Source organism: Schleiferilactobacillus harbinensis (assembly GCF_008694105.1).
In the GTDB taxonomy this organism is placed as follows: Bacteria; Bacillota; Bacilli; order Lactobacillales; family Lactobacillaceae; genus Schleiferilactobacillus; species Schleiferilactobacillus harbinensis.
In genome coordinates this window covers 2583788-2640099 of sequence record NZ_CP041364.1, presented here as the reverse complement: position 1 = coordinate 2640099, position 56312 = coordinate 2583788, and the positions used below count along the sequence as shown (strand labels likewise).

57 protein-coding genes (2 of these 57 running past the window's edge) are annotated in these 56312 nt (G+C 53.4%); 17 read left to right on the top strand and 40 right to left on the bottom strand.

What is annotated here, in order from left to right:
* A protein-coding gene (locus FMM01_RS12955) for a MerR family transcriptional regulator (RefSeq protein WP_146995170.1) crosses the window boundary here: on the bottom strand, nucleotides 1–340 show its 5' portion. Its footprint begins 116 nt before the window's first position; the window shows 340 of its 456 coding nt (coding positions 1–340); the start codon lies at nucleotides 338–340; the stop codon falls past the left edge of the window.
* 91 nt (nucleotides 341–431) lie between these two features.
* On the opposite strand from FMM01_RS12955, the gene FMM01_RS12950 reads away from it, so the two are divergent.
* Nucleotides 432–1457 carry an NAD-dependent epimerase/dehydratase family protein gene (locus FMM01_RS12950; RefSeq protein ID WP_150392796.1) on the top strand — a complete coding sequence of 342 codons (1026 nt, stop codon included), beginning with the start codon at nucleotides 432–434 and terminating at the stop codon, nucleotides 1455–1457.
* On the opposite strand, the gene FMM01_RS12945 is transcribed toward FMM01_RS12950, so the two are convergent.
* Entirely contained in the window at nucleotides 1442–2221 is a 780-nt protein-coding gene (locus tag FMM01_RS12945) for a hypothetical protein (protein ID WP_223849947.1), read from the bottom strand. The genes FMM01_RS12950 and FMM01_RS12945 overlap by 16 nt on opposite strands.
* Nucleotides 2211–2807, bottom strand: a complete 597-nt coding sequence (locus tag FMM01_RS12940; RefSeq protein ID WP_150392795.1) for a TMEM175 family protein — start codon at nucleotides 2805–2807, stop codon at nucleotides 2211–2213. Before FMM01_RS12940 ends, FMM01_RS12945 begins: the two co-directional genes overlap by 11 nt.
* A gap of 110 nt (nucleotides 2808–2917) precedes the next feature.
* Here FMM01_RS12940 and FMM01_RS12935 point away from each other — a divergent pair, with 110 nt between their 5' ends.
* The 5 genes from FMM01_RS12935 (at nucleotide 2918) to FMM01_RS12915 (ending at nucleotide 6642) form a co-directional block, all read left to right on the top strand.
* Entirely contained in the window at nucleotides 2918–3694 is a 777-nt protein-coding gene (locus FMM01_RS12935) for a sulfite exporter TauE/SafE family protein (RefSeq protein ID WP_150392794.1), read from the top strand.
* 112 nt (nucleotides 3695–3806) lie between these two features.
* A complete protein-coding gene (locus FMM01_RS12930) occupies nucleotides 3807–4325 on the top strand; it encodes an RNA polymerase sigma factor (RefSeq protein ID WP_150392793.1) in 519 nt (172 codons plus the stop codon).
* On the top strand, nucleotides 4312–5325 hold the full coding sequence (locus tag FMM01_RS12925; protein ID WP_150392792.1) for a hypothetical protein: 1014 nt from the start codon (nucleotides 4312–4314) through the stop codon (nucleotides 5323–5325). Before FMM01_RS12930 ends, FMM01_RS12925 begins: the two co-directional genes overlap by 14 nt.
* 330 nt (nucleotides 5326–5655) lie before the next feature.
* Nucleotides 5656–5856 (top strand): cold-shock protein, encoded by a 201-nt coding sequence (locus tag FMM01_RS12920; protein ID WP_027828808.1) that lies wholly within the window; start codon nucleotides 5656–5658, stop codon nucleotides 5854–5856.
* 165 nt (nucleotides 5857–6021) lie between these two features.
* Nucleotides 6022–6642, top strand: a complete 621-nt coding sequence (locus FMM01_RS12915) for a hypothetical protein (protein WP_150392791.1) — start codon at nucleotides 6022–6024, stop codon at nucleotides 6640–6642.
* 67 nt (nucleotides 6643–6709) lie between these two features.
* On the opposite strand, the gene ssb (FMM01_RS12910) is transcribed toward FMM01_RS12915, so the two are convergent.
* From ssb (FMM01_RS12910) to FMM01_RS12890, 5 genes are all read right to left on the bottom strand, one after another.
* Nucleotides 6710–7147, bottom strand: coding sequence for a single-stranded DNA-binding protein (gene ssb, locus FMM01_RS12910; protein ID WP_027828809.1), 438 nt, complete (start codon nucleotides 7145–7147; stop codon nucleotides 6710–6712).
* 119 nt (nucleotides 7148–7266) lie between these two features.
* Nucleotides 7267–7506, bottom strand: a complete 240-nt coding sequence (gene rpsR, locus FMM01_RS12905; protein ID WP_027828810.1) for a 30S ribosomal protein S18 — start codon at nucleotides 7504–7506, stop codon at nucleotides 7267–7269.
* 43 nt (nucleotides 7507–7549) lie between these two features.
* Nucleotides 7550–8137 (bottom strand): single-stranded DNA-binding protein, encoded by a 588-nt coding sequence (gene ssb / locus FMM01_RS12900; RefSeq protein ID WP_063516798.1) that lies wholly within the window; start codon nucleotides 8135–8137, stop codon nucleotides 7550–7552.
* 32 nt (nucleotides 8138–8169) lie between these two features.
* Nucleotides 8170–8463 carry a 30S ribosomal protein S6 gene (gene rpsF / locus FMM01_RS12895; protein WP_027828812.1) on the bottom strand — a complete coding sequence of 98 codons (294 nt, stop codon included), beginning with the start codon at nucleotides 8461–8463 and terminating at the stop codon, nucleotides 8170–8172.
* Nucleotides 8464–8615: 152 nt separating this feature from the next.
* Nucleotides 8616–9593, bottom strand: a complete 978-nt coding sequence (locus FMM01_RS12890) for a helix-turn-helix domain-containing protein (protein WP_150392790.1) — start codon at nucleotides 9591–9593, stop codon at nucleotides 8616–8618.
* Between the two features lie 112 nt (nucleotides 9594–9705).
* Between FMM01_RS12890 and FMM01_RS12885 the strand changes: the two genes are divergently transcribed.
* Nucleotides 9706–11319: an ATP-binding cassette domain-containing protein gene (locus FMM01_RS12885; RefSeq protein ID WP_150392789.1), complete on the top strand. Its 1614-nt coding sequence runs from the start codon at nucleotides 9706–9708 to the stop codon at nucleotides 11317–11319.
* Nucleotides 11320–11332: 13 nt separating this feature from the next.
* Here FMM01_RS12885 and FMM01_RS12880 read toward each other — a convergent pair whose 3' ends face one another.
* Nucleotides 11333–12313: a helix-turn-helix domain-containing protein gene (locus tag FMM01_RS12880; RefSeq protein WP_150392788.1), complete on the bottom strand. Its 981-nt coding sequence runs from the start codon at nucleotides 12311–12313 to the stop codon at nucleotides 11333–11335.
* A gap of 97 nt (nucleotides 12314–12410) precedes the next feature.
* Between FMM01_RS12880 and FMM01_RS12875 the strand changes: the two genes are divergently transcribed.
* Entirely contained in the window at nucleotides 12411–14030 is a 1620-nt protein-coding gene (locus FMM01_RS12875) for an ABC transporter ATP-binding protein (protein WP_190973370.1), read from the top strand.
* Here the strand turns inward: FMM01_RS12875 and recQ are convergent.
* On the bottom strand, nucleotides 13993–15816 hold the full coding sequence (gene recQ, locus FMM01_RS12870) for a DNA helicase RecQ (protein ID WP_150392786.1): 1824 nt from the start codon (nucleotides 15814–15816) through the stop codon (nucleotides 13993–13995). The genes FMM01_RS12875 and recQ overlap by 38 nt on opposite strands.
* Before the next feature lie 339 nt (nucleotides 15817–16155).
* Between recQ and abc-f the strand changes: the two genes are divergently transcribed.
* A complete protein-coding gene (gene abc-f, locus FMM01_RS12865) occupies nucleotides 16156–17739 on the top strand; it encodes a ribosomal protection-like ABC-F family protein (protein WP_150392785.1) in 1584 nt (527 codons plus the stop codon).
* Nucleotides 17740–17909: 170 nt separating this feature from the next.
* Here abc-f and FMM01_RS16825 read toward each other — a convergent pair whose 3' ends face one another.
* The 4 genes from FMM01_RS16825 to FMM01_RS12850 all read right to left on the bottom strand — a co-directional run bounded on the left by FMM01_RS16825 (nucleotide 17910) and on the right by FMM01_RS12850 (nucleotide 22459).
* Entirely contained in the window at nucleotides 17910–17987 is a 78-nt protein-coding gene (locus FMM01_RS16825) for a putative holin-like toxin (RefSeq protein WP_371859401.1), read from the bottom strand.
* A gap of 204 nt (nucleotides 17988–18191) precedes the next feature.
* Nucleotides 18192–19397 carry an RNA-guided endonuclease InsQ/TnpB family protein gene (locus tag FMM01_RS12860; protein WP_150392784.1) on the bottom strand — a complete coding sequence of 402 codons (1206 nt, stop codon included), beginning with the start codon at nucleotides 19395–19397 and terminating at the stop codon, nucleotides 18192–18194.
* A gap of 362 nt (nucleotides 19398–19759) precedes the next feature.
* Nucleotides 19760–21394, bottom strand: coding sequence for an ABC-F family ATP-binding cassette domain-containing protein (locus FMM01_RS12855; protein WP_223849946.1), 1635 nt, complete (start codon nucleotides 21392–21394; stop codon nucleotides 19760–19762).
* 165 nt (nucleotides 21395–21559) lie between these two features.
* A complete protein-coding gene (locus tag FMM01_RS12850) occupies nucleotides 21560–22459 on the bottom strand; it encodes a helix-turn-helix domain-containing protein (RefSeq protein ID WP_190973369.1) in 900 nt (299 codons plus the stop codon).
* Between the two features lie 103 nt (nucleotides 22460–22562).
* Here FMM01_RS12850 and FMM01_RS12845 point away from each other — a divergent pair, with 103 nt between their 5' ends.
* Complete coding sequence (locus FMM01_RS12845; RefSeq protein ID WP_150392782.1) at nucleotides 22563–23825, top strand: S41 family peptidase; 1263 nt, start codon at nucleotides 22563–22565, stop codon at nucleotides 23823–23825.
* Between the two features lie 203 nt (nucleotides 23826–24028).
* Nucleotides 24029–24109 (top strand): putative holin-like toxin, encoded by an 81-nt coding sequence (locus FMM01_RS16820; RefSeq protein WP_223850077.1) that lies wholly within the window; start codon nucleotides 24029–24031, stop codon nucleotides 24107–24109.
* Nucleotides 24110–24290: 181 nt separating this feature from the next.
* Here FMM01_RS16820 and arsC read toward each other — a convergent pair whose 3' ends face one another.
* Together arsC and FMM01_RS12835 are read right to left on the bottom strand one after the other, a co-directional pair.
* Nucleotides 24291–24698 carry an arsenate reductase (thioredoxin) gene (gene arsC, locus FMM01_RS12840; RefSeq protein WP_150393294.1) on the bottom strand — a complete coding sequence of 136 codons (408 nt, stop codon included), beginning with the start codon at nucleotides 24696–24698 and terminating at the stop codon, nucleotides 24291–24293.
* A gap of 41 nt (nucleotides 24699–24739) precedes the next feature.
* Nucleotides 24740–25135: a hypothetical protein gene (locus FMM01_RS12835; RefSeq protein WP_150392781.1), complete on the bottom strand. Its 396-nt coding sequence runs from the start codon at nucleotides 25133–25135 to the stop codon at nucleotides 24740–24742.
* Between the two features lie 267 nt (nucleotides 25136–25402).
* Between FMM01_RS12835 and FMM01_RS12830 the strand changes: the two genes are divergently transcribed.
* A complete protein-coding gene (locus FMM01_RS12830) occupies nucleotides 25403–25822 on the top strand; it encodes a YjdF family protein (protein WP_223849945.1) in 420 nt (139 codons plus the stop codon).
* A 68-nt stretch (nucleotides 25823–25890) separates the two neighbouring features.
* Here FMM01_RS12830 and FMM01_RS12825 read toward each other — a convergent pair whose 3' ends face one another.
* Genes FMM01_RS12825 through FMM01_RS12815 form a run of 3 tightly spaced genes read right to left on the bottom strand, consistent with a single transcriptional unit; the run spans nucleotide 25891 to nucleotide 28767 of the window.
* Nucleotides 25891–26700, bottom strand: a complete 810-nt coding sequence (locus FMM01_RS12825; RefSeq protein WP_150392779.1) for a GNAT family N-acetyltransferase — start codon at nucleotides 26698–26700, stop codon at nucleotides 25891–25893.
* A 4-nt stretch (nucleotides 26701–26704) separates the two neighbouring features.
* On the bottom strand, nucleotides 26705–28018 hold the full coding sequence (locus FMM01_RS12820) for an APC family permease (RefSeq protein WP_146993939.1): 1314 nt from the start codon (nucleotides 28016–28018) through the stop codon (nucleotides 26705–26707).
* A gap of 5 nt (nucleotides 28019–28023) precedes the next feature.
* A complete protein-coding gene (locus FMM01_RS12815) occupies nucleotides 28024–28767 on the bottom strand; it encodes a gamma-glutamyl-gamma-aminobutyrate hydrolase family protein (protein ID WP_150392778.1) in 744 nt (247 codons plus the stop codon).
* A gap of 175 nt (nucleotides 28768–28942) precedes the next feature.
* Here FMM01_RS12815 and FMM01_RS12810 point away from each other — a divergent pair, with 175 nt between their 5' ends.
* Together FMM01_RS12810 and FMM01_RS12805 are read left to right on the top strand one after the other, a co-directional pair.
* Nucleotides 28943–30772: a hypothetical protein gene (locus FMM01_RS12810; RefSeq protein ID WP_150392777.1), complete on the top strand. Its 1830-nt coding sequence runs from the start codon at nucleotides 28943–28945 to the stop codon at nucleotides 30770–30772.
* Between the two features lie 16 nt (nucleotides 30773–30788).
* Entirely contained in the window at nucleotides 30789–31796 is a 1008-nt protein-coding gene (locus FMM01_RS12805) for a serine hydrolase domain-containing protein (protein WP_150392776.1), read from the top strand.
* Between the two features lie 111 nt (nucleotides 31797–31907).
* Here the strand turns inward: FMM01_RS12805 and FMM01_RS12800 are convergent, their stop codons facing one another.
* The 8 genes from FMM01_RS12800 to FMM01_RS12765 all read right to left on the bottom strand — a co-directional run bounded on the left by FMM01_RS12800 (nucleotide 31908) and on the right by FMM01_RS12765 (nucleotide 41524).
* Nucleotides 31908–32723, bottom strand: coding sequence for a hypothetical protein (locus FMM01_RS12800; RefSeq protein ID WP_146993935.1), 816 nt, complete (start codon nucleotides 32721–32723; stop codon nucleotides 31908–31910).
* Nucleotides 32724–32949: 226 nt separating this feature from the next.
* A complete protein-coding gene (locus FMM01_RS12795; RefSeq protein WP_190973368.1) occupies nucleotides 32950–34896 on the bottom strand; it encodes a heparinase II/III domain-containing protein in 1947 nt (648 codons plus the stop codon).
* 164 nt (nucleotides 34897–35060) lie between these two features.
* On the bottom strand, nucleotides 35061–36266 hold the full coding sequence (locus FMM01_RS12790) for an RNA-guided endonuclease InsQ/TnpB family protein (RefSeq protein ID WP_150392774.1): 1206 nt from the start codon (nucleotides 36264–36266) through the stop codon (nucleotides 35061–35063).
* A 241-nt stretch (nucleotides 36267–36507) separates the two neighbouring features.
* Nucleotides 36508–37647 carry a glycoside hydrolase family 88 protein gene (locus tag FMM01_RS12785; RefSeq protein WP_223849944.1) on the bottom strand — a complete coding sequence of 380 codons (1140 nt, stop codon included), beginning with the start codon at nucleotides 37645–37647 and terminating at the stop codon, nucleotides 36508–36510.
* 10 nt (nucleotides 37648–37657) lie between these two features.
* On the bottom strand, nucleotides 37658–38320 hold the full coding sequence (locus FMM01_RS12780) for a hypothetical protein (RefSeq protein ID WP_150392773.1): 663 nt from the start codon (nucleotides 38318–38320) through the stop codon (nucleotides 37658–37660).
* Between the two features lie 9 nt (nucleotides 38321–38329).
* The gene (locus FMM01_RS12775) at nucleotides 38330–39217 is read right to left on the bottom strand and encodes a carbohydrate ABC transporter permease (protein WP_146993931.1); all 888 of its coding nucleotides are present in this window, start codon (nucleotides 39215–39217) and stop codon (nucleotides 38330–38332) included.
* 16 nt (nucleotides 39218–39233) lie between these two features.
* Nucleotides 39234–40136: a carbohydrate ABC transporter permease gene (locus FMM01_RS12770; RefSeq protein ID WP_146993930.1), complete on the bottom strand. Its 903-nt coding sequence runs from the start codon at nucleotides 40134–40136 to the stop codon at nucleotides 39234–39236.
* Between the two features lie 92 nt (nucleotides 40137–40228).
* Entirely contained in the window at nucleotides 40229–41524 is a 1296-nt protein-coding gene (locus FMM01_RS12765) for an ABC transporter substrate-binding protein (RefSeq protein ID WP_150392772.1), read from the bottom strand.
* A gap of 171 nt (nucleotides 41525–41695) precedes the next feature.
* On the opposite strand from FMM01_RS12765, the gene FMM01_RS12760 reads away from it, so the two are divergent.
* On the top strand, nucleotides 41696–43141 hold the full coding sequence (locus FMM01_RS12760; RefSeq protein ID WP_150392454.1) for a DDE-type integrase/transposase/recombinase: 1446 nt from the start codon (nucleotides 41696–41698) through the stop codon (nucleotides 43139–43141).
* Between the two features lie 202 nt (nucleotides 43142–43343).
* On the opposite strand, the gene FMM01_RS12755 is transcribed toward FMM01_RS12760, so the two are convergent.
* The 12 genes from FMM01_RS12755 to FMM01_RS12700 form a co-directional block, all read right to left on the bottom strand.
* Entirely contained in the window at nucleotides 43344–45035 is a 1692-nt protein-coding gene (locus FMM01_RS12755) for a heparinase II/III family protein (RefSeq protein ID WP_146993928.1), read from the bottom strand.
* 7 nt (nucleotides 45036–45042) lie between these two features.
* Nucleotides 45043–45432 (bottom strand): hypothetical protein, encoded by a 390-nt coding sequence (locus FMM01_RS12750; protein ID WP_150392771.1) that lies wholly within the window; start codon nucleotides 45430–45432, stop codon nucleotides 45043–45045.
* A complete protein-coding gene (locus FMM01_RS12745; protein WP_186810128.1) occupies nucleotides 45429–46421 on the bottom strand; it encodes a LacI family DNA-binding transcriptional regulator in 993 nt (330 codons plus the stop codon). Before FMM01_RS12745 ends, FMM01_RS12750 begins: the two co-directional genes overlap by 4 nt.
* A gap of 280 nt (nucleotides 46422–46701) precedes the next feature.
* The gene (locus FMM01_RS12740; RefSeq protein WP_146993925.1) at nucleotides 46702–48360 is read right to left on the bottom strand and encodes an FAD-dependent oxidoreductase; all 1659 of its coding nucleotides are present in this window, start codon (nucleotides 48358–48360) and stop codon (nucleotides 46702–46704) included.
* 131 nt (nucleotides 48361–48491) lie between these two features.
* Entirely contained in the window at nucleotides 48492–48923 is a 432-nt protein-coding gene (locus tag FMM01_RS12735; protein ID WP_146993924.1) for a hypothetical protein, read from the bottom strand.
* Nucleotides 48910–49140 carry a helix-turn-helix transcriptional regulator gene (locus tag FMM01_RS12730; RefSeq protein WP_063516757.1) on the bottom strand — a complete coding sequence of 77 codons (231 nt, stop codon included), beginning with the start codon at nucleotides 49138–49140 and terminating at the stop codon, nucleotides 48910–48912. Before FMM01_RS12730 ends, FMM01_RS12735 begins: the two co-directional genes overlap by 14 nt.
* A gap of 370 nt (nucleotides 49141–49510) precedes the next feature.
* Nucleotides 49511–50473 (bottom strand): D-2-hydroxyacid dehydrogenase, encoded by a 963-nt coding sequence (locus FMM01_RS12725; RefSeq protein WP_150393292.1) that lies wholly within the window; start codon nucleotides 50471–50473, stop codon nucleotides 49511–49513.
* 178 nt (nucleotides 50474–50651) lie between these two features.
* Entirely contained in the window at nucleotides 50652–50855 is a 204-nt protein-coding gene (locus tag FMM01_RS12720) for a hypothetical protein (RefSeq protein WP_150392770.1), read from the bottom strand.
* 494 nt (nucleotides 50856–51349) lie between these two features.
* A complete protein-coding gene (locus tag FMM01_RS12715; RefSeq protein WP_146993922.1) occupies nucleotides 51350–51838 on the bottom strand; it encodes an NUDIX domain-containing protein in 489 nt (162 codons plus the stop codon).
* Nucleotides 51839–52136: 298 nt separating this feature from the next.
* Nucleotides 52137–52925 (bottom strand): ABC transporter permease, encoded by a 789-nt coding sequence (locus FMM01_RS12710; protein ID WP_223849943.1) that lies wholly within the window; start codon nucleotides 52923–52925, stop codon nucleotides 52137–52139.
* Nucleotides 52922–53701 (bottom strand): ABC transporter permease, encoded by a 780-nt coding sequence (locus FMM01_RS12705; RefSeq protein WP_150392769.1) that lies wholly within the window; start codon nucleotides 53699–53701, stop codon nucleotides 52922–52924. Before FMM01_RS12705 ends, FMM01_RS12710 begins: the two co-directional genes overlap by 4 nt.
* Nucleotides 53694–54488 carry an ABC transporter ATP-binding protein gene (locus FMM01_RS12700; RefSeq protein ID WP_150392768.1) on the bottom strand — a complete coding sequence of 265 codons (795 nt, stop codon included), beginning with the start codon at nucleotides 54486–54488 and terminating at the stop codon, nucleotides 53694–53696. The genes FMM01_RS12705 and FMM01_RS12700 overlap by 8 nt, the downstream gene beginning before the upstream one ends.
* Before the next feature lie 138 nt (nucleotides 54489–54626).
* On the opposite strand from FMM01_RS12700, the gene FMM01_RS12695 reads away from it, so the two are divergent.
* Together FMM01_RS12695 and FMM01_RS12690 are read left to right on the top strand one after the other, a co-directional pair.
* Entirely contained in the window at nucleotides 54627–55586 is a 960-nt protein-coding gene (locus tag FMM01_RS12695; RefSeq protein WP_150392767.1) for an ArsR/SmtB family transcription factor, read from the top strand.
* 121 nt (nucleotides 55587–55707) lie between these two features.
* The gene (locus FMM01_RS12690) at nucleotides 55708–56136 is read left to right on the top strand and encodes a helix-turn-helix transcriptional regulator (RefSeq protein WP_150392766.1); all 429 of its coding nucleotides are present in this window, start codon (nucleotides 55708–55710) and stop codon (nucleotides 56134–56136) included.
* A gap of 97 nt (nucleotides 56137–56233) precedes the next feature.
* On the opposite strand, the gene FMM01_RS12685 is transcribed toward FMM01_RS12690, so the two are convergent.
* Nucleotides 56234–56312: the end of a hypothetical protein gene (locus tag FMM01_RS12685; RefSeq protein WP_150392765.1), read on the bottom strand. Its footprint extends 119 nt past the window's final position; the window shows 79 of its 198 coding nt (coding positions 120–198); the start codon falls outside the window, past its right edge — the gene reads right to left on this strand; the stop codon is at nucleotides 56234–56236.

Here is a 56312-nt window from a genome sequence, read left to right as displayed (position 1 = left end):
AGATGTCCAGCTTGTAGTCAATCTCCTTGAGATTGGCCGTCAGTCGACGCTGTTCAGCCAACACGGCTGCCCGCTGCTTGGCTAATAATTCCTGCCGCGCGGGAATCGTCGTCGGACCAGCCATGCAGTAAGCAACGTATTGCCGAATTTCTTTAATGGCCATGTTGGTATTTTTCAAGCAGCAAATCGTATGCAGCATATTCAGGTCAGAATCAGTAAACACGCGGTAGCCTGCTTGATTGCGGCCCACAAAGGGCAATAATCCCTGCTGGTCATAAAACCGCAGCGTATAAACTGATAGGCCGGTCAAGGCCGCTGCTTCTTTAATCGAATAAGTCATTCAATACACCTCCGGGGGATAAATCCTTGCCCTAGAGTATACTCGATGGTTTAAGGTAAACACAATTGTCAATTAAAGGAGACGATAGTTTATGACTCACTATCTCGTAACCGGCGGCACCGGATTTCTCAGTGCGCACCTCATTGCCCAATTGCTCACCCAAGGCGCGTTTGTCCGGACCACGGTGCGTTCCCTGGAGAAGTCCGATCAAGTCCGACAAACTATGGTCGACAACCATATTCCGCACTTGGATCGGCTCAGCTTCGCCGTCGCTGATCTGAACACAGACGCCGGCTGGGCCGCTGCCATGGCCGATATTGAAGGGGTGTTCAGCGTCGCTTCCCCCGTGTTTATGGATCATCCCCAAGACGCAGCTGCGGCCATGCGCCCCGCGATTGACGGCGTCCAACGGGTGATCAAAGCGGCCCAAGCGGCGGGCGTCCGCCGCTTAGTCATGACCGCTAATTTCGGCGCAGTGGGGTTCAGCAACCTTGATCCGCAGCATGTGACCACCGAAGCCGACTGGACCGATCCAGACCAGCCTGGTTTGTCGCTTTACGAAAAGTCCAAATTATTGGCCGAAAAGGCGGCCTGGCAACTGATTGATGCGCCGGACAACCATCTCGAATTCGCCACGATTAATCCAGTCGCCATTCTTGGCCCCGCATTAAGCGCCCACCTGTCTGGCAGCTTTTCCATTCTCACCAACCTAATGAATGGCTCGCTCAAGGTCGTACCGCCCATCGCGCTGAACATCGTTGACGTCCGGGATGTCGCAAAATTGCACATTTTGGCCATGCAAACTCCAGCCGCCAATCACCAGCGCTTTATTGCGGCCGCAGACGGCATGATCAGCATGCCGCAAATGGCCGCGGTCATTCGGCAGTATGTCCCAACAGTTGCAGATAAGCTGCCGCGACACACGCTGCCGGTTTGGGCGCTGCATTTGGCCGCTCATTTCAACCGCACGGCGAAAGAAGGGGATCTCTTACTGCGGGTCAATCATCATGTCAGCAATCAAAAGGCCCGGACTGTCTTGGGCTGGGAACCGCTCGGCAGCATTCAAGATACCCTGCAAACCACCTTAGTCAGCATGGCCCACTATGGGGTGTTGTGATCGGCGCGATGAATTGTCTGCGCCACCGTCGTCATAAAATCCTTCCCATACGCCGCCGCCAACTGCGGCGGCCAGTGGACAATGCGCGCATCCGCGGCCAGCATTGGCTTGAGCCACTGGATCGTGGGCAGGAGTTTCAACATATAATGACTGGAAAACTGGGAAAACAGCAGGTTGGCCCCGAAAAAGTCGATCAATTTGTCCTGAAAAGTCGGCGCAGACACGGGTACCATCAAGTTGTTGACGTTGTTGCGGTCGCCCAGAAACAGCGGCAGGCGGCGAAAGTCGTTCTGCAAATCAAAGGAGCGGCCCTTGTGGCTGGCAGCGATGGCCGGCGTCATCTGGACCAGCCAGACCAGCTTGTGATCGGCCAGGACCAGCAGCTGGCGCAAAACAGCTAATTCCAGCGGCGTGAACTGATACCGGGCAGCGGCCGCCGCCGGGCTGGCCAATGCTTGGCGGACGGCCGCCGAGAGGCCGGTTAAGTCCGGCAGCGCCGGCCGCACCACTTCAACCTGCTGGACATGGGTCAGCCAGTGGGGGTGGGTCGCGATGCGCAGGGTGAGCCAGATAGGAGGCATTGCGGCGCTGGACCAGCGCAGCAGCCAATACGAACTGGCACTGGAGCGGGCATAGTTGGCCGCCGCCAGCTGCACCCCCTGGGGCAGGCCGGCTTGGACCGCCGCTTTTAAGGCTCGGTGAAATGCGGGCGTGCTGGTTTGGGCGGCCAATGCCGCCGTGTCCTGGTCTGGTTCACTGCCCATGACGCGCTGCCCACCGCCGCCATAGATGTGTTTGCACCGTCCGGCCGAATAGCCCCAAAACAATCACCAGCAGTAGCCATTGCGACAAGATCAGTCCGACCACGATATAAACCCCGCTGATGATCAGCATCGTGGCCGCCCCGCGATACTCCTCCTGATCATGCGGCGTTAACTGCGCCCGGCCGCCGCCAGCGCGGATCACCAGCCGGAAGAGAATAAACTGCACGGCGTCAACGAGGAAGATCACCCCGGCAAACATCAGCGCCCCAGCCTGCTCCCGGGGATGATCGCTGAGAAAGCTGGTGGCAAACGGCGTCAAACAGATAAAGCCTAGGTAAATAAAGTTGTAGACCAGCAATTGAATGGTCGGTTCTTTGATGGCGTGGAACAGCTCTTGATGATAGATCCAGTATTGGGCGACCACCCCAAAGCTGATCATGTAAAGCAGTACTTTCCACCCCGTCGCGCTCATCGTGGCCCAAGTGATCCGCTCGGGCACATCGATATCCAGCACCATCAGCGTTAACACCACGGCAAAGACGCCATCGGAAATAGCGACTAGCCGACTATGCGAATTCTGAAACATCCCGCTGCCCCCTCTTTCTTCCCTATTATACCCGCCCAGCAGTTGCGGCCGCCCGCAGATGGTGCCAGAATAAACCCAACGATTATTTTTCAGAAAAGGCGGTCCCACTCATGACCCTCACCCACTTCGTCTTCCTTCTCGCTGCTGGCATTATCGCTGGTTTGCTCAGCACGATTGCCGGCTTAGCGTCCCTGGCTTCTTATCCTGCACTGCTGATGATCGGCATCCCGCCAGTCATCGCCAACGTGACCAACACCGCCGCCCTGGTCTTCACCGGCATCGGCGCCACCTTCTCATCCCTGCGGGAATTGAAGGGCCACTGGGTCGAACTCAGCCGTATCCTGATCCTGGTGACCATTGGCGGGGTCATCGGGAGTGCTGTCCTGCTGCTGGCCCCGGCTTCCAGTTTTGAGAAAGTCGTCCCATTCTTCATCGGGGCTTCCGGCGTATTGTTACTGGCGAGCGGCCGGGCTCCGAAGAACCCTGATTTAGCTGCCGCTACAGGCCCCCGGGCGGCCACCAAGGGCCAGCAGGCGTTGGTCATCTTGGCTATGGTGTTTGTCGGCGCCTATTCCGGCTACTTCGGTGCCGCGGCCGGAGTTATCATGCTGGCCATCCTGGCGATGATCTCCACCGAACGCTTCACAGTGATCAACGCCGAACGCAATGTCGCCGGTTTTGCCTCTAATGCGATTGCGACAGTGATTTACGCCTTCACCACCCATATTGCCTGGCTGCTGGTCATTCCGCTGGGGCTGGGCCTGTTGATTGGCGGCTACATGGGCCCGGCCATCGTCCGGCGGGTGCCGGTGAAACTGCTGCGGGTGGTCATTGCCCTGGCGGCGTTTGGCCTGGCGATCGACTTGTTTATCAAGGCTTATTTCTAAACAATTCCCGAGATTGCGGTGCTGGCCGCAATCTTTTTTTATATTTGAAACATTTTCCTTGGTCCGCCGGTCTAATGGGTGTTCTAATCAAGACGAGAAATGAGGTGGGCCCATGGTGCCAAGAAACCAAGTCAAAGCTGCTCAACAAGGGGACGAAGCAGCTTTCACCACCCTGATTACCGAATACCAGCCAATTCTGTACAATACCGCCTGGCGCTTGCTGCGCAACGAAGCCGATGTGGCTGATGTCCTCCAAGAAACGATCCTGCGTGCCTGGCAAAAGCTGCCCCAGCTCCGAGAACCGCGTTATTTCAACACTTGGCTCTACCGGATTCTGATTAACGAAGTGCAACGCTTCAGGCGGAACACAACAGCCGCACCGCTGTCCGAAACATTGCCGGCAACGGCCCCACCGGATCAGCAAGCCTTGATTGCCGCCATCGATCAATTACCCCATGAATTACAAGAAGCCCTGGTTTTCTACTATTACGTCGGTCTGAAGACCAAAGGAATCGCGTTGGTATTAGACCAACCGGCCGCCACAGTGCGGACCCATCTGCGCCGCGCCCGGGCCCAGCTCAAAACGTTGCTTACCACTGAGGAAGGAGCGGTTCACCATGACCAAGCTTGACCAAACACTGCAAAACTTATCTGAGCGGCCAGTTTCTGACGCTAGCCGCAAAGCGATCCAGCAAGCCCTGGAACAAATTCACGAAACACCGCAATTGCCGCCGCTGCCAATTAAACATCGCTGGCGCTGGGTGCCGCGAGCGGTCATTCTCGCCTTGGGTCTGGCCCTCATTGTTGGGCTTGGCTGGCACTATTTGAGCCCCGTTCAGTCTAATATCGACCAAGTACCGAACAGTTTCAAAAATACGACTTTCACCCCGCCCAGTGTCCCCGGCACAGCGGCACAAACCCAGACTAACAACGGCTTAACACTGACGCTGAAGCAAGCTTATGCCGATCCGAATGGGTATGGCTTTACCCTTATATTGCCGAAAAGCTTATCGGCACCAGACACTCCCAAGACGGCGGTGGATCTGATTTGGCAAGCTGGCGGCACCTTAACAACACCTGGTTTCCATGATGATACCTTGGCCAAGGACGATCTGGCGTGGGCTAAACAAAAAAATATCGCCGCCGTATTTGACCCAGAGGCTCCAGAAACTGCCATTGGTCCAGCGCTCACTACTGTTCACCAGCAAGGTCAGACCTTGTCTATCAATGAGGTCCAATCTGGCAACCCGGCTAACACACCAGCAACAGTGTATATCCGCCGGCTCTATCTTGACGGCAAGGTTTATACTGGCGATTGGGAATTTCACATTGATCCGGTCAGTGACACGACGCATACACTCACTGGCAGCCACGACACCATCACGGCCACGCTCCAGACAAGCCGTGCGGGCAGTGTGCTCAACTTCGTCTATCCTGCATCACTGGGCAAAGAAAAAGAACCGCCGACCGAACTCATCATCAATAACCACAGTATCTCACCCACGCAAATCTCAATGACTAATCTGCATAATGGTACAATTCGCGTGACGACGCCCTTTGCTCTCACCAGTTCATCGATCAAAGGCCCCGTCCAAGTACAAATTGGGAAAACAACCATCCCGTTACAATAACGCAGCAGCCCAAACGAAAAGACCGCCCTGCTTTCCGACAAGGCGGTCTAACGGTATCAAGATTCCTATGGGATCAAGATAAATTTATTTGGTATCAAGATTCCTTATGGCATCAAGATGATACTAATTTTACCCCAATGTACCGATTCGTGCCACACTTTGCCGAATTGAAAATCCCATCGCAAAAAGAAATTAGGTGTTTCCAGAAAAACGTGGTACACTATTCAAGTAATCAAGAAGCGGAACTTGTTTTGTCTTGTACGATGGATTTCCTTTTTCGATTACCTGGTGCAACGTTACTTTAGTTTTTTGAATAGGAGATTTATCTACATGCAAAACGGTACAGTTAAATGGTTCAACGCTGACAAGGGTTATGGCTTCATCACTGGTGACGACGGCAAGGATGTATTCGTACATTTCTCCGCTATCCAAGGCGACGGCTACAAGTCTTTGGACGAAGGCCAAGCAGTATCCTACGACGTTGAACAATCCGATCGTGGCCCGCAAGCTACGAACGTTGTTAAGCACTAATCTCTGATTAGTGCGAATCCCCTGGGCGCAAGCTCAGGGGATTTTTTTGTCTCCCGACTGTTAAATTCCGCCTAAGCCGGTACGCTCGCCGCCACTTTCCTTCCCCGCTCCCGTATAATTGAAGTAGTGGAAGCGCAGTCACAACGGGGAAGGCGGAGAAGAATCATGAAAAAACGTCTTAGTGTATTGGCGCTGGCGCTGCTGGCAGCAGGGGTGCTGGGCGCGTGCGGCAACACCAATCAGGATGCCGCAGCCAGTGGTACCAGCAGTCAGGTCAGCCAGAACAAGCGCAGCAGTGAGAAGAGTTCGTCTGCGTCGACCAGCAGTAAGCAGGTCAGCAGCGACACCAGTACGAGCAGCAGTTCAACCAGTCAAAGCAGTTCTTCAGCGGCGGAATCCTCCGCCGTCAACAGTCAGCCAACCGACCGCATTCTTCGGATCAATACCACGGCATGGGATATTTACCAAATCACCAGTGCCGAGGCCAAAAGCGGCGCGCGGCTGCCTACTGTCTACATCCTATCTGACGGCCCGCGCTTCGAGAGCAAAGGCCCGACCGAATGGCTGTACGTAAACGTCACGGACGCCAGCGGGGCGCAACTGGCCAAGCAATTGGTCAACAAACCCCAACTGGTCATTGAGGGCAAGACCCTTAAACCGCTCAAGCAGTACGCCCTCCGGCCGGAACAGGTGCGGGAAGACCACGACATTATGGATGAATATTTGCAGTGGAATTCCCACTGGTTCGTCGAAACACCGACCAACTTGTATGTTTATCAGCAGTAACATACAAAAACGTCCTCAAGCACCGCCGAATCGGCTGGTGCTTGAGGACGTTTGGCGTTAACGGGAATTAAAATGGCAGGTCGTCATCGGCGATGTCGATGTTTTCGCCATTGCCCGCGGCGACGAAGACGTTGTCGTCTTTTCCAGCAGTTGTTACTGGCTGGCCAGCACGCCGGGCGTCAGTTATGGCCTTTGATTCCAGGAGAGCAAAACTATCCACCGAGACTGCCGAGGCGTAAACTTTCTGACCATCTTTCTCATAGCTGCGTGTCCGGATTTGGCCCTCAATTCCCACCAGAGAACCCTTGCAGGTGAAGTTGACAAATGATTCCGCCGACTTGCCCCATACCGTACATTCGATAAAATCAGAATCCCGTTCACCGTTGGCATTCTTAAAATTACGCGTCACTGCCAGATTGAACCATGCCCGCGCAGTTCCGCCCGGCGTATACTTTAACTCCACATCCCGCACCAAGCGGCCCACCAGCGTTACCCGATTAATCATGATACCCTCTCCTTCACGTGTCTGAATGTGTCGCCGTTTTCCGGCCACACCATTACATTACGCAAAAGAGGCAAAGAAAAGCGCCCATCAACAAATTGATGGACGCTTCACTATCAGCTTTAGCCTTCCTCAGAAACGAACGGCAATAAGCCCATGATCCGTGACCGCTTGATAGCGATGGTGATCTTCCGTTGGTTCTTGGCACTGGTGCCAGAAACCCGACGCGGCAAAATCTTGCCCCGCTCGGAGATGAACCGCTTCAACAGTTCGGTATCTTTATAGTCGATATATTCAATATGGTTAGCGGCGATGAAGTCGACCTTACGGCGACGACGGCCACCACGACGTTGTCCTGCCATGGAAATCCTTCCTTTCTCGTGAATTATCTGTACGTTCAGCTAGTTAGAACGGTAAATCGTCATCAGAGATGTCGATGGGCTGGCCGTTATCCGCAAATGGATCGGATAAGGAGTCATCCTTCTTCGGCGCCCCGCTATTCGCATTGGGGGCCGCAGAATTACCATTATTCTGATTGAAAGGAGGCTGGCTCTGATTATTCCCTTGACCGCCATTGTAGGAGGACTGGTTGTTTCCACCGTAAGGCTGACCCTGGTTCGGGTTGCCGCCTTGGTTGTCGCTGCCAGTATCCCGCGGCCGGGCATCGGTGACCGACTTGGGTTCCAGCAAGGCGAAGTCATCGGCCACCACTTCGGTGACGAAGACCCGTTGGCCCTGCTGATTCTCATAGCTGTGAGTTTGAATCCGGCCATCAATGCCGACGAGCGATCCCTTGCGGGTGAATTGAGCGAAATTCTCCGCCGCCTTCCGCCACATCGTACAATTGATGAAATCGGAGTCCCGCTCGCCCTGGGAATTCTTGAAGTTCCGCGTTACTGCCACGGTGAACCGGCCAACAGCCGTGCCGCCTTGGGTGTAGCGCAGATCAACGTCCCGGGTCAAGCGACCCACTAATACCACACGATTGATCATATGCAAGCTCCTTCCTTTTGAGTTCTAACTAATTAATCCTCTCGGGTAACGATCATATGCCGTAAAATTGACGGCTCGATCTTGCTTAACCGATCGAATTCGTTGATGGCCTTATCGTCGTCCGCGTGGACGTTGACGATATGGTACGTACCTTCGCGATAGTGGTTGATTTCGTAAGCAAAACGACGCTTTGCCCAGTCTTTGGAATCATCTACTGTTGCCCCGTTGTCGGACAGAACCTTGTCGAACCGTTCGATCAAAGCGGCCTTGGCATCATCGTCGATATCCGGCTTGATGATGTACGTAATTTCGTAGTGTGTTGCCATGACTGTTGCACCTCCTTATGGACTTAATGGCACGCGTTTCCCACGTGCAAGGAGAGTATTAAAAACATTTCTGAAAATTCGTTAGAACACAAAAAAGTTCGATACTCACAAGTTGATAGCTTACCATAAATACGGAACCGCCACAACCCGCCCTACTCAATGATTTGCCGGAAAAACTTGTAGTCCTCCGCTGGCGCATGGGTGGCCACTTGGGTCAATTCATCCTGAACGTCTTGAGCCAGCTTCGTCATGCGCAGGGCCGTCGCCAGTTGAATCGCGCTCTGCCCGACTGTAGCCGCCGCATCCCGTTGACCGGTCCGATACAGCCACCAAGCGCGAATAAAACGGTATGAAATTTCGTGTTCAGCATTGGGCTCCGCGGTTAGCGCGGCCTTGTATTGATCCAAGTAGTCGCCCACCACCGGGTACGCTTGCCGATTCATCTCCAAAAATAATTGATTGAAAATCATGTCAAACCGCAGGCGCGGTGCCCCGGGAAACGTACTGTACTTCTTGCTCCGCTTCACCGCCACCTTGAAGAGCCGCCGCTCGTCGGCTACCGGCATATCCAGCGAAAACAAGGTAAACACATACAGTTCAAATTCGCCCCAATCGCTGACATTGTATAGATAATTCTGGGCTTCCGCAGAATACTGGCCGGTATTATTCAGGCTGGTCAGCGGCCGCTGCTGTTCCAGGCGCGTGATCATCTGCCGCATGACTTGCTGGATCCGCCAATGGAGCACATTCAGCAGGGTGGGGGCCGCCTTATATTGCGCCGCGGCCGCCTTTTCCCGGCGGGTCAAATCCGTCAGCGTTTGTTGAATATCCGCTGGCGAATCCAGAGACAGGTAATTACCAAATAAGCGATCCAGCATGGCTGTACGACTGTAATAGCCGTCTTTGCTGCCCTTTTTCTCAGTCGGCGTCCCATTGTGAATGTAGAAGAATTCCTCAGGCGTCGTGAAAATACGGTCCAGCAGGTGCAAAAAACGATTGGTGCTCATATCAGCGAGACCCCGCTCAAATTTTGAGAGGAAGGACGCCGTCAGCTGATCATCTGCGACGTCCATGAGCGTGAGTCCTTTATTTTTCCGAATTTGGCGAACTGTTTTACCCAACGCAGCCATGGGTTTGCGCCTCCTTTCCGAAGAAAATTGTTCTTATATGACAATTCTCATTCGCTCTCATTTTATCCCAATTAAGATGGAGGTACAACATCGATAAAAGGAGTGGCTAATCATGATTGTATGGCGTTATGGGAAGAAATGGCAGTTACTGCTTTACCTGGTGATCAGTCTAGCAGCCAGCGCAGTTAATGTGGGGATGGCCTGGATCTTGTCCCGGTTCATTGCCGCAGCGACCGCCCGAAATTTGAACATGTTTCTGGCCAGTGCGGCCTTGGCCTTGGTCATCTTCATTGGTCTTGGCGTGGCGCAGTGGTTGTTAATGGTGATGAACGCGACGATCATCCGCACGGTGAATCTGCGGATCAAAGCCGTCATGATCCGCTACATGGTGGATGATGAACCGCTGACCACCGATAGCGGCAAGGATATTTCGTTCATGACGAATGACCTGAAGCTGCTGGAAACGAACGGCACTACCAACGAGCTGCTGATTTTAACCGATGCGTTGATCTTCATCGGGGCCCTCGCTGGGGCCTTTGCATTCGATTGGCTGACGGCGCTGGCCTTCTTCGTCGGTAATCTGCTACCGGCCGGGATTTCTGCCCTGACCCAGGGCATGATCGGCCACGCTTCCGAGCAATGGTCCGCGGCCAATGCCTCGTGGACCGGGCAGTTGAAGGACTTTCTCGCTGGTCTGGACACGGCCCGGGCCTATCAGGCCAACGGCGCGGTGAAGAAACGCACCGGTATTCTAGCGGCGGCGCTGGAAGGCCGATTGTTCCACATGAACTTTCTGATCGGCACGGTGCAAGCGGTGGCGATGGTCTTTGCCCTGGTACTGGGTGTGCTATTCCCCTTCGGCGTTGGGGTCTGGCACATCATCATCGGTGGGTCGACGCTGGCCAGCTTCATTGGGGTCGTGCAATTGTCCAATGATATGCGCAATCCGCTGCTGGAGGCGCTAGACGCCTATAATAAGCGGGGCGCGACAAAGCCTGTGCTGAAGCGGATCAACGAGGCAAATACTGCCCTGACAGCGACCACCGACGACGGCGAGAACTTAGTGCCAACTGCCACTGGTGATTTGGTCATGCAGAATGCCACTGTGAAAATTGGCGACAAGCCGATTCTGCAGAATGTGAATCTGACGATTACGCCGGGGGAGAAAGTCTTGCTCATGGCGCCGTCTGGTTTCGGTAAATCGACGCTGTTGCGGGTCCTGCAGGGCGAGATCCCGTTGGCCAGCGGGCACTACACCGTGGCGGGTATCCCGGCGGCGAAAATCAATCGAGTCGCCCTGCGCAAACACTTTGGTCTGGTCAAACAGACACCGTTTCTCTTCAATGACACGTTACGCTACAACATCACGTTAGGCGCGGAGTTCTCCGATGCGGCCGTGATGACCGCCGTCGCTGACGCCGGTCTGGGTGATCTGGTCGCGGATAAGGGACTGGACTACCAAGTCGTCGAAAGCGGCCAAAACCTCTCCGGCGGCCAGATCCAGCGGATTGAAATCGCCCGGGCGCTGCTGCGTCAACGGCCGGTCCTGCTGGCTGATGAAGCCACGTCGGCCCTAGACGATCAATTAGCTGATAAAGTGCGTCGGGAATTTCTCAGCGGACCGGAAACATTAATTGAGGTCGGGCATCAGGTGCCGGCGGCGGTCCAGGCCCAGTACGACCGGGTTATTCACCTGGACCAGATCAGTACCGCGCAATCTGCCTAAATAATCGTGGCACTCATTCCACCACTTGCTGGAAGAACGAAAAGTCATGTTCCGGTCCGTGGGTAGCGACGACTGCTAATTCAGATTGCACAAATTGGGCCATTTTCGTCATTCGGAGCGTCGTGGCCAGCTTAACTGTGCTATCACCCAGCGCCGCCGCTTCCACCTGATGGTCGGTTCGATAAAGCCACCACGCCCGAATAAACCGATACCAGATCTCCTGTTCCGCATCAGGATCCGCGGTGAGCAGTGCTGCGTATTGAGGCAGCTCCTCAGCAACGACGGCATACGCCTGCCGGTTCATTTCTAGAAACAGCTGGTTGAAGATCAGATGGAACCGCAGCTTAGGCGCTGCGGGGAAGCTGCTGTATTTCTGACTGCGCTTGAGCGCCACTTGAAACAGCCGCCGCTCATCATCCGGTCGCATCGCTGCCGCGAAAATGACAAAAACGTAGAGTTCAAATTCGCCCCAATCATTCACATTGTACAAATAATGCATAGCCTCGCGAGAATACTCGCCTGTGCTATGTTTTTTGATAAAAAGCGGTTCATCATGCAAAACACTCACGACTTCCTGCTTCATTACTTGCTGCACCCGCCAGTACAACGTATTGATCAATGTTGGCGCGTTCTGATACCGGGCAAAGCCGGCTTGTTCCCGAGCCGTAACATCGGCCAGAGTCTGCTGTTCCTCTGCTTTCGACGTGAGGTGCAAGCCTTGACCAAACAACCGGCGAAACATCGTGTTGCGGTTATAGTAACCGTCTTGGCCCCACGTCTTGGTTGCTGTCGGGCCCAAATGAACGTAGAAGAATTCTTCCGGTGTCGTGAAGATCCGATCCAGTACATGGAGAAAGCGATCCGTACTGATATCCGTCACGCCGCGCTCAAATTTTGAAAGAAACGAGGCCGTCACCTGCTCATCGGCCACCTCAGCCAGAGTCAATCCCTTGTTCTGGCGTATCTGCCGGACGGTAGCACCCAATTCAGCCATTTTATCCCCACCTTCTTAGCCTGGACGGTCATATATGACATTTGCCGCTCGCGCCCATTCTATTCTTCCTACACTGGAGCCACAAGTTAAGAAAGGCATGATGACAATGATTGTTTGGCGTTATGGCAAAAAATGGCAGATTGGCCTCTATCTGCTGATCAGCATATTCTCGAGTATCAGCAATGTGGGAAACGCCTGGATTACGACCCGCTTTTTTACGGCCGCCACTACGCGGAATACCTCGTTATTTATGAGCAGCGTTGAGTTGGGGCTAGGCATATTCGTCTCCTGGGGGGTTGCTCAGTGGCTTCTTAAAACCATGCGGGCGGTTATCGTCCGCACCGTCAATCTGCGAGTCAAAACCTTACTGATTCAATACTTGGTAGACGACGCGCCACTCACGACAAATAGCGGCCAGAGCATTTCGTTAATGACGAATGACTTGAAGCTGTTAGAGACTAACGGCATCCTCAACGAACTATTTATTCTGCGGGATATGCTGACGTTTGTCGGTGCGCTAATCGGCGCCTTCTATCTGGACTGGTTTATTTCTCTTGCTTTCTTTATCGGTAATCTGCTCCCCATGGGGATTTCCTCTTTGACGCAAAAAACCATCAGTCGTGCGTCTCAACACTGGTCGCAGGCGAATGCCGCTTGGACAGGGCAACTGAAGGATTTCTTAGCCGGGTTGGATACTGCGCGGGCCTATCAAGCCAACGGAGCGGTAAAAAAACGTACCGGGACATTAGCTAAAACGCTGGAGAACCGACTTTTCCACATGAATTTTTTGATCGGTACGGTGTCCGCCAGCGGTCTCACCGCGCTCATGGTCCTGGGTGTCTTGCTGCCCTATGGCCTGGGCATGGGGCGTGTCATCCAAGGAACTTTGACCCTGGCAAGTTTCATGGGCATCGTGCAGTTATCGAATGACCTGCGCAATCCCTTGCTGGATGCACTTGATGCCTATAACCAGCGGAATGCCGCTAAACCGGTGTTGAATCGGATCCGCATGGCAGAAAAGTCCATGGCGACGGCCACGGATGCCGGCCAGGCACTGCCGCAGACTGCCGCTAACAGTTTACTGATTGAGCACGCCACCGTGAAGATTGCGAACAGGACCATTTTGCACGACATCACGCTGCACATCACCCCCGGAGAGAAAGTATTGCTCATGGCCCCCTCCGGTTTCGGTAAATCCACGCTGCTCCGGGTGTTACAAGGCGAGATCCCGTTAGCCAGCGGTACTTACTCCGTGGCTGGTATCCCGGCCAACACAGTGAATCGGGTCGCCTTGCGCCAACATTTTGGGCTCGTGAAACAAACGCCTTTTCTGTTCAATGATACGTTGCGCTACAACATCACTTTGGGGGCAGAGTTCTCCGACGCCGCCGTGATGACGGCAGTTCAGACCGCCGGGTTAAGTACTCTGGTCGCGGACAAGGGCCTGGACTACCAAGTCGTCGAAAATGGCCAAAACCTCTCCGGCGGCCAGATTCAGCGGATCGAAATTGCCCGGGCACTGCTGCGCCAGCGACCGGTGCTGTTAGCCGATGAAGCCACGTCAGCTCTGGATGATCAGCTGGCCGATCAAGTCCGCCGAGAATTTCTCAGCGGACCGGAAACACTGATTGAAGTCGGCCACCAGGTCCCCGCGGCAGTGCAGGCCCAGTATGACCGGGTTATTCACCTGGATCAGCTGAGTGCACAGTCGGCTTAGCAGTCAACGCGTCTAAGAAAATCTGGCCGTATTTCTCCAACTTCATTTCGCCCACACCCTTGATGGCCAGCATCTCTTCTAAGATCTGCGGTTTCTCGTTGCTCATCGCCTTCAGCGTTTGATCTGGGAAGATCATGTAAGGCGGCAGCTTGGTGTCTTCCGCCAGTTGCCGGCGGACTTGGCGTAACGCTTCAAAGGTGGCATCGTCAGCCGGCAAGCTCTTCCGGGCTTTGATGGCCGTCTTACGGAACACCTTCTCCTGCCCGCGCAGCACAGCAGCTCCAGTTTGGGTCAGCGCCAGTGTTGGATACTGGCCGCCCTTAGTGACCAGCCAGCCCCCAGCCGTTAAGAAGTCGATGAACGTACTGATCTCCTTTTGCCGCTGATGCTGCATGAGCCCATAAGTCGACAGCTCATCCAAGCGCCACTGGCGGATACGCTGGTTGTTAGCCCCCGCCAAAATCTGAGCAATCACGACTTTGCCGAACCGTTCATGCACCCGCACCACACAGGACAGCACTTTCTGGGCATCCGTTGTCACATCCACCGCTTCCCGAGTATCCAAACAATTACTGCACCGGCCGCAAGGTTTAGTATCTTCTTGACCGAAATAACTCAGAATAAACTGTTGCAGGCACTGATCGGTATTCGCGTACTGGATCATCGTCTGCAATTTTTGATACTGCAGGTGCTTATGGGCCTCGTCGGCATCAGATTGTTCAATGAAGAAATGCTGCAATTGCACGTCCGCCGGTTTGAATAGCAAAATAGCGTCACTCTCTAGCCCATCCCGCCCGGCCCGGCCAGCTTCCTGATAGTAGGATTCCAGATCTTTGGGCATTTGCGCATGGATGACGAAACGCACGTTGCTCTTATCAATACCCATGCCAAACGCGTTGGTCGCGATCATAATCGGTTTGCGGTCAAATAAGAAGTCTTCTTGGCTGGCTGCCCGGTCCATATCAGCCATGCCGGCATGGTACCGGGCCACCGGCAATTTCTTCCGGGCGAGCAGCGTGTAGAGCCGATCAACTTCTTTCCGTGTACTCACATAAATAATCCCGGACTGATCCGGGTTTTTCTTTAAATAGTCCACCAGATACTTGTCTTCATCCTGATCCCGCACCACCTGAAAACTCAGATTATCCCGAGCAAAGCCGGTATTGATCAGCCCGGCGGCCGGAATCCCCAGCCGCTGGCGAATATCCTGGGCCACCCGCGGTGTGGCGGTGGCCGTCAGCGCGATTACCGCCGGATGGCTGGTAAGCCGTTCCGGCACCGCGGCCAGCGCCAAATAACTGGGCCGGAAATCGTGGCCCCACTGGGAAATACAGTGGGCCTCATCAATCGCCAGCAGGCTGATCTGAATGCCGTTCAACGCAGCCACGAACTCGTCGGACTCAAAGCGTTCCGGGGCCACGTAGAGCAGCTTCACTTCACCCATGGCCGCTTGGCGCAGGCGCTCGTCGATCTCCCGAAAATCGACGGCACTATTAATAAAGGTCGCCGGGATGCCGTTATCGTTCAGCGCATCCACCTGGTCCTTCATCAAAGCGATCAAAGGCGACACCACCACCGTCAACCCCGGCAGCAGCAGCGCTGGAATCTGGTAACACAGCGACTTGCCGCCGCCGGTGGGCATGATCACCAGCGTGTTAGCCCCCGCCAGCACCCGGTCAATGGCCTGTTCCTGACCCGTCCGGAAGTGATCGTACCCGAATTTCTCTTGCAGTAGTTGTTCTGCCTCTGTGTTTGCTAAAGTGATCCTCCTGTTCTTTTCCCCCATTGTACGTGCCCTGACTGGTTATGTATAGATTACGCAAAGTGCGTTGCCATTTGCGGCCGTTTCCGGTATCCTGAATGTAATTAATTCACGGAAGAAGGTTAGACATCATGCGCGGTTACGAAAAGACGAACAGTATTGAAACAGATATTGTGCGCTTTGGCGTTTCTTTTCGTCAATCCCTTGGTTTTATTCGGGTTGCTAACGGGACCAGTCTGTCCAAAAACAGCCGAATGACACGAAACCAATGACCGCCGAGACGCATAACCATTAGAGAGTAGAGCCATGGTGCGTAATTGCCATGGCCTTTTGCGTTCTCCGGCAACTTAAAGGAGAAAAAACATGTTATTACTGCAAGCCAGCCAAATCACTAAACAATTTGATCATGAACCGATTTTCACCGATATTTCTCTGCAACTCGCCGCCGGCGACCGGGTCGCCCTCGTCGGCGCCAACGGTACCGGCAAGTCCACCCTGATGAATATCCTGCTGGGCAGCGAGCAGACCGATGCTGGCGTCGTCAGCCGCGCCAAAGACGCCACCATTACTCACCTGAACCAGCAGCTGATTGATACCCCTGCCACCGTCACAGCCTTTCTTGGCGCCAGCCAACCGGCGCTGACCGAACTGCAGGACGCGTTGCACTATTGTGAAGACCAAATGAGCCAACCGGATGCCGACCTAGAGAAAAACCTCGCCCGCTATGCCGACCTGCAACAAAACTTTGAGGAACAGGGCGGCTATGCCTTTGCGGACCGGATCAACACCGTGATGAAGGGGCTGGACATTTGGGCTTACCGGGACACACCGATCAACGTCATGTCCGGCGGTGAACGGATGCGGGTCGCGCTGGCCCAATTGCTGCTGTCCGATGCGGATTTTTTGTTGCTGGACGAACCCACAAACCACTTGGATACCGCCGGCATCGAGTGGCTGGAGCAGTTTTTGCTCAAAGGCAAGACCGGTTATTTAGTCATTTCCCACGATCGCTTCTTCCTCGATCGGGTCACCACCCAAACCTGGGAAATCGAAGACGGCGAGCTGGTCACGTATCCGGGCAATTACTCGCGGTATGTGACGCTGAAGGCTGAACGCCTGGCCAGCATTCAAAAAGACCACGACCTGCAGGCCAAAGCAATTCGGAAACTGCAACTGCAGATTCGCCAGTATCGGCAATGGGGCAACGAGAGCCAAAACGAGAAGTTCTACCGGAAGGCCAAGGAGCTGGAAAAGCGCTTGGCGAAGATTCAAGTCATTCAAGTACCCCAGCCGCCGAAACACCGGCTGCAGGACGTCCGCACCGCCGGCCGGTCCGGTAACGACGTCATCACCGCCAAAGATTTGGGCGCCGCGTTTGGCGACCGGGTGCTTTTTGACCATGCCGCCTTCCAGATCCACCGCGGCGACCGGGTAGCGGTCACTGGCGCCAACGGGACGGGCAAAAGCACGCTGGTCAAACTCATTCTGGGCGAGCTATCACCCACCAGCGGTACGGTGAACTTGGGGGCCAGTGTGCAGGCCGGCTATCTGCCCCAGAATCCGCAATTCGACCGGCCTCAAGACCGGCTGCTGGCCCATGTGCAGGCCTTCATGCCCAACGAACAGGCGGCACGGCAAGCCATGGCCCGCTTCGGTTTCTTCGCCGAAGACGCCGCCCGCCGGCTCCAAGACCTCTCCGGCGGCGAACGAATTCGGCTGGTCCTGTTGCAACTGCTGCAACGGAAAATCAACTTGCTGATCCTGGACGAACCGACAAACCACCTGGACATTGCCGCCCGGGAGGAAATCGAGACGCTGTTGGCGGACTATGCGGGGACGCTGCTAATCGTTTCCCACGATCGGTATTTACTGCGGAAGCTGTGTGATCAGGAGCTGCATATTGCGGAGCAGCGGATCGTGCAGCGGGATTGGGATACGGCAAACTAGCAACCCGTTTGATTTGCGAAATAAAAACTTGCTTGGTATAATTTAGATAGAAAAAGGGCTGGTGCGACAACACCAGCCCCGTGCAAACCGCTTAAAGAGCGGTGGTCATGTTAAAGTCAGTTTCCTGTCCCTAACTTGCCAAAGCTATAGGGGGCAGGTTTTTTTAGTCCTTATCGTTGTGCTTCATATATTTGGACTAGTAAAAGCCCAAACGTCAGCATCAGCATTAGCGCTTCGTAATCCGTCACAGCCGCGAAAACCTTTCGTTAGTTTGCCCATCCCTGGACATCCCTGCTTTCTAAAATGTACTCAATTGTATACATGTCCGGTCTATGGTGGCACTTTAGATTTAGACCATTAAGAGTACAGTGTGTTTAGTCAATTCCGTAATTGCCGGCACCCCCGTCTGATTGAGATCAAACGAGTGTGAAGCACACAATGCCGACTAGAAATCATCTCTGAACGGTTTCCCATTCCGGCGTAAGCCCCGCCGCATATTGAATCAAATTTTGAACAGCGTTATCGTCTCGGTCAATGATGAGACCGCACTCGTAACAGCGGTACACGTCATGCTGGTGGTAAATGCTGTCGCCTTGGAGGGTCATCTTGCCGCCATAGCTTTCTTCTTTCTTGATATAGCCGCAGTTTGAACAGCGCTGCGTTGACGGGAAGAAACGATTGGCGATCACCAGATGACGATGATGCCAAGCCGCCTTGTACTCAATTGCCGTACGCAAGCGGCGAAAGAGGCCGCGCTGAAGGCCTTTGACCTTTTTATCGTCCATCATCATCCGGTGGACATCCAGATCCTCTATACAAGGAGCGGGATAATTCTTGATGATTCTGTGGCTGAATTTGTGGATTAGGTCATCCTGCAACGCATGTACCTGCTCATAGGCGCGATTCATCTTCGCTTTAATCCGCTGATAGGTCTTGGACCGGTAGTCGCCCGGATTTCTCCGCCGTTTCCGGTTCAGGCACTTTTGGTAATACTTGATGCGTTGATGCAGCACTGCCATCCGCGGTGTGAAGGTGTTGACGTCCCCGCCGTTCCAGCGAATGTGGCCCACGTTTACATCAATGCCGACAATGTCCCAGGAGTCATAAAAAGCCGGCCGCGGTGTATCTTCAACCAATACGTTGACACTGGCGTAGAACTTTTTTCCGCGCTTGGTTATCGTCACGGTTTTGATCTCGCCAGTAAAACGTAAAGTCTCCGCCATTTTGATGGCGCTGAAACGATGGCTGGCCGCATGGGGCCGATCCAGGGTCAGGTACTTGCCGGCAATGACCGCTCGATCCGTTGTAAAGCTTTGTTTAGGATCCCGCTTATGATGGAACTTAGGCTTGTGAGCGTCCGGCATAGCGGGATTGAAGAAATTCTGCCAAGCCTGATGCAGCCGATGGACAGCAGTTTGGAGCACCCGGGCTGAAAACTGATGCTGCCAGTCGGCTTTGTTCTTCACCAGCTCGTCTCGCACTTTGTACTCGCTGGGGCGCAGTTTCTTGTCCTCCATGGTTAATGACGCGTCATACATGTCATTCCATGCGGCCAAGCCTTTGTTCCAGCAAAAGCGATTGTAGTCCATCAGCTCGGCAATGACCGTAGCCATCTCGGCATTCGGATAGATCCGTATCTTGTGCGTTTTGATTGGCATTCGATTCACCTCCTCATAATTCAAGGATAACGAATCGAATGTATGTTTGTCTCCTTCCGTGCTCAGCTAATTTGAATCAAGATTCATCCAGAAAAGCTGTACTATGTGATAAAAAATGCTCAGGAACTTGATGGCCTTTGATTATGGATGCTTACACTTGACTACCTATTAGTCATTCGCAAACTCCTTCTGAGAAAAACCGCGACCACTGCCCTTTAAACTCCTGCCAAAACAGTATGCCATATTCCATTACATTCTCTGATATAAAAACGCCCTGTCCAAAAGTGGGAAATACACTTACAGACAGGGCGTTTATATTATTTATGGCTTCTCAAAACATGGCGTATACCAATTTTAAAAAGCTAATCCTGCGGATAAATCGCCGCCACTTGCTCCTGTGCCACCTTATGGGCCAAGAAGTCGTCATAATGCATATCCGCCCGATCCACGACGCCCAGCGGACCCACTTCAATAATATGGTTGGCAATCGTCTGGATAAACTGGTGGTCATGGCTGGTGAAGATCACAGCCCCGGTAAAATCGATCAGCGCGTCGTTGAGCGCCGTGATACTTTCCAGATCCAAGTGGTTCGTCGGATCGTCCAGCAGCAGCACATTGGCCCTGCTGAGCATGAGTTTGGCTAAGTAACTGCGGACTTTCTCACCACCAGACAGCACTGGCGTGGCCTTGAGCACCTCGTCGCCGGAGAACAGCATCCGGCCCAGGAAACCGCGGAGGAAGGTGTTATCGTCTTCTTCCTTGCTCTTCACGAACTGGCGCAGCCAGGACAGGATATCCAGGGAGTCATCGCTGAATTCCGGGGTCAAATCCTTCGGCATGTAAGCCCGGTTCGTGGTTACACCCCAGGTAATCGTGCCGGTGTCCGGCTGGTCATCACCGGCCAGCAGGCGCATCAGCTGCGTCGCCGTCACGTCGTTGCGGCTAATGATCGCCGTCTTATCGCCGGGGCGCAGCGTGAAGCTGACGTTATCCAGCACCTTAACGCCATCCACCGTCTTCGATACGTGGTCCACCCGGACTAAATCATTGCCCAAGGGCCGCTCCGGTTCGAATTTAATGAACGGATACTTGCGGCTGCTGGGTTTGATGTCGTCCAGCGTGATTTTATCCAGCTGCTTCTTCCGGGCTGTCGCCTGCTTGGATTTCGAGGCATTCGCGGAGAAACGCGCCACGAACTCTTGCAGCTGTTTGATCTGTTCTTCCTTCTTCGCATTCTGGTTCGAGCGCAGCTGCTGGGCCAGTTTGCTGGATTCCAACCAGAAATCGTAGTTGCCGACGAACATTTCGATTTTGCCGAAATCCACATCACACATCATCGTGCAGACCTTATTCAAAAAATACCGGTCATGGCTGACGACCAGGACAGTCTTGTCGTAGTCCGCCAGCCAGTTTTCCAGCCAATCGATGGTTTCGGGATCCAGCCCGTTAGTCGGTTCATCCAGCAGCAACACGTCCGGCGAACCAAACAGTGCCTGAGCCAGCAATACCTTGACCTTTTGCCCCTCCGGCAATTCGCGCATCAGCTTGTTATGTTCGCTGTCGCCGATGCCCAGCGCCTGCAACAGTTGGGCCGCGTCGGACTCAGCGTTCCAGCCGTCCATTTCCGCAAACTCAGCTTCCAAATTGGCCGCTTTGAGCCCATCTTCTTCAGAGAAGTCCGCCTTGGCGTACAAGGCATCCTTCTCCTGCATCACCGCATACAGCCGTTCATAGCCTTGAATCACCGTGTTCAACACGGTCTGGTCATCGAAGGCAAAGTGGTCCTGCCGCAGATTGCTCATCCGCTCGTGGGGATCCAGCTGCACCGTCCCCGTCGTCGGGGTCAGCTCGCCGGACAGAATCTTCAAGAACGTGGACTTGCCGGCCCCATTTGCCCCAATAATGCCGTAGCAGTTGCCCGGCGTGAATTTTAAATTAACGTCTTCATAGAGTTTACGATCGGAGAAAGTCATGGAGACATTCGTTACAGTTAACAAGGCGTACCTCACTTTTCTTATCGTTGTAGTGGGAATCAATACAATAGATGGCAACCTCGCCCACTGCATTGCGCAGTGAGACAAGGTTGCCACGGGTAGAAAGTTTCCTTCAGATTCTCTAAGGGTATCAGATGTTGCGAAAATAAACAATGGGGACACGTGCGGTTATTCACGATGGTCGAAATACTGGTGGCGGTCATAGTGATTGCGGCCGCGGTCGCGATGGACCGTGGCAATGAGGCCGAAGTCGCGGGTGTCGGGCAAGTTCAGCTGCTTGCACCAGGCTAAAAACGTCGTGAGCTGCTGTTCGACTGCTGGATAGTCTGTATACAATCCAATCAGATACTGACAAAAGGCAGCCGTCAATTTGATGGTCGTGGCGGCTATTTGCGCACTCAGCGTCTGCAATTCGGCCGCCAGGGTGGCCGCAGCGGGCAACCGCCCCGCAATCAGCTGGGTTTGAATCTCGTTCAAATAGGCCCCGCCCAAATCGTTGGCCACCTGGTCATCAAATGCCAGATAGTCCCGCAGCGTTGCCACCGCTTGGCGGAAAAAGGCCTGGTGCTGCGGATTACTCAGCGGAATAAGCAGATTGGTTTCAATAATCAAGCGCGCTTGACTCAAAGTCCACTGCGGCGTCTGGGCCAGCAGTGCCTGGACTGCCGCGATGGGCGCATTGCTCATGTACAATATATTTTGATTTGCGGTATAGACGCCCGTATATGCTCGCAACGCCAACGCCCGCATTTCCGGCAGTCGGTGATAGCGATTCGCCGTATAGAAATCCCGCAATGCCTGGAGGTCGCCAGCTTGGTAGTCTTGGTCAATTTGTTTAGAAAGCTGTTGAATCGCCGGCGGCCGCATCCCGCGATGCTGGAAAAGGAACTCATTAGGACTGATCGTCAGCCGCCGCAGAATTTCAAACAATTTGTCAGCACCGATGTTGGTTTGGCCCTTTTCAAATTTGGCATAAAACGACCGGGACACGATGCCGCTGTAAACTGCCTTTTGCGGTAATCCTTGGCCTAGCCGGAGTCGGCGAACAGTCTGCCCGTATGCTGTCATTTCCCCGCACCCTTCGTGATGTCTACTATATGAGCCATATTGTTTCATTTCCGTGGTTGACCGTCAAGTATGGTAGAGACAAGTTAAAAAGGAGTTGGGCAAAATGGATTACGAGAAGATTTTCGCTGAGATTGAAGATATCATGCACGTAGATTACGCTGGTGCATTAGACAAGCAGGACTGGCCGGTGAAGCGGCCAACCACAGCGGTGTTGCAGCACATCCCGGATGAGGAATCATTCGTGTACCTGGTGCAGCACTACTTGCAGCAATACCGGGACAAGCACGTTTTCTTCAGCAACGATCGCGTCCCCCAGGTCACTGTGGGCTTCACTACCCGCCGGTATGGGGCGGCCCTCTACGTATTGACCGCTGACCAGGAGAAACGGCTCAGCGTCGGCACGGCAATCACGGCGATTGATGGCCTGCCGATTCCAGCAGTGGCCGCTACGCACCAATTGGAACTAGACCCGGTACCTGAACGGCAACGGTTCAAGACCATTTTACTGACGGCCAAGACGATCACCCTGGCCGATGGTCAAGCATTGCCGCTGCACCACTTTCCGCAAACTGCAGCGCCTGCTGTATTTGCCTATCGCCAATTGCAAGCCGACATGGGTTACGTCAAGATGACCAATTTTACTGATTACACAGCCATTCATGAGTTCTATCAGCATCACTTAGCACAAATTGCTGAACTGCCCAAGCTGATTATTGATGTGCGCGTGAATAATGGGGGCGATGATCAGAATTTCTATCCATTATTGGCAGCGATGTTCACCGGCACCGTCCCGCATTCAACGATTTCTCCAGATACCGGCATGCAGATCAATGCGACTCCGCGTAATTATCATAACTGGCAGCGGGCGGTCGCAACCATACTGCCCAACGTTGATCCAGCGCTGCAGCCGACTCTAGAAGATTTCATCCAAATGCTGAAAGATCACCAGCACGACGGCTTGATTCCATTCGAACTGCCTGACACTGATACACCTGATGCACCCATCCAAGGTAATGTTCAGCCGCATCAAGTCGTGGTGCTGAGCGATTATGATTGCGGCAGTGCTGGGGATTCCTTCGTCATGGCCGCCAAGAAATCACCCCAAACCACGGTTATCGGCCGAGCAACTTACGGCGTATGGGATTATGCCAACGTAACTACTCAGGATTGGGACCATTTTCATCTAATGTATCCTGTTAGCCGCACTGACTGGATCGACCGAGGCGAAGGGATTGACCACGTTGGTGTGCAGCCGGATATTCATTTGCCATGGACGCCAGCAATGATTAAGGAGGACAAGGATTTGGCGTTTGCTGAACGATTCTTAAACAAGCGACACCAAATTAAAGCATTGGTATATGTATAGTAAAAAGACAAGACAAAATAAAATCAGTCCATCGTTAGGTGTGCTTTCCCACTTTTTCGATGAACTGGTTTTTTATTTAAAGATAATAAGGGAATATGGTATACTACTTTAGCAGAAGTTTTAAGGGCGGCGGCTGCGTTTTTTCCCGAAGGAAGTGAATGCCATGGGAACATGGAATAAACTAACGAAAGGTTTTCCGTAGCTTGAGTACGTACGAAGTCCTCATGCTGATTTTCACGTTTGGCCTGTTGGTTTGCGCGATTATCAAGGCTGTGGACAAATAAAAAGACCCGCCCCTTAGCTTTGACCAGTTGAGGGCGAGTTCTACTGTCTAAAACTGTCACCGCTCTTAAAGCGGTTTGCATCGGTCGGTGTTAGCGCACCGGCCTTTTATGTCTCCATTATACCAAGAACACTTTTTTGCCGCAAATCAGGGGGTTACTAAATTGGGTGCCCTTCACGTTCCTATCGACGAATCAAGTTCTTTACCCGTCCCTGAATTTCATCACGAACAGCCCGAAAAACCTGCAGCTTGTCCGCCTCGGTGCCCTGCGCCCTTGCTGGATCCGGCAAAGGCCAATGCTGCCGCTCAACGGCCGGCGGCGTCACCGGACAGCGGTCCCGCGCGTCGCCGCACAGGGCCACGACCAGATCAGAATGTTGCAAATAATCCGGATCGATTACTTTCGACTGGTTGTGTGAAATATCGATACCTTTCTCAGCCATCACCTGGACCGCCAACGGGTTCAGCCCGTGGGCTTCGATCCCGGCGCTGGCGACCCGCCAAGCGGGGCCTAACATTGCCTTGGCAAACCCCTCCGCCATTTGGCTGCGGCAGGAATTGCCGGTACAGAGAAAATAGACCTGCGGCATTATCATCACACCTCATTTTCTGCTGGTTTCAAGCGCGCTCATTATACCATTGGCGGCCGCCAATAGGGTGGTTGCTGCCCGAGTCGAGACAAAACTGCCGGAAAAACAACCAGAAACAGAATTGCCACCGCGACATCACCTAATGCACTGGCAGAAACGACGAGGCCAAATACGAAGCACCCTTTTACCAGCGGCGGAGCAGCGACGGGCCGCATGGCCTTTCTTAAACCGAAGGCCAGGAAGAGGCTCGCGATCCCTAGCAGGGCCAACAACATGGCGACGAAATATTGCCCCAGGGCATAATCCACCCCAGAGTATGGCTGTGTCAGTTTATACCAGCAGTAAAGGGAATAACCAAAAGCATAAATAGTTGCAGCATAAACCACTGCCGCCACCAGCGCCAAGACGATCACTCCGGCGTTAGACCTTTCCTTCATATTATTATCCCGCCCTTCAACGGCTGCCTATACCATTTCACATGATTACGATAACACGGCAATACGTTCAACAACAAGACGGAATTGCCCTGACGCGATGCCCCACTGAGCGGAAGAACCTTGACGGATGGTGCCAATACGAGGAAAATGCGCTTTGCGGAGTTAAAAACACGGTCTGGCCGGTAGTCCAGACGCAGCCCTCGGGCTGTCAGTATCCCTCCTTCCTGGATGTCCATACTTCGTGAATCGAAATTAGGAGGGGTTAATTTGACAACAACCAGTCAGTTAACAGTGTTTTTCGATCAGGCATTTTATCGTGGTGTTTTTGAACGCACCATCAATGGCCATTATCAAGCCGCAAAAGTGACTTTCGGTACGCAGCCGCCGACGTACAACCAAATTCAATCCATGATTGCCGGCCGGTGGTCAACACTGACTTGGGCTAGTGGTGACCAGACAACTGCGTTAGCCAACTCGGCGCAATCGACGCAGCAGCGCAAGCGTCAAGCCCGCCAGGCGATACGCGGCCGGGGCAGCAGCCCGCAGGCCAAACAGGTTTTGAAGCTGGCGCATAAACAGAATTTGGTGCTTAAGAAGAAGCGCCGCAAGGAAACAAAACAGGCCCATGCGCTCAAGGTACGGTTAAAGAAACAAGAAAAACGCCTTGCAAAACATCGCGGCCACTAAGGCATCGATAATGAAAAATCCCACCCAGCACTTAACGCTGGATGGGATTTTTTTGTTTTCTAGTATCGTCACGCTAACTGGATCGTGGCAGCAATCAGCGTCTTCAACTGTTTGAAGCCTAAACGCTGATAAACCGTACCAGCAACCTGCGCATTCTGCTGACTTTGCACCAGAATCACTGAATTCACACCACTAATTTGCATGTCCTGCCAAACAGCCGCCATGAGTGCTTGCCCCCAGCCCTGATGTTGCGCTGCCGGCGCCACCGCGACATAGAGCAGGTGGCCGACGTGGTCGATATCCACTTCGGCCAAGGCATAACCGACGGGCTGCGCATCTTGCCAGGCCACCCATAAGGGCCGCTCCACTGAGACATCAGTCACTGCGTCACCGGTGAAGAACTGGCGATGCAGTTGCAGCACCTGTTGCTGCTGATCTGCCGGCAGTGGCGCCGTATAACGCTGAATTTCTTTTCTAATCATTGTCGCTGGAATAGCCTGCATTTGCCAAATCGTGTGTCGACTCAATCGCGCGCCATACTGCGCTAAACTGGCGCGTACGCGGCTATTTTCCTGACCAAAAAAGAAGTTCACATGCGCTGGCCGCTTCTTGATATGCATCATGACAGCATCCACGGCGGTAGTGATGGCAGACTGCGTGGGCACTGGCAAAAACGGCCCCCAGACTTCGACGGTCCAAATATTATCTTCGCTGTATTGATCTAGCACGGCGAGACCATTCGCTGGAAGCGCCACGGCCTCGACGCCGGACTCTTGCAGAGCCAGTGTGATCCCTGCCTCGGTATCAGGCACATAAGCACTATACTGCGCCGGGTCTTGATTCAACTGCCAAATAGTCCGAGCTGCCGCGGCCGTCATCGGTCTACTCCGCTTCCTGGCGCTCGCGCCGAGTCTTGTTGTACGCCATCAAGAAATAAAATGGGACCGCAATGGCCAGGGCGCCAAAGCCCCAAGCAAACTGGATCAGCGTCACTTGGGTCAAAAGCCAAATACTGACCACAATGGCCAAGACGGGAATCACCGGACCAAACGGCAGGTGGAAGTTCGACGGGACACCTTTCTTCGTCTTCATGAAGACCAGAACCGCCAAACAGGTGGGAATATACTGGGCAAACCGGGAAATAGCGCTGATTTGTGCTAAGTAGTTAAAGGTCCCGGACAGCGCCACGATCAAGCCGAGGGTGGAGGAGACGATGATCGATACCCACGGACCGTCTTTTTTGTTCACCTTGGCGAGTGCCGGGGGCATCATGCCGTTTTCCGCCAGCGCTACCCCGGACCGGGGCGTGATGTAGCTGGAGGCGACCAGCAATCCGCCGGTGGACAGCAGTGTGCCAGCCTCGACCAGCGCACTGCCGAAACTGCCGGCTACCCGGCCAAAAGCAGCTTGGATCGGGGTGGTGGAATTCGCTAAGTCGGCGCCCAGAATACCGGTGCAGACGACTTGAATCAATAAGTAGAAGGCCAACACGATGAGCATCACGATCACCAGAGCGCGAGGCAGGTTATGTTCCGGATCGCGCATATCACCAGCGGCGACCACGACGCCTTCAAACCCGGTGAAGGCATAGAACATGGTGACGGCGGCGGGGCCAAAACTGCCGCTAGTGTAGTGCCCGCCCGGGAATAATGGCGTAAAATTGCCGCCTTTGATGAACCAAATACCAATGGCAATGAACAGCACCAGCGGAATCAGCTTGGACACCGTGATGACGTTGTTCACGACCTTCGATACCCGGACGCCGGCAATATTCATGATCGCCAGCAGGATAATCAAAGTGGCGGCGATCACGTCTTTCCCAATCGTCGTGGCGGCATACGGGAAGATCGAACCCAGCGCAGTCGTAAAAGCGACGGCCATGGTAGCTTCCGCGATGATCCGGATCGCCCAAGTGACAAAGCCGACTTCGAAACCGACAAAGCCGCCAAAGGCATCCTTGGCGTACAAATACGGGCCGCCGTTGGCTTCAAAATACGTCGCCGACTTGGCAAAACACAACGCGATGGCGAAGACCAGCAGCGCGTCGAAAATCAGGACAAAAATACTGGCCGTCCCCATTAATTTAGCGGCGGCGTTGGGCAGCAGGAAAATACCTGAACCAATAATGCCATTAATGCCTAGAAGAATAATACTTGAGAAACCGAGTTCGTTTTTCTGATCTGTGGCTGCTTTCATTTAAATCACGCTTTCTTGCCGGCCCGGGCGACCAGATCCTGGAATAAAGCCAGGGCCGCTGGATCCCGCTGCCACATGTTTTCCGGGTGCCATTGGACGGCCAGGATATCGTCGCCTTCTTGCAGTTCGATGGCTTCAATGACGCCGTCCGGCGCTGTGGCGGTCGCTTTAAACGGCGTGGCCACGGCTCGAACAGCCTGATGATGGCGGGAGTTCACTTTGCTCTTGGCACCGATAATGGCGTTGATCTGCGACCCGGGGGTAGTAGTCACATGGTGGGTCGGAAATTGGCCCGGTGCTTTCTGACTGTGCTGAATCTGGCAATCGGGATCCTGGGTACCCAAATCTTGATACAAGGTGCCGCCAAACGCGACATTGATGATCTGGATGCCCCGGCAGATACCGAGTTGGGCCTTATGCTTCAATGCGGCTGCCTTGATCAGGGCGATTTCGTATGCGTCCCGCTCGTAGTTGGTCCGGCCGATTTGGGGAATGGGCTCTTCACCGAATAACGTGGGGTCAATGTCCGGCCCACCAGGAATGACCAGGCCGTCAAACGTATCGACCACGGCCTGAGCGGCCTCCGCCGCCTCGGCAGGATCCTCCGGGAATGGCAAGACGATGGGAATCCCCCCAGCCGCCAAAATACCCTCTACCAGCTGGCGCGGTGCAAACGGTGCGATGTTTTCGTTGATCACCGGCGATGGCTTGACTAAGGAATCTGCTGTAATCGCAATAATTGGTTTCACGATTTTCACTCCATTCGTTACTATTTTTAATAATGCGCTCATTTTAGACCGCCAAACGATGAGCGTCAAGCCTTTTATTCAGATCTATATTCGGTTATGTGAATTAGAAAAAATCTTGGCAACGGTCGGTGGATTCGGTATAGTCGAGTCAGACATACTATTGGAGGAAACTATCATGTGGATCGACTTTTTGCTTATCACCCTGCGCTTCTGTGCGCTGGGCGTGCTGGCGACGCTGGTCGGGTTAGGCTGGCTGGCCGCGGAGAAGCGCTGGCGCCGTGCCGGGCACGATGCGTGGGTCAGTCTTATCCTGCTGATCCTGGCTTACGCCACCCTGTACTTTCTGCTGCCGGAACCGAGCCTGGCTACAACGATCATGGCCAACTTAGGCAGCTTCGTTATTGCGTGTATCGTGCAGTCGCTCTTCCTGGGCGCCATCAGCACTAAGGAATTTGCTACTCTGGTGACCGGGGATAAAAAGGCCCGGGCCGCTCGCCGGGTGATCGGCGATTCTAAACCGAGCAAATTATTCAATCGCGGTATCGGTCTGGGCATCGGCCTGGCCGTTTTGGCTGTGCTGATTTTTTCCCTGATGAACGTTTTGGACGCCAAGCGGGTGGCCCTGAATGCCCCGGTAACGACGTATGCCTCCACGGCCAAGGCCCCGCTGCCGGAAGTAACCGATACGAAACGGCAGGCGCCGGTGGTCAATACGCCAGCCACGGTCTTGACCCAGGTCAATAACTCCTTGAGCAATATCCCCAACGCCAACGTCTACTCCGTGGACCATGTCCGGGCCCAGGTCTATCGGAATAAGCTGGTCTATGTGGCGCCGCTGGACTTTGATGGCAGTTTCTGGCGCTATTTGCGGTATAAGCAGGTGGACGGCTACTTTATCACCGACGCCACGAATAAGTCCGCCGATCCGAAATTTGTGAAAAAGCCCATGCGCTACACCCCGGCGGCCTACTTTGGCCGGGATGCCCAGCGGCTGATGTACGCGGCCACCGCTAATTCCGGTTACGTGCTGATGAACAACGCGCCCCAGCTGGAAGTGGATGACAGCGGCAACCCCTACTACGTCAGCACCCTGGTCCAACGTTACGGGGTCACGAATCGTCAGGATTACCGGCATAAAGGCGTAGTCACGCTGAACGCCGTGACCGGCGCCCTGCATTTCTACAAAAACTTGAAGGATAAGCCGAAATGGCTGGACGTGGCGGTGGATCCCACCACCGCCAGCGGTCAGATCGGGGCCTGGGGCCGGGAACGCAACGGCTGGTGGAACGCCAACGGCTTCGGCGGTGCGCGCCAAGGTGTCATGGTGGCCGTGACCGGCGCCGGCACCGAGGGCGATGACGAAGACGTCACGCCGATGCTGTACAACGGTCAGATCTATTATCAGCAGTCCCTGACCAGCGCCAAGTCCGCCCAGACCTCCGTCATGGGCTACGCCTTCACCGACGCGGCCACCGGCAAGAGTTACTACTATAAGGAAAATGCCGACGCGATGACCCCGGACCGGGCCCAGCAGCTGGCGAAGGACATGATGAAACAGACTGGCTGGAAGCCGAAGATGCCGATGCTTTACCGGATCGCCGGCAAGCCCACGTGGGTCGTTTCCATGCTCGATACCAGCAACGCCTTCCGCAGTTACGTCTACTTGCTGGCCTCCGGTAACGGCACCCAGAATACCGTGGCCACCGGTACCGACGCCGACACGACGCTGACCAAGTACCTGGACCTGTTCGGCGACAGTTCGGCCGCCACCGCCAGCGGCGGTAAGAAAGAGAAGGTCCAGGGCACCGTCTTCCGCACCAGCATTGACGGCGATACCCTGTACCTGATGCTGAATGATAAAAAAGTCGTCTACAGTGTGCCGCTTAAAAACGATCCCTTCGCCCGCTTTATTCAACCGGGCGACACCGTCAGTTTCACCGCCCGGGTCAGCGACACGACCGGGTTAGCAACGACCAAGGTAGCAGACGACAAGCTGCCGCAGTAAGAAAGCCGGTGAACGCATGGATTTCGATTTTTCAGAGTTAGAGAAAATGAATGCCGCCGCTGAATTCAACGGTGCCCTGGCGGTGACCGCGCCGGACCGCGTACTGTATACGGCCAGCCGCGGCATCGCCGATTATGCGACGGGTACCCCCTTCACGTTACAGACCACCAGCGGCATCGGCTCGGTGAGCAAGCAGTTTCTCGCCACGGTCGTCCTGATGCTGGCCGCCGAAAAACGGCTGCACTTGACGGACAAGCTGGCCGAGTACCTGCCGGAATACCGCTTTGCCGATCAGATCACGCTGCGCCAGCTGCTGAACATGGCCGCCGGCGTGCCGGATTATGTGGACGCCGTGGTGGACCAAGTCGTTGCGGGCCGGCCCATCGCCACCCCCGACGAAGATCCCCAGGTGAACCGGGCGGTGGGCGAAAACATCCCGCTGACCCAGGCGTTGGCCCTGATCAATCCGCTGCCGCTGACCTACACGCCGGGCAGTGAGAGCCGTTATTCCAATTCCAACTACTTGCTGCTGGGGACGGTGGTGGAACGGATCCTGGGTGCACCGTTAAACGCGATTTTTGCCCAACGCCTCTTTGCCCCCCTAGGCATGACGCAGACTAAATTAGGCACCCAATACGCCCAGGCCGACAGTTATCTGCGCACGGCCGACAACCGCTTGATTACCATTGGCCGCGGTCACCATACGGCCGGCGACGGTGGGATCGTCACGTCGATCACCGACCTCACTCGCTGGGCCCAAGCTATTTTGCAGCACCGCTTCCTCGGCCCTGCCGTGTGGCAGGAAGCGATGACGTTGTATAAGGATTTCTACGGCTTTGCCTGGCTGCGGCGCGCCGGATGGTCCTGGCACGGCGGCCGAGTGCTGGGCTTTCAGGCGGACATTTACGTCGCGCCCGCGCAGCAGTTGGCGACCACGTGGATGTATAACGTGACGCCGGTGGATGATCCGCGGTTGGCGACGTGGTATCAGCAGCGGGATGCGTGGCACGCACGGTTACTGTAATCAACATATTATCTACGCCAGATCAGTGTATTTGGCGCAGATAAAAATGAGGCTGAGCCCGTGATGGGGAACAGCCTCATTTCTATTTTCCGGGTTAGGCAAACAAGCAGCTTACTTCGCTGGTGCAAACGTGCCATAGGTGACCGGAACGAATTGGCCGCCTAAATCAAAGTAATATTGACCGCCAATCTGCATCGTGCCGTACGCTAACCAACGGGAACCAGCCGGCAGGGAACCAGCGTACTTCAGTGTCCCATTACTCAGGGTGTATTTCGCAATGCTCCAACTCGGATGCGCAGCGTACCTCACCGTGAAGACGCCGCGGCCCAGTTTGCTGGGATCAGTTGTCGTACTGGTGCTGCCGGGCTTTGCCCCAGTCACATCCTCAACCTGCAAAATCTGATCGCTGCTGACAAAGTAACCAGTCACTCGGGTTGTGCCATTGGTGGTGACGGTGCCGTAGCGCCAGCCCGTACCATAGGCCAGATGACCATTCACTTTGCCGGTCTTCCAAGAATATGTATCCGCACCCGCTTTATTCGCCACATAAACCACGCCGTTTTGCTTCTGAACGGTAGACACACTATTGGGATCGGTCGTCACATCGGCTGCGGCGACGTATTGATTGCCGCCGACGTTGTAAGACAAATCACCGCTAGCCGTGGTTATCTTAGTAAAAGCCCGCCAGCCACTGCCAAAGGACAGTGTGCGACCGGTCTTCTTGGTTAACTGGGCATCCGAATAAACCGGGGCGCTGGCCTGTTTGACGTACACTGCCGTCGGATTCGGCAGGGCCTCACTCTGCGTCTTTGGGGCCGTCGTCACGGCACTGGTCGCTGCTTGACTGGTAGCAGCCAGCGGTGCCGCCGCTAAGGCAACCGAACTCAGCAAAGTGGCGGCAAGAAGAACATGTTTACTCAATTTCACTTGGTAAAACTCCCTTCCTGGTATGCCCTTATTTTAGACCCTCAACGGTCAGAATAAATCACCTTACAGAAATGTAAGATTGTACGCAATCAACGCCACTGAGCGGCTTATCTACGCCAAATTGGCCGAAATGGCGTAGATAAAAACTCGCTGGCGAGATATCAAACACTGAATACCCAAAAAATGCGTGCTTCCCAATCACGGGGCACGCATTTTCTAATTCCAATTATAGACGCACGATCTGGCGACTGATCTGCCCGGTATGATCCTGACGAATCACGGTCAAATTACCAAACACTGGAATATCATCCACGAAGTACAATAGATTACCGACCGTGGTGTTTTCTTTCTGCCATACCACGTAGAGCTTGTCGCCCCGCGGGGTGGTCAGCCGCACGCCGTAACAATAACGCGGATCAATCACTTGGGCGGACGTATTGCCAGCCTGACGCGACGTCAGCAGCGAGACGTCCTGCCAGATACCCGTCGGCGCGATGACCAGATCGTTGAAGCCACGGTCTGTGAAATCCTGGGTCAGCGTCAGCCGCTGTAACTTGCTCAACTGGTTATACTTGGGCGAATATAATTCGTCGCTGACGGTACCGCTGGCGGCATGACTGATGATGGTGGTTGACCCAGCCTGCCAATGTCCAGCCCCCTGAGCCGTCACAGTCAACTCTGGCGCAAAGTTCAGCGGAATCGTCATCTGGTTTTCCCCCGCCGCCACCGCACTATCCAGGGCGATCCAGGTATGTTCTTCCGTCAGCCAGATAAACTGGCGGGTGATGGTACCCGGAGTCCCGCCAGCAGGCGCGACGCGGTAAACACTGGTCACGACGCTCAAACCCGGCCCATGGAAGACCATGCCGGCCTGAGGTTCAGCCAAAGATTGGAACGACCAGCTGTCTGTCGGCGGATCGTAGTTTTCGCCATTAAGCAGGACCGTGTTGTGCGCGGCGGCATCCTTCAGCGCCCGCCGCTCCGGACTGTCCACGTAAGTGTAGCGGCCGGGATCAACCACGACGGACTGCCCGCCCAACACCAGATCGAAGTGGCCGAGGTTGGCGTGACCGTGGCCGCTGCCGATATTGCCGTTGATCACATGCCAGTAATCCGCGTCGCTTTCCCACGAGGAGCGGCCGAAGTAATTCCCGCTGGCTGGACTATCCACGACCTTGTGGATCGGGTAATAGTTGAAATCAGTGAGATGGAAATGACTCAGGTGGCCGATGCTGACTAAGAGATAGTCCAGCGTCGGCGCCATATGGGGCGTGAGCGGCGTGGTGCGATGCAGACACATGTTGGCTGTCTGGATCAGGCTGTCGATCTGGACCGCATCACTATCCCCAACCTGCAGCAACTGGTGATTCGGCAGTACATACTGGGCGGCAAAGTCGTCCATCGCCAGCAACTTGCGGGTCACCAGCTCCGGTACTGGTCGGCGATAGCGGTCAAAGGCAATCTGCACCGCCAACAGATCCCGCCAAACCTCCAAGAAGTACAACGCCGATTGCTCCCAATGAACGCCGTCATCGGTGATCTGCAAATCGCACATGGTCTCTAATTCCTGCATCGCCCACTGCATATCCTCGGCAGTCAAAGACCCCGGGTGCAGCACGCCGTAGACTAGGGGGCCGGTAACGATCAGCACGCCCCAGTTGGATAGCAGATAGTGGTCGGTGAAATGCTCACGCAGATAGGCCATCTGCTGAGTCACGGCGTCTTGAATCTTGGCCTGGTCAGCCGCCGTGAGCATTTCTGCCTGCATTAACGCTTCCACCACCGGTGCCCAATTCATCAGCCGGATGCCAGTATCAATTGTCCGCCACGTCTTCGGCAGCGTCAGATTGGCGTCGATCCAGGCGATGATCAGGGTCTTGGCGTCTGCCAGATACTTTGGATCATCCTGCGCCTGGCTGGCCAGCAAGAGATCCAGCAGATATTCCTGCCGTTTCAACATATACAGCCACTCGGGATCGCCGTTGGGCGTCTGCTGCCACGTGATGGGGTCCATGTGGTAAACCACATTGGTCGGCTCCATATCGTAGGGATGATCATAAATGAACTCCCGCTGCATCACGCGGTCGGCGTTCTCGATGGCGGCCGCCGGGTCTAATCGCCGCTGGGCGATCAAGTGCTGGACCTGCTGCGGCCAACTTTCTTCAATTGCCATGACTTGTTTGCTGCTTTCTAAAATGTCCTCAAATGCATACACATCTGGTCTATAGTGTTGCTTCAAATTTAGACCATCAAGAGGACAGTGTTTAATCGATTTCGTCAAAACGCCGATATTCCCCCAGCTGAACAAGCCAGCTGGGACAGTGACCGACTGGAGAATCATCTCTGAATGGTTGCCCATTCTGGCGGTGGCCCCGCCGCAAATGCGATTAAATTCTGGACCGCATTTTCATCCCGGTTGATGACCAGCCCGCATTCATAACAGCGGTACACGTCATGCTGGTGATAAATGCTGTCGCCTTGGAGCGTCATCTTGCCGCCGTAGCTGTCCTCTTTTTTGATGTAGCCGCAGTTGGAACAGCGCTGAGTCGACGGATAGAACTGGTCCGCGATCACTAGGCGGCGATGGTGCCAAAGTGCCTTGTATTCAACCGCCGTACGGAACCGGCGGAAGAGGCTGCGCTGCAGGCTTTTGACCTTTTTCTTATCCATCATCATGGCACGGACGTTGAGATCTTCCAAGCAAGGAGCGGCGTAATCCCGGATGATTTGGTGGCTGAACTGATGAATCAAGTCGTCCTGCAAAGCGTAGACCTGCTCATAAGTCCGGTTCAGTTTAGCCTTTAGCCGTTGATAATTCTTGGACCGGAAGTGATGAGGATTATCCCGCCGCTTCCGATTCAGCTGCTTTTGGTAAACTTTGATCCGCTGATGCAGGGCTGCCATCCTGGGAGTGAAGGTGTTCACTTCGCCGCCATTCCAACTAAAGTGGCCCACGTTCACGTCGACCGCGACGATGTCCCAACTGTTGGTAAAGATCGGCCGGGGCAGGTTCTCAACTAAGACGGTGATACTGGCATAGAACTTGTTGCCGCGCTTGGTTATCGTCACGGTTTTGATCTCGCCAGTAAAACGCAGTGTCTCGGCCATCTTGATCTTGGTAAACCGGTGAGTGCTTTCATGCGGCTGATCCAGAGTCAGAAACTTGCCGTTCACTGTCCCCCGGTCGGTCGTAAAACTCTGCTTGAGATCTCGCTTGCTGTGAAACTTAGGTTTGCGGGCGTCCGGCATTTTGGGATTGAAAAAGTTCTGCCAGGCCTGATGCAACCGATGGACTGCGGTTTGGAGCACGCGCGCTGACATCTGGTACTGCCAGTCGGCTTTGCTCTTCACCAGTTCGTTGCACACTTTACGCCCACTGGGTCGCAGTTTCTTGTTCTTCATGAGCAGCGATTCTTCGTACATTCCGTCCCAAGTCTCTAGCCCTTTGTTCCAGCAGAAACGGTTGTAGTCCATCAGTTCAGTGATAACCGTGACCATTTCGGCGTTGGGGTAAATTCGGATTTTGTGGGTTTTGATTGGCATTCGATTCACCTCCTCATGTATCAAGGATACTAAATCGAATATACGTTTGTCTTTTTTTGCGCTCACCAATTTGTATCAAGAATCAGTCAGAAAAGAGGCGGAATATGATACAAAACGGTCTAGGCTCCTGATGGTCTTTGATTATCGTTGGTTACATTTGATGGCCTAATCAGCAATCATTCCCATCCTCCTTCCAAAAATGGTGGCGGCCGCTCCATAAGAAAGCGCCGCCACCATCAGTCTACCAGATTAGGAACGGATCGTTCTGCAATTTCAGCAATGCTTCAATGTAGAAGAAATCCGCGTAGATCATATTCACGTCCCGCTCCTCTGCACTGTGGTACATAGCCGTGGCGCCCTGGACGATGCCATCGGCAGCCGGATCGAAATCCGTGTGGTTGTCCGTGACGTGCTTCAGCAGGCGCACGCCGCCGTCCCGATACAGCGCTTGGTCCCCGGCATCACTGACTTGACCCAACAGCAGCAAACCATTGGCCGCGATTACGGCGGCACTGGTATCAGTGTACACCGGCGTGGCCGGCGCACGGAAATCAACGACCACTTCGTCCCCCACCGCCGCGGTATTGGCCAAGAAGTAGTTTGCCACCCGCTTGCTGGCAGCCAGATACCGCGAATCACCGGTATGCAAGTAACTCAGCGCAAAGCCGTAAATGGCCCAGGCCTGCCCCCGGGTCCAGGAAGACTCTGGGGCATACCCCTGCCCTTCGGGATGATGCACCACCGCGCCGGTATCCGGATCAAAGGCCACAATGTGGTACACCGAACCGTCTGGGCGCAGGTGGTTGGCCAACACCGTGTCCGCGTGGGCCACCGCCATTTGGGTGAAGCGAGGATCGCCCGTCACTTGGCTGGCCCAGTACAAGATGTTGATGTTCATCAGGCTGTCGATGATCACCCACCCGGGCCGATTTTCGTTCCACGATACCAGGTAGCGGCCAGTGGGATTGTAACGGCCCGCCAGAATATTGGCCGCAATCAGTCCCCGGACTTTACCCGCCTCGTTTTCCGTTAAGCGATAGTCCGCCACACCGGCATGGAGCCACATGAAGCCGACGTCGTGGTGCAGGCCGACAAACCCGTGGAGCGGTTCGTCTAGCCGATCCGCCTGAACGCGGGCGGCTGCTTTGAACTGTGGATCTTTGGTGTGGGCGTATAATTCCCACAACAGACCGGCGTAAAAGCCGTTGGTCCACCAGTAGGTATCTTCGCCTTTGTCGGTGTAACGGCCGTTTTCCGGAATATAAGGGATTTTTGAACCGATTCGGGGAACCATTTGCTGATACTTAGTCAGACTTTTCTCCCACGCAGTGGCGGCCCAACCGGGAGTCGTGTCGATATACTGTTTCTTTTCTTCTCGCACAGTAATCCTCCTATCCTAATGACCGAAAGGCCTGATGATTATTCATCACGACCAGTTCCGCAAAAATGATGGGGGCCACCATGAACCCAATCGCCGGCTTAGCGGCCAGCAACAGGCAGAATACGCCGAACATCGCGACGTTCAATACCCCAATGAACCAGCGCCGGCCCGTCAGCACGGCGGCTGCCCGGAGCAAGACCCCCAAGCGCACCGTTGGATTGTGGTAGGCAAAGGTCAGGTAATTAAACGCCGTGATTGCCGCGGCCAGACCAACGATGATCATCAAGGGCAGCAGCCACTTGCCGGCTGGCCAGCGGACAAGGACCACTCCATCCACAATGGCCACGTACACGATGGCTAAGAATGCTGCCCAGATACCGCCAATTTTCTTCACTGCCCGCCAGTAGGTGCCAAACAGACGCCACCACCGGGGTAATTCATGCTGGTAAAGAAAGTCGTCAGCGCACTGCGCCAGCACCCACAGGGCAGGACCCAGAGGCAAGAGCGCGAGCAGATACAGCAGGGCATTTTGCAGCGTGAGCGGCATGATCTTCAGGGTGATGACCAGTCCGACGTTGACCAGCAGGAAGAACAGGTTGGGAATGAAGAAGGCATATAGCCAGTTAAACACCCGGACAAAGGCATTGCCCGCAAACTGAGTGCGCACGTGCATGGTGGTCACCTATCCTTTCAAGCCGGACGTCGCGATCCCCTCAACGAAGTATTTCTGTTGCGTTAAGAACACCACTGCTACCGGTAAAATCGACAGCACCGACGCAGCCATGATCAGCGCATACTGGGCATCGTACAGGGAAACGAACATCTTCAATCCCAACTGAATCGTCTTGTTCTGGGTGGAACTCAAGTAGATGAACGGTCCCATATAATCGTTCCACGTATTGACGAAGGTCAAAATCGTCAAGGAAGCGATCGCCGGGCGGGTCAACGGCAGAATGATCCGAGCGTAAATCCCGTATTCATTCAGCCCATCAATCCGCGCCGATTCACTCAATTCTTCTGGAATACCCTCGTAATATTGACGCATCAGGAAGACCCCGAAGGCGCTGAACGATTGCAGGAGAATCAGCGACAGCAAGTTATCCGTCAAGTGCAGTTGGCGCATCATGATGAATTGGGGAATCATGTACGCCTGCCACGGTACGGCAATGGTCCCGATATAGAACAGAAACAGGGCATCCCGTCCCCGGAAACGCATCCGGGAGAAGCCATACGCGGCGAAACTGCTGGTCACCAACTGGATGAAGGTGATCACCACCGATAGGATCACGGTGTTCTTAAAGAACGTGGCCATCGGCACCTGAGTCCAAATCGTCTTGTAGTTTGCCCATTGCGGGTTCGTCGGCAGCCACCGGATCGGTACCTCGAATACTTGGTTATCGAACTTCAGGGAGGAGGAAACCATCCAAACAAACGGAATCATCATGAGAATTGCAATCAGTCCCAGCAGGACATACACGATGATATTGCGGACGAGGTTGGTCCGCTGTTTATAGCCCTTGGTTTCCAGAATGTCTTGTTTTTGTTGTAATTTTGCAGGTTCTGCAGCCATTTTGTTTCCTCCTCTCTTAATTCTTCTTCTGGAACTGGAATTGGATGATGGTGATACCTAAAACAATGGCAAACAACACCAAGGCAATCGCCGACGCATAGCCAAACCGGAAGTTAACAAAGGCTTCGTTGTAAATATCAAAGACCAATACGTTTGTGGACCGGCCTGGGCCACCATTTGTCATCACCTGAATCAGGTCGAACACCTTAAAACTATTGATCGTCGCGATGATTGAAATGAAGAACGTTGTCGGCCGCAAGCCAGGCAGCGTCACATTCCAAAACTGCAGCCACTTATTGGCCCCATCAATTTCTGCGGCTTCATACAATTCAGGCGGAATCGCCTGCAAACCGGCCAAGTAAAGAATCATGTAGTACCCAACATTGCGCCAGATGCTGACAATGATGATAGCCGGCAGCGCCCATTGGGACGTGGACGTCCAACCGGGAGGATTGGTAATACCGATGAAATGCAAGAACTGATTGATCGGCCCTAGCGTCGGGTGAAACAGCATGTTCCACACCACGGCGATGGCGACCAGTGACGTGATATAGGGAAAGAAGATGGTCGTCCGGAAGAACGCCATGCCGCGAATTTTCTGATTCAGCAGAATGGCAAAGAATAACGACAGAACCATCGTGATCGGAACTGTCCCAATCGTGTAGTAAATGGTGTTCATGAAAGAAATCTTGAAGGTTTCATCCCCGAACATCCGGGTAAAGTTAGTGAAGCCGGCCCAGGTGGGGGCGTTGAAGGAATCCCAATTCATAAAGGCCAAGACGAAGGAGAAGACTACCGGAATCATCGTGAAGATGAAGAAGCCGATAAAGTTTGGTCCGATGAACGTCCAAGCGGTGAACAGGTTCTTACGCCTCCGCTGGCGGGCAGACACGCTTTTAATAGGTTTCGTTGCTTGCATAATCGTTGCTGGAAAGAATCCAGCCCCTCCTTTCACAAAACGCGGTGCGTGCCGGGCACCCACCGCGTTTTCATGCGTCATACCGAGCTGGATTATTGCAGGGCTTTAACCCGCGATTCCATTTCCTTAATGCCCTGGCTGACAGTCTTATCGCCAATCATGATCAAGTCATGTTCTTCTTGGAGAATCTTATCAATTTGAGTAGAATTCTTTGCTTGAGGCATTTCGATGCCGATCTTCTTCGGTTCGAAGGCTACTTTAGATGTAGCATCAGTGGGCATGCCTTTCGTTGCAAAGTAGATCTTATTGATCGCATCTGTCCGATAAGCCGGTACGATCCCAATCTTAGCGACAACAGCGGCACCCTTTTCACCAGTGGCCCACTTGACGAAGTCCCTGGCGGCCGCAGCGTTCTTCGAATTCTTATTGATGGCAAAGGCAGTCGGTGAACCAAAAGTAGTAGAATCGCCGCTCTTCAGCTGCGGTACCGGTGCGATGGCCCACTTCACATTCGTTGTGCCCTTATCGGCCGCCTGAATATTGCCGGACATGGCCCAGGTACCCATGATCATCATCGCCGTCTTACCAGTCTGGAATTGCGCAGTGTACGTCGTTTGCGTTGACTTCGCAGTCCCGTAATTCATTTGATAACCAGCCTTTTGCATCGCCAATGCCCGGTCATAGTACGGCTTCATGAATTCATAGTTGGGTTTGAGCAGGTTGTGTCCAGTTTGAGCCCCAGCAACAGCTTGAATGGTCGACCGCCACGTGTGCTGGTAAGTGCCGTAAACCTTGTCGGAACCAGAACCGCTGGTTAACTTCTTGGCCAGCTCTTCGTACTGGTCCCACGTCATGTTGTCCGGAATCGTCACGCCGGCCTTCTTCACTAATTCAGTATTGTAGTAAAGAACCCAGAAGTCATTCCGGTACGGGATGGCATAGTACTTGTCATCGGTCGTCTTTAACGTCGCGATAGTCCCTTGATAATCCTTTGTGTTCAGTTTCTTAACGTCGCTGGTGATGTCCAGCAACTGATTGCGATACGCATAACCGGAGTATGAAAGTAAGTTCTTCATCGTGAGAATGTCTGTCGTGTCGCCGCCGGCCAACATGGTAGTCAACTTGTTGTCATACTGGTCAGCCGCAATGTCGACGTTCTTGATCGTGACATTGGGATGTTCCTTTTCATAAGCCCGGAACAATGCGGCAAACTCAGGGGTGGTATCGTAGTTCCAGGTGCTGACCGTCAGCGTCACTTTGTCGTTCTTCTTGCTGCCGGACGAGGCACTCCCAGAATTCGATGAGCCGCTGCCGCAACCGCTCAGAATCAACAGTGCTGCTGCTGCGAGCGAGATAATAATGCCTGATTTCTTAAGCCATGATTGCATGATAATTTCCTCCTCGTGAATATCGGTACTGTCAAAAGACGTACCTTTCTTTCTGCTTTCCGGGTGCTTTTCTTGCCTTCAGGCAAAAGAAAAACACCCGGATTTTTCTCTTGTTCTGGTATCCTAGGTGTACACAACTACAACTAAGAAATTCCGAAAAGAGGAATCCGAGTGCATACACTATTGATACAGTATTTAATTGAGATAATCAAGTACCAACGCCGTTTAATTATTTTGTTGGCGTTATGGCTGTTCCAGTTCATCAGTAACTCGCGCATGCCCCAGCCAGACAAGCCAATCTACAAACGGTTCAACCAGTTTGAAGTAGACGAAGCAGTGCCCCTGCTGGCCGCAGACATTCAGCCCGAGAAACTGGACTATCAAGAGCTTTTAGCCCAACACCTGACGGATACCGGCAAACCCATCAAGGCTGTGCGTCGACGCAAACCGATTGATTTTCAAGCACTTCGGTGTGCGCGGTGCGACGCACCGAGCGACTACCTTTACGCCAACAACGGCAAAGGCGGTCAGTTAGAGTGCAAGGTCTGTCACTTCAAGTTTCAACGACGCGACGGCGACTACAAGAAGGACGTATCACTGCGCTGTCCGTATTGCACACACGCACTGTACCTGCATAACAAGCGCGTGAACTTCGATGTTTGGGTCTGCCCAAACGACAATTGCTCGTATCGCCAAGGCAAGGTAGCTCAGTTATCACCCAAACAACTGGCCGCGTTCAGTGCCGAACCAACCCGGTTTAAAGTCCGCTATACGTACCGGGATTTTCGTTTTGAGCTGAAGAGTGTCGACGCCGACTCGCCAATTCAAACAACTGTTGACCTGGGCCGGATCCGCGCCACACCGCAAGTATTGGGTCTGGTCTTGACCTACCACATCAATTACGGCATGTCGGCCAGGAAGACCGCGGCCCTGATGTACGACGTGCACGGTATCAAGATCTCGCACCAGACGATTCATAACTATGAAGAAGCGGTGGCCGCCGTCGTTCGTCCTTTCTGGGCGAACTATCCGTACAAGCTGTCTGAGGAACTGGTTGGCGACGAAACCTACATCCGCGTGAAGGGCAAGTGGAACTACATCTTTTACTTCTACGATGCCCTGAACAAGCTGATTCTGGCCGATTACGTCACACCGCATCGCACTAGCGAATCAGCGGCCATCGCGATCAACCAGGTACTGCAGAAGTTTGATGTGATCCCCGAGAAGCTGCGCTTCATCGTCGATGCGAACCCCATCTATCAGGTAGCCCGAATTTACTTTGCCAAACATGGCATCAACTTCGACATCAAACAAGTCATCGGTCTGAAGAACAAAGACGAAGTCTCTACCGAGTTTCGCTACTTGAAACAGATCATTGAACGTCTGAATCGCGAATATAAGGGCCACTACCGCTCAACGACCGGCTTCGGCTCAGCCAAAGGCTCAGCCAGCTACACAACACTGTTCTCAGCGTGTTACAACTTCTTGCGGCCGCACGAGGCGCTGAACTATCACGTCCCTGTGCCAATCGATGCAGTGCTGGCCCACGAGCGGATGTTTGATAAGTGGCTTGCACTAATCGCACTCGCTCAGGAACAGCTGCCTGTCGCTGCTTGATCACCTGACGAAGAAAATCTCAGGCGCTCTATTTGTGTGCGTTAGAAACATTCTAGCGCCGATATCAGTGCATCAATATCGTTTGAATAAGGAAAATCATTCTTTGATTAAACTGATCTCTGCCGCCCACCTCCTGAACCACGGTTTTGACTTTGAACTTCACTTTTCCATGGCGGTTTTGACGTTACCTGAATATCTGCGTCTAGAGCGTTGAGCGTAACCGGAGCGTAACTTTTCCCGAATCCCCGAAGTGATACTGAAGCCGCAACCGAAAAATCTGGTACGGTTGACCGGCATGATCATGTGATGTGAGTTCTTCGACGGTGCAATCACCTCCTAAAGTGTCAATTAATTGCCAATGTGCCCCGAGTTGCAGGACATTGGGCTGGCCGGGCACCGCAACGGGTTTACGGGGCAGAATCAATACTTCAGTCAATGTATTGCTCGGACCCTTGAAATCGGCGGTATCGATCAGCGTAATTTGCGTATCGTCAGCCGTCACGGTCCGGGTCAACCGAGTCAGTTGAGCCTCGACCGGATAGGCCGCCGCGAAGTCGATCACACTGCGGCCGGCGGCGGGCACAGTCAATGTCCCAGCCGTGCTTGGTCCGGCAATTTGTTCCTGACCATTAACCAGGGGCACGCTGTGGCCCAAACTGCGGGGTTCAAGAATGTGGTACCGGGCGGGTTCAACGAAATAATCCCGCGTGTACTCACCGGAACCCAACTCGGTGACCACCGCTTCAGTGGGCGTGATCAGCTCCCAACTGCCCACATCATTGTGGTTATGCGACACGTTGTTGCTCCCCGCTTTAATTGCAACGGCCCAACCGGATCGCCGGGTGAGGTGCCACGCCACATCCGGCAAGACGGTCTCTGCTGGCAGCGGCTGGACGGGCAAGCTTTCGTCCGTCCAGGCCAGATTATGCAGCAGTACGGCGAAGCGGCCGTTTTTGTCCACCCCGGTATAATGCAGCGGCGTGACCAAGGGCGCTTGCAACCGCTGGACGCAATAACTCATCAGCCCGCTGGGAATATTTGCGGAGCGCAGCGGGGTATCGCCGAACTTGACATATTGCCCGGGAAATAACGTGATGTTGTATGGGAAGCGGGCAATGGCCGCTACTCGCGGATCGGTGAGATACCGCTGATCCCCAGTTTGCCGGGCCAGTTGGTCGGCAAAGTACAGATAGTAACCAAAGCCATAGGCCCAGTAGTCCACGCCTTCCTCAGTCGCGCCATCCGGCCCAAAGCCGACGAGAAAATTCTGCAACCCGATATCGACCTTGGCCAAGATACGCCGCAGCTGACTGTCTTCGGGGGCATAGAAGCTCAAGGCCGCCATGCCCACGGAGCCAGCGCAAACCGCTGCCCAATTGTTGTGCAGATAGAGCCAGTGCCAATCATTCATCATGAACGGGGTAAAGATTCGCCGATGCAGTTCGTACTGGACAAAATCGACCAGTTCCGGGGGCAGCTGATCCTGGGCTGCGGCGAGCAAGTAAGCAACTGTCTGCCCGGTTTCGGTAGAAAATAAGTCTAGGAACGGCGCCAACGCGCCAGCGTCCTTAATGCCCTGATTATTACTTTTAAACAGATGAGCCGGCAGAGCCCAGGTCGGTTCCTGACAAATCTGCCAGAGGGCAGTTGCTAAATCGGTTAAGTTCTCAGTGCCCGGATCCAATAACCACGCCGCTCCTGTGATAGCCAACCGTTTCCGGCGGTCAAAGTAATTCTTTTCGTAGGCCGCTCGATCACCGGTTCGATTAAACGCGATAAAATCCGATAAACTCAAGGTCGGCCACGGGGTGGCGTGCTGCTGGGCCGCCTGCTGGCGGATCGTCTCCGCCAAAGCATTATGCATCCCGGTCACGGCCAATGTGTGTTCAATCATTTCCGAACTATCCTTTCTCAATCCAATCCGCCCGGGTCAAACCCATGAAGGTCCCATATACGGTGACCATTTCCCCCAGCTGCAGATGGACGTCACAGGCGATGAGCACTTGGTAGCGGGTCCCCTTCTGAAGGACAACGATGCGGTCTTCACGACCGATATTCTGCCGGTCAGCAGCGTCGGTCTGAACGATCTTTCCAGTCAGCGTAATTCCGGTATTGTAAGGAATCTTCCCTTTTTTGAATTGCTGATTAGAAAACTGTTTAGCTCCTTTTTTTGCTGCCAGAGCCTGTACTTGTTGTTGCTGTTCGGCGGTTTGGGGCGGGGTGAGCAGCCACCAGCCAACCCCCAGAACAAGGACCAGCACTAAGACCCAGCGGCCACCAAAATTTTTCATCCCCGTGCACCTCCTCCAGCACCGTACCGAATTGATCCGCGCACAATCAGTTGTGGGGCAATGAGCGCCGTGGCCGGCGGGATGGTCGGTGCGTCTGCCAAGGTTTGGAACTGTTGAACAATTTGACGGGCCCACTGCCGAATGTCAAAGCCGATCGTGGTTAACCCCGGCACAGCGGTGCGGCCCAATAAACTGTTATCAAACCCGGTAATTGAAATGTCTTGACCAACGATTAAATGCTGATCAAAAGCACCTTTATATATCCCCAGTGCCATGTCATCATTAAAGCAAAGAAATGCGTCGTATTCCTTCAACAGTGTCGAACTGAGCTGTTCGGCGACAGAGAATTCAAACTGACCATCGTACGTGATGGCTGCAGCATCCGCCCCTGGATGATCCCGTTGGTACAAACGCTGGGCCGTCGCTAACCGTTCCCGGTTATTCAGCGACGAACTCCGCCCGGTAAGAATACACAACCGGCGGTGCACAGACTGATTAATTTCGTTATAGGCCAGCGTGATTGCCGCCGCATTGTCCATCGCCACCGAGGAAGTCTGACTTGAATGAGGATGAGTCAAATAAATCGTAGGCGTGCCTATCATATCAATCTGCTTCCGCGCTTCAGGTGATACATTAAAATCAAATACGATGAGCCCGCGGAACAAGTCGGAGCCAATCAGTTCCGGGACGATCCGATTGACCGCCAACAGTGAGTATCCGGTGGCTTGAAATTCATCCTGCACCGCATCCAATAGTTCGTTATTGAAAATCCCGGTGAATGAATCGACTAACCCACAAATAATCGGCGTAGTCCGTTTCGCTAAAATCTGAGCGGACAGATGCGGTACATAATGCATTTCTTCCGCGAGGCGTTGAATTCTTTGCCGGGTCTGACTGCTCACTCCTGCATGCCCATTCAACGCATATGACACTGTTGCTGCGGAAACCCCAGCTTTTAGGGCAATATCATTGAGCGTTGTTTGATGCATTTTCATTCCCCATTGCTCATATTTTCACTTAAGCGCTTAAGCATCTGTAGCGTACTATTGTAAGCGCTTTACGTCAAGCCCCAAAGCAATGTTATTTAATCATTAATTATCCCGACTATTATTCATATGTATCAACAATTGTAAGCATGTGAAATATTAGACGTACAAATTAGTGTCGCTATTTATCTTGTTCCGAATAATTTTACACACGATTTTCAATCAGAATCTGTCTGATGGCATGAAAAAGGCGCTGCTCTTTTCAAGGACAGCGCCAAATCGGTTATTGCCGATAAACAAGATTCTCAGGCCGCACCGCTTGATACAACTGATACGCCCCATCCAGATTGCGCACATGCATAAACCCATTCTGCCGTAGGATCCGTTCTGCAATATACGCCCGCTGACCGCTGCGGCAGCTCACAATGTAGGCCTGACTCGGATCGAGCTCGCCAAGCCGCGCCCGCAGATCATTCAAAGGAATGTTCAGGGCCTTGGGAAAATGACCTTCGGCGACTTCATCGGGATCACGCACATCCAGCAGTATCGCTCCCTGAGCCAACACATCCGCCAGCTGATACCACTGAATGTGCTCACTTAGTCCAGCCATAAGGTTTTCTGCCGCATAACCAAGCATGTTCACTGGATCTTTGGCCGAACCGAATGGCGGCGCGTAGGTTAATTCCAATTCCGGCAGATCGCTGACGGTGAGGCAGCCCTTGATAGCCGTAGCCAGGACGTCGATCCGTTTATCCGCACCGTCAGGACCGACCGCTTGGGCACCGTATAGCTCACCGGTTTTCGGATTGAACACTAACTTGAGGTTCAAGTCGGTAGCGTTGGGAAAATACCCCGCATGGTTTTTCCCGAGGACGTGCACCACTTGCGTGGGCAGCTGGGCCTGTTGAGCGGCACGTTCGCTGAGGCCGGTCATTGCCGCGGTCGTATTGAAGACCCGGACGATGGCAGTACCGATGCTGCCGCGATTTCTTTGGGGCAGTCCGGCAATCACGTCGGCCACTTGCCGGCCTTCCCGATTCGCGGGCGACGCCAACGAGATCAGCGCTGGCTGGCCAGTGATTTGCTGGGTGACGAGAATCGCGTCGCCGACGGCATAGATATTGGGTTGGCTGGTTTGATACTGGTCATCCACGATGATCCCGCCCTTGAAGCCCGTTTTAATGCCGGCTTGCTGGGCCACCTCAGTATTCGGTCGAACACCGACGGAAAGAATTGTCAGATCAGTGGTCAGCGTTCGGCCATCAGCCAGTTGGGCCTGCTGGCCACCGGCCGTAAACGCCGTGACGGCCTGCCCGGTAATCACTTGGACACCATGATCCGTCAGCTCCCGCTGCACGAAGGCGGCCATTTCTTCATCCAACGGCGGTAAAAGATGGGGCGCCTGCTCAACGATCGTCACTGCCAAGCCGCGGTTGCGCAGATTCTCGGCCACTTCTAATCCGATGAAGCCGCCGCCGACCACGAGGGCGCGGCGCGGCTGATTGTTGCGCAGGTCAGTCATGATGTCGTCCAAATCGGGGATATTGCGCAGCACAAAGGCGTTCTTGGCTTCTTTCAATCCTGGAATTGGCGGCACGACGGGACTGGCGCCGGGGGCTAAAATCAGTTTATCGTAGCTTTCCGAGAAAGGCTGGTCAGCCGTGGTGCCGGTCACGATTTGGCGGTGCGGATCAATGGCGGTGACCGTATGATTCGATCGCACGATGAGGTTGAACCGATCCCGCAATGCTTGGGGTGATTCAACGATGAGATCATCCCGATCGGTTATTTCCCCGGAAATATAATAAGGCAGCCCGCAATTGGCAAAGGACACATAAGGGCCCTTCTCCAATACCACGATTTCTGCGGTTTCGTCCAACCGGCGCAAGCGAGTAGCTGCGGACATACCGCCAGCGACGCCGCCAATAATGACTACTTTCATCTCAACAGGCCTCCATTCTGATTACTTGTACAATACCATGCCGCGGCGAGAAGCTGTATCATTAGCTGCGCCAAGTTTCTTTTAATGCCCCGATTGACTGGCGGTCAACCCTGATCGGGGCGTCTATTTTCTTATAACTTGCGATTGTAGTACACCGTTGTGCCGATCCAGACGTAGAAATACAGGTTCGTCAGGGCCGTTGCGAGAGCAAAAATTGTTAAGATGACGGCCGTTCGGATAAAAATGTAGCTGATCCCGCCCAGCACGCTCACGGTAATCAGCACGCCCAGCATGATGCGCGTCGTTTGCGCGCCGCTGCGTTCGTTGATCATCCGATTGCGCTCATCCTGGGCTTCAATGGCATCCTGCTTTTTTGAATCCGGCGAAAACCCCAGCCGAATATTAACGATAGCAAAGAGCAGGCTCAGCACGATGATCACTAGCGAATTCAATGGCCGACCGTTTGGCCGAGTCCAGTCCAGAATCATCAATGTAGTCAGCAGAGTGGTCATCACAGCAAAAAAAATACCGGACCAAAATCGTTTGGGATTATAGATTTTCATTTTCTTCATCCTCCAATCGCATGTTTTCCGCCAACTGACATAGGTCCTCCACTGTGGTGTGGAAGACTTGGGCCAGCCGATAGGCGAGCATTAAAGAGGGATTGTACTTTTCTTTTTCAATTGAAATGATCGTCCGGTCCGTCACGTGGACCAGATCGGCAAGTTGTGCCTGGGTCAAGTTGTTGCGCAACCGGTATTCCTTAATGCGAGTGCGCATTTTGTCACCCTCCTTGATATGAAGCTTACTTCACCTGAAGCTGGCTTCATAATATAAGTTGCGCCAGACACTGTCAATTATTTTTTATTGTACATTGACGCAGAATATCAAGTTTTGACACTTTCCTCAGAAAAATTGCCAGATTCCTTGTCGTCAATGGTACTTAGCGATTTTCTTTACCTCTGAACATGCCATAACCTGGGTTACGTGAGAAATTTTATTTTTTTGCCAATTGGCCGACTTAAAACCCGGATAGACGTTGCCGCAACAGCGTCTATCTGGTTTTTTATCTTTTCCAAAAGGTACGTAATATCCTTACTTCGCGGCATAGACGACTATAAAGAAAAACGACCTGACGGGTGCTGGGCCACTATCCGGCAACCACATTCTGCCTGCGTCCTGCCAAAAACGCGGTGAGATTGCTGACGGTGATATCCAACAGCCGCTGCCGCGTTTCTTGCGGCGCCCACGCAATATGCGGTGTGAGGAAGCAATTCTTAGCAGCGAGCAGCGGATTGTCAGCCCGAATTGGTTCCCGGCTGACGACATCCAACCCCGCCGCACCGATTTTGCCGCGATTCAGTGCAGCGGCGACATTCGCGTCGTTAATCAGCTTGCCTCTGGCCGTATTCAATAAGATAACGCCATCCTTCATCTGCTGAATGGCCGCGGCATTGATCAGACCAATCGTTTCCGGCTTTTGCAAGACATGCAGGCTGATCACATCTGCTCGATGCAGGAGTTCGGAAAAACTGACCTGCTGAATCCAGTTCGGCAGGTGATCTTTCGGTCGATGATCATAAAAAATAACCGGCATACCAAACGCATGGGCCAGCGCTGCCACCCGCTGGGCGATATGGCCGTATCCCACCAAGCCTATCACTTTACCGCGCAGCTCAATCAGCGGTTTGGCCCAAAATGTAAAGTCCGGCCCCTGGGCCCAGCGGCCAGCATGGACCAGATCATTGTGCAGACCAACTTGGCTGGTGATTTCTAACAATAATGCAATCGTGAATTGAGCCACTGCTTCTGTTCCGTATGTGGGAATGTTAGTGACGGTGATGCCCGCCGCCTGGGCCGCCACCACGGCTACCATATCGTAGCCGGTCCCCATGATGCCGATGTATTTAAGTTGCGCTGCGTGTTGGATAACATCCGCTGATAGCGGCGTTTTGTGGGTTAAAACTACCGGTGCATCACCAATTCGCCGCAGGATTTCTGCATCATCAGTAACTGATGTCCGATCATAGCGGGTACAGTGCCCCAACTTTTTAAGCGCTGTCCAGTCCAAGTCTTGATTCAGTGCTAAGCCGTCAAGCAGCACGATTTTCACTGTCATCCCTCCGTATCCATACCGTGGATCACTAATTTTTCAATGACTTGATGCTAGCCCTAAAATGCGGGACACATCAATTTTTGTCGCCGCTGAAAACCCCGCTAATAGGCATGGTAGAAGCCTCTAGCGGGGTCTTTCAATTTCTCAAAAAGTACGTAATATCTTAGCCGAAAACCTAATTGATGCGGTTCGCTTTACCGCAAAAATGCTTTGCCCCTTGAATCCAATCAGCCTGGCTATATGGGAAAACAACCTCGCGAGTGGTGCCAACGATTTGTTCATCACTCATCGTTGTTTTCTCTGGATAACGACGCCGATAATCAGCCGCCATGATCGTCGGTGCTTCTGGATCAAACATTAAGTCCCAATCATATTCCATCAGTTTGTCCTCGTTACTATAGAGTAAATTAAACCGGCTCACGCACATATTCCAAGCAGTACTGTTAAATGCCAGGCTCAAGTCCTCTGGTAAATCAAGCGTCAGCAGATAGTTCGATGATCGTTTAATGGGCACCATCCGATAGTACCATCCGAAAAAAACTTAAATTGGTCGTAAGCCCAGAACAGTCCTTCATCCGGCCCAAAGCTGTATTTCTTTTGTTCGCGATACTTATCATAAATATATTGGTAAGGCTGTTTGAACATTTCAAAATACCGCTGTTGGAATAATGCCTTGTGGTAACGAGAATACACAATGGGTTGAGTCCGCAATTGGTGCACGACTGACGCCGTTTGAATCGTGTAAACGCGCATAGCTATCCTTCACTCCAATCTGGCGAATAGCTACAGGATACCATAGTAAATGTTGGAAAACACCAGCCGAGCGAATGGCTATGCATCATCTTACCAGACTATCCATTCAATAAAAACGTGCTAATCAATTTCTATCTCGTGGCGAAGCGGCGAACCAAACGATGCAAAATTCAGCAGTCCCTTGGGTTGCATTACTTGAGCAGCCTCCGCCAATGAATACCATGCCATTTTTGCTTGGGCCGAGACATCTAAATCACGATAATTCAAATGATCTAAATCACTGAATAGCATTTCATCAACTTGTTGTCTGAATACCATTGTTAATTGGTGATAACTGATCGCGTCGCGCGACCAAAATGATTCCAATATGCCAGCAAACTCTGGACTGATCAGTTTCACCCCCAGTTCCTCACGCATCTCGCGTGAAATAGCCTGTTCGGCCGTTTCGCTGAATTGGACAGCGCCGCCCGGGACATAAACTTCAAGGTCACCATTCCCTTGGTCCCGTTCCAACAAAATTGATTTGTCATGGATGAGTAAAAGTGCTGAACGAAAGGAAAACTGTTCTTTATTTGAGATAGAAAAACGGATATCATTTTTTTCTTGCATTTGGACACCTCCGGATGATCACTTAGGATACCACCCATAACACTGATGTTTTATGGGTTAAAGACACCATAGTATCACTGATTCGTAGCGGTTTGCTTCCCTACAAAAGTACTTTGGCATTTGAAACCAATCAACTTTTTCAAAAAGAATGCACAAGAGCCTAACCTTTATTGAAATATACCAAGAATTTGAATGCTGGAAGCTAAAAAACACGATACATTTTTCGGTGCCAGAAAAAATAAATTGCTGAGCCAATCACATCCAATTTAGAAATATGGTGATGCCTTTCTCTGCTTTGTCAAAACATCTCCAACGTCGCATGCTTGCGTGCATACCGTTCGCAAAACTGAATCGCCACCGTGGCGAGCGCAAAATACACCACGGTCAGTCCTAATTCCCATAAGACGTTGCCCAGCACACCAGTCATTTTGCCGGCAGTCACCTGACTGGCCGCTTGAATGCTGTGCGTCAGCGGCAATACCTGGCTCATACCGCGCCAGAAAAGCGGCAGTTGCGTCACTGGAAAATTAGCACCCGTGAGAATGAACAGCCCTGTCGCTACAAAGTTCAGCACAAAATGCATGCTATCTGTTACCAAGCTGAACGTCGCCAGAAACAGACCAAATGCTGTGGCACTCGCCATCCCGGCCAGAATACAGCCGATCAGCGGCACCCACGCAATTTGACTGAGATCGATATGAAAAATCCAGCCGCCGATGACGAAACCGACGAGGACCGTCACAAATTCCAGCAAAATGGGGAAGAATCCTTTCGCCAACAGAAATTGCAAGTCACTCGTGGGCGCGGTCACCACCGTCCGCAGCCGGCCTTGGGCGCGTTCGGCGTTGATCGACTGGCCCATCGTAAAAATGCAGACGTTAATACACAGCAGAAAGGCATTGCCCACCACCCAGTGGGTCAGCGACGCCGGGTTGAAACTGTAGGCGGCCAGCAGCACGTAGAAAGTCATCGAGATAATCGGGTAGCCCAGATCAAGGAGGATAAATTCCTCAGGATTGAAAATGGCGTTCAGGCTCTTGAAGTTCAACCAGGCCTGAGTCCAGAAATACCGTAGTGTCCGCATCATTCGCTCACCTCCAAGGTGGCATTCCGCCGGACCCGCAATTGAATCGCGTGCCAAAACACGACGGTCAAACCAACGTAAAGCAGAATCAGGCTGCCGTTCCAAGCTAAGACGGTGCGCAATGCGCTCCAGTCAATCGTCGGCTGCAAGGCCAGATGCAATAGCTGCGTCGACCAGGTGGGTACCAGCGCTTGACTGAGCGGCTGGGTCCAACGGGGCAGCACACTCAGCGGAAAGACAAAACCGCACAGCAGCGTGACCGGGATGTCCAAGACGTTCATGTACAACCCCGTTTTACGCGACAGCAGCATCAAATAACTGATTGGAATGGAAATCGCCACAAACCCAATGATCGTCACCAGCAAAGCACCGCCAAACACGATGGGATGGGGAATCACAAGCGTCAGCCGAAACAACAGCCCCGCCGTCAGCCAGGACACCACCAGTGTCAGACTCGCCAACAGCGTATTGCCAATCGTCTTCGCTACAATCAGCACATTGTAATTGCTGGGACTGGTAAAGAGAAACGGCAGCACCCCCATGTAGCGATCCCGGGCAATATCTCCGATGGACGAAAAGCAGATGCTGCTCCACAAGCCCATGAGGCCGGAACCGAGAATAATGTAGCTGGCCGCGTCGCTTTGCCCGGAATGGCGGAACATTTCGTAAATCAGCACCGTATTCAACATCGGGCTGGCCAGCAGCGTGAACCGAAACATCGGCCGCGCCCACGAATTTTTCATCTGGATTTTGATGGTCCCCCACAAGACGTTAAGCATGGCTGGCACTCCCTTCAATCAGCGTAATGTACGCATCCTCCAGCGACGCAATATGCGCCTTAGGGGCCATTTCCTGCCCCTGGGCAATCACGTCGGCCACCGTCCCGCTGGCCACTTTCTGCCCATGATCGATCACAATGAGATGATCGCATAACAATTCGGCTTCGTGCAGATAATGGGTCGTCAGGACGATCGTGGTGCCGTTCTTTTTCGCCTGCAAGATGATCTGGTGCAGATTTTGGACAGAAATGGCATCCAAGCCAATCGTCGGCTCGTCCATAAACAGCACTTTCGGAGTGTTGACCAGGCCGCGGGCGATTTGCAGCTTCTGAGTCATCCCCTTGGAGAAAGTCTCCACCAGATGATCGGCTTCGGCACTTAACCCGACTTGGGCCAACAGGGCATCGGCCCGTTGCGCCAGAGCAGCCGGGGGTAACTTGTAGAGACTGCCAAAGTAAATCAGATTATCCCGGGCAGAAAGGCGGCGATACAAGCCCAGCTCGCCTCCGAAAATAAAGTTAATCTGCCGGCGAATGGCCTTAAAATCCTGGGCCACGTCCAACCCGGCGACTGTCGCCCGGCCAGCGGTGGGCAGCAGTAATGTCGTTAAAGTCTTGATCGTAGTCGTTTTGCCCGCACCGTTTTGGCCCAACAAGCCGAAAATTTCGCCGGTCTGTACTTGAAAGCTCAAATCGCGCACCGCGTGTACAACGGTTGGCCGGCGGTGCCAACCATGGGGCTGCTGCCTAAAATCCCGTTGCAGATGGTCTACTGTGATCATCACCATGATCATCCCTCCAATTGTTAGTCATATATCTAACTGTTTGCGAGTAGAATTATACAGCAAACAAATCATAAAGCAAGACACTTGCCTAAATTGCTGGTATGATTCAGTTAGAAGAATGGCTAAGAAGGAGGCACTACCATGGCGGACGCGCAGTTTGTCTATTCCCATGATTTAGAATTAGCAATGCTGGCCCAGATGGCACTCAGCAGCCGATTTACTTTGCCCGCTCAGGTTGAGGCAAAAATTGCAGATATCAAGCTTACCGGTCCGACCCAAGAAATCATTGCGGCCTTGGATCAGTTTCAGCTCGTACCGCTTCTAGAAGTGATCGGTGCCGGTGATGTCGCTCACTTTCGGTTGGCAAAATTCGCCGAAACAGCGGCGAAAATGCCGCCCCATGTTTTGATCAATCTCTTTTTTGGCGGTCAGCTTGCGCGGCCGGCGAAGACCTGGCCGGTATTGGCTGAACAGCTGGCCACTCTTGGTTATGCTGTCCCTGCATTGGTGGGTCAGTATTTATTCGACCACCAGCGAGCATTATTAGCTGACTTGCAAACATTTTTGAATACCGTCGCCAGCCGTTTCACCCCTGCTGATTTCAAAGACGCTGATGCGGCTGCCGAGGAATTGCAGACGCAACTAGCACACCGCTTGCAGCAGGAGGCCCCCTTGACTCTGGCCGAAGACTTGATGGGTAAGCAGTTCCGCAACCGCGGACCGTATCAGCGCTATTTCTTCGTTCCCACATTCTGGGGCCCGACGATCCGGCTTTTCGGTCAGCAACAAACTTTGTTTATTCATGTGCCGGTCACTCAGCTGACCACCGCCCAAATCGTCGCCATGTGGAAGGCCCTGGCGGATGATACGCGATATGCGATTATTCGCTTGATGGACGCAAACGGTCCATTGCGGGCCGTGGATTTGATTGACCATATCGGCTTCTCGGCCCCCACGATTTCACATCACTTGGATATCCTGCGCCACGCTGGCCTGATTCACATCGAACCGGTGGGCCGGGCAAAGTATTACTCGCTGAACCGCAATCGGTTCCGGCAATTGGAACTCGTTTTACAACGATTGAGTGAATCTAAACAGTAAGTGTTTTATTTCCCGGGAAATCTTTGCTGAGTCCAGCGCAATTGGCCGCAATTGCGGCGGACTGGCTAGGTTATTGCGCAAATAGGCTTGATAATAGAGGCAAAGAAGGGAGATGGCTGCCATGTCATTGGGTGAAGCCATTGTCGCTTATCGGCAGGATCATCATTTAACACAAGAAGATTTAGCCAGCCAGCTATTCGTCACCCGCCAAGCGGTTTCAGCCTGGGAACAGGGAAAAACCTGGCCAGATCCAGAGATATTGGCCAAACTGAACACACTCATGGCCTCTGATTTTGTTAAGCCGGCACCGCCAGAAGCGGATGCACCGCCCAGCGATGCGGTGACCATTCTGTTGATTGTGGTCGCCATCTTGGTGCCCGTCATCGGCCTGGTTGGTCCGCTGGTGGTGCTGTTTAACTGCCGTTTTCCGCGCTGGAGTAAAATCACGGCCGGGGTGGTTATCGGTATTGAGGTCTTGATCTTGGTTGTGATGATTCTTATCGTGTTGTTGAGTGCTTTCACTGTCACTTCGACGCACACGACTAGCTGATTTGTTTTGAAACCGAAAGACCGGATGTGCCGCATTTAGAAAAATGCCAATGGCCTGCTGTGCGTTTTGTTGCACAGCGGACCATTGGCAATGTCAGTCACTTTTTATTCCGTTGATGGCGTACATAAAACAAATGTCCAATCACAATAAACACCAGATAATAGATGCCATCGTAG

What these genes read in the sequence shown, in the direction of transcription:
- FMM01_RS12695 (WP_150392767.1), top strand. Translation starts at nt 54,627, where the DNA reads ATGGCGGACGCGCAGTTTGTCTATTCCCATGATTTAGAATTAGCAATG.
- FMM01_RS12820 (WP_146993939.1), bottom strand. Translation starts at nt 28,018, where the DNA reads ATGAAAGCAGCCACAGATCAGAAAAACGAACTCGGTTTCTCAAGTATT.
- FMM01_RS12850 (WP_190973369.1), bottom strand. Translation starts at nt 22,459, where the DNA reads ATGACAGCATACGGGCAGACTGTTCGCCGACTCCGGCTAGGCCAAGGA.
- FMM01_RS12890 (WP_150392790.1), bottom strand. Translation starts at nt 9,593, where the DNA reads ATGGCTGCGTTGGGTAAAACAGTTCGCCAAATTCGGAAAAATAAAGGA.
- FMM01_RS12940 (WP_150392795.1), bottom strand. Translation starts at nt 2,807, where the DNA reads ATGTTTCAGAATTCGCATAGTCGGCTAGTCGCTATTTCCGATGGCGTC.
- FMM01_RS12920 (WP_027828808.1), top strand. Translation starts at nt 5,656, where the DNA reads ATGCAAAACGGTACAGTTAAATGGTTCAACGCTGACAAGGGTTATGGC.
- rpsR (WP_027828810.1), bottom strand. Translation starts at nt 7,506, where the DNA reads ATGGCAGGACAACGTCGTGGTGGCCGTCGTCGCCGTAAGGTCGACTTC.
- FMM01_RS12735 (WP_146993924.1), bottom strand. Translation starts at nt 48,923, where the DNA reads ATGAAAATCTATAATCCCAAACGATTTTGGTCCGGTATTTTTTTTGCT.
- FMM01_RS12720 (WP_150392770.1), bottom strand. Translation starts at nt 50,855, where the DNA reads ATGGAATATGATTGGGACTTAATGTTTGATCCAGAAGCACCGACGATC.
- FMM01_RS12795 (WP_190973368.1), bottom strand. Translation starts at nt 34,896, where the DNA reads ATGGCAATTGAAGAAAGTTGGCCGCAGCAGGTCCAGCACTTGATCGCC.
- ssb (WP_063516798.1), bottom strand. Translation starts at nt 8,137, where the DNA reads ATGATCAATCGTGTGGTATTAGTGGGTCGCTTGACCCGGGACGTTGAT.
- recQ (WP_150392786.1), bottom strand. Translation starts at nt 15,816, where the DNA reads ATGGGGGAAAAGAACAGGAGGATCACTTTAGCAAACACAGAGGCAGAA.
- FMM01_RS12775 (WP_146993931.1), bottom strand. Translation starts at nt 39,217, where the DNA reads ATGGCTGCAGAACCTGCAAAATTACAACAAAAACAAGACATTCTGGAA.
- FMM01_RS12935 (WP_150392794.1), top strand. Translation starts at nt 2,918, where the DNA reads ATGACCCTCACCCACTTCGTCTTCCTTCTCGCTGCTGGCATTATCGCT.
- FMM01_RS12930 (WP_150392793.1), top strand. Translation starts at nt 3,807, where the DNA reads ATGGTGCCAAGAAACCAAGTCAAAGCTGCTCAACAAGGGGACGAAGCA.
- FMM01_RS12745 (WP_186810128.1), bottom strand. Translation starts at nt 46,421, where the DNA reads ATGCATCAAACAACGCTCAATGATATTGCCCTAAAAGCTGGGGTTTCC.
- rpsF (WP_027828812.1), bottom strand. Translation starts at nt 8,463, where the DNA reads ATGGCAACACACTACGAAATTACGTACATCATCAAGCCGGATATCGAC.
- FMM01_RS12825 (WP_150392779.1), bottom strand. Translation starts at nt 26,700, where the DNA reads ATGACGGCCGCGGCAGCTCGGACTATTTGGCAGTTGAATCAAGACCCG.
- FMM01_RS12875 (WP_190973370.1), top strand. Translation starts at nt 12,411, where the DNA reads ATGATGACAATGATTGTTTGGCGTTATGGCAAAAAATGGCAGATTGGC.
- arsC (WP_150393294.1), bottom strand. Translation starts at nt 24,698, where the DNA reads ATGCCGCAGGTCTATTTTCTCTGTACCGGCAATTCCTGCCGCAGCCAA.
- FMM01_RS12860 (WP_150392784.1), bottom strand. Translation starts at nt 19,397, where the DNA reads ATGCCAATCAAAACGCACAAGATACGGATCTATCCGAATGCCGAGATG.
- abc-f (WP_150392785.1), top strand. Translation starts at nt 16,156, where the DNA reads ATGTTATTACTGCAAGCCAGCCAAATCACTAAACAATTTGATCATGAA.
- FMM01_RS12710 (WP_223849943.1), bottom strand. Translation starts at nt 52,925, where the DNA reads ATGATGCGGACACTACGGTATTTCTGGACTCAGGCCTGGTTGAACTTC.
- FMM01_RS12805 (WP_150392776.1), top strand. Translation starts at nt 30,789, where the DNA reads ATGGATTTCGATTTTTCAGAGTTAGAGAAAATGAATGCCGCCGCTGAA.
- FMM01_RS12925 (WP_150392792.1), top strand. Translation starts at nt 4,312, where the DNA reads ATGACCAAGCTTGACCAAACACTGCAAAACTTATCTGAGCGGCCAGTT.
- FMM01_RS12750 (WP_150392771.1), bottom strand. Translation starts at nt 45,432, where the DNA reads ATGAAAAATTTTGGTGGCCGCTGGGTCTTAGTGCTGGTCCTTGTTCTG.
- FMM01_RS12700 (WP_150392768.1), bottom strand. Translation starts at nt 54,488, where the DNA reads ATGGTGATGATCACAGTAGACCATCTGCAACGGGATTTTAGGCAGCAG.
- FMM01_RS12790 (WP_150392774.1), bottom strand. Translation starts at nt 36,266, where the DNA reads ATGCCAATCAAAACCCACAAAATCCGAATTTACCCCAACGCCGAAATG.
- FMM01_RS12705 (WP_150392769.1), bottom strand. Translation starts at nt 53,701, where the DNA reads ATGCTTAACGTCTTGTGGGGGACCATCAAAATCCAGATGAAAAATTCG.
- FMM01_RS12880 (WP_150392788.1), bottom strand. Translation starts at nt 12,313, where the DNA reads ATGGCTGAATTGGGTGCTACCGTCCGGCAGATACGCCAGAACAAGGGA.
- FMM01_RS12915 (WP_150392791.1), top strand. Translation starts at nt 6,022, where the DNA reads ATGAAAAAACGTCTTAGTGTATTGGCGCTGGCGCTGCTGGCAGCAGGG.
- FMM01_RS12730 (WP_063516757.1), bottom strand. Translation starts at nt 49,140, where the DNA reads ATGCGCACTCGCATTAAGGAATACCGGTTGCGCAACAACTTGACCCAG.
- FMM01_RS12755 (WP_146993928.1), bottom strand. Translation starts at nt 45,035, where the DNA reads ATGATTGAACACACATTGGCCGTGACCGGGATGCATAATGCTTTGGCG.
- FMM01_RS12770 (WP_146993930.1), bottom strand. Translation starts at nt 40,136, where the DNA reads ATGCAAGCAACGAAACCTATTAAAAGCGTGTCTGCCCGCCAGCGGAGG.
- FMM01_RS12835 (WP_150392781.1), bottom strand. Translation starts at nt 25,135, where the DNA reads ATGAAGGAAAGGTCTAACGCCGGAGTGATCGTCTTGGCGCTGGTGGCG.
- FMM01_RS12780 (WP_150392773.1), bottom strand. Translation starts at nt 38,320, where the DNA reads ATGCACGTGCGCACTCAGTTTGCGGGCAATGCCTTTGTCCGGGTGTTT.
- FMM01_RS12715 (WP_146993922.1), bottom strand. Translation starts at nt 51,838, where the DNA reads ATGCAAGAAAAAAATGATATCCGTTTTTCTATCTCAAATAAAGAACAG.
- FMM01_RS12950 (WP_150392796.1), top strand. Translation starts at nt 432, where the DNA reads ATGACTCACTATCTCGTAACCGGCGGCACCGGATTTCTCAGTGCGCAC.
- FMM01_RS12765 (WP_150392772.1), bottom strand. Translation starts at nt 41,524, where the DNA reads ATGCAATCATGGCTTAAGAAATCAGGCATTATTATCTCGCTCGCAGCA.
- FMM01_RS12810 (WP_150392777.1), top strand. Translation starts at nt 28,943, where the DNA reads ATGTGGATCGACTTTTTGCTTATCACCCTGCGCTTCTGTGCGCTGGGC.
- FMM01_RS12845 (WP_150392782.1), top strand. Translation starts at nt 22,563, where the DNA reads ATGGATTACGAGAAGATTTTCGCTGAGATTGAAGATATCATGCACGTA.
- FMM01_RS12690 (WP_150392766.1), top strand. Translation starts at nt 55,708, where the DNA reads ATGTCATTGGGTGAAGCCATTGTCGCTTATCGGCAGGATCATCATTTA.
- FMM01_RS12885 (WP_150392789.1), top strand. Translation starts at nt 9,706, where the DNA reads ATGATTGTATGGCGTTATGGGAAGAAATGGCAGTTACTGCTTTACCTG.
- FMM01_RS12740 (WP_146993925.1), bottom strand. Translation starts at nt 48,360, where the DNA reads ATGAAAGTAGTCATTATTGGCGGCGTCGCTGGCGGTATGTCCGCAGCT.
- ssb (WP_027828809.1), bottom strand. Translation starts at nt 7,147, where the DNA reads ATGATTAATCGGGTAACGCTGGTGGGCCGCTTGGTGCGGGATGTGGAG.
- FMM01_RS12945 (WP_223849947.1), bottom strand. Translation starts at nt 2,221, where the DNA reads ATGGGCAGTGAACCAGACCAGGACACGGCGGCATTGGCCGCCCAAACC.